Consider the following 57091-nt stretch of genomic DNA (forward strand, 5'->3'; position numbering starts at 1 on the left):
ACGGTGATGCCGATGCGGGCGGTCTCGGGGTCGACTTCGAGGCGGGCTTCGCCGCGGACGGCGACGCGGGGGTGTTCGGGGGTGCCGTAGGACGGTGGGGTGTCGGTCATGGGTCCACTGTGGCATTCGGGTCCGACAGCGGCTGGTCATCAGATCGAAACCCGCGAGGGGTGTTGCGTGGTGTGGCTCCTGGGTCAGAATCTACGCGCGTTGTGTGCGGTGGTCCTTGTTGCCGAGGAGCCGCTTCGCGCGAGAACTGAGCTGTGTGAGAACTGAGATGTGGGAGACGAAATGCCGCTGAACCGTAGGACGTTCCTGGGCACATCGGCGGCTGCCGGTGCGGGTGTGGCGATCGCGGGTGCCTCTGCGGTGCCTGCCTCGGCGCACGGTCACGGTCACGGCCATGGGCACGGTCACGGGCGTCCGCCGAAGCGGTACTCGTTCACGGTGATGGGCACCACCGATCTGCACGGGAATGTCTTCAACTGGGACTACTTCACGGACAAGGAGTTCGACGACAAGGCGCACAACGATGTCGGTCTGGCGAAGATCTCGACCCTGGTGGACCAGGTGCGCCGGGAGAAGGGCCGTCGCAATACGTTGATGATCGATGCCGGTGACACGATCCAGGGCACCCAGCTGTCGTACTACTACGCCAAGATCGATCCGATCACGGCGAAGCGCGGTCCGGTGCATCCGATGGCTCAGGCGATGAACGCGATCGGTTACGACGCCGCGGCGCTCGGCAACCACGAGTTCAACTACGGTATTCCGGTGCTGCGGAAGTTCGAGGAGCAGTGTGATTTCCCGCTGCTGGGTGCGAACGCGCTGGATGCGAAGACGCTGCGGCCGGCGTTCGCCCCGTATGTCATCAAGCGGATGCGTACTCCGCACGGCCGGGATGTGAAGGTCGCGATCCTGGGGCTGACCAACCCGGGGATCGCCATCTGGGACAAGGCGAATGTCAGCGGGAAGATGGTGTTCCCGGGGCTGGAGGAGCAGGCGGCGAAGTTCGTGCCGCGGCTTCGTTCGATGGGTGCGGACGTGGTGATCGTCTCGGCGCACTCGGGCAGCAGCGGTACGTCGTCGTACGGTGACCAGATTCCGTATGTCGAGAACGCGGCCGGTCTGGTGGCCGAGCAAGTGCCGGGGATCGACGCGATTCTCGTCGGGCACGCGCACCTGGAGATTCCCGAGTACTTCGTGGAGAACAAGCAGACCGGCAAGAAGGTGGTGCTCTCGGAGCCGCTGAAGTGGGGTCAGCGGCTGACGCTGTTCGACTTCGACCTGGTGTGGGAGAAGGGCCGCTGGGTGGTGGAGAAGGCGGGTTCGCAGGTGCTGAACTCCAACACGGTGGCCGAGGACCCGAAGATCACCCGGCTGTTGGCGGACGAGCACAAGAAGGTCGTGGCGTATGTCAACCAGGTGATCGGTACGTCGACGGCGGCGATGACGACGGCGGAGGCGGCCTGGAAGGACGAGCCGATCATTGATCTGATCAATGTGGTTCAGGCGGAGACGGTGAAGGCGGCGCTGGCGGGTGGGGCGTACGCGGCGCTTCCGGTGCTGTCGCAGGCATCGTGTTTCTCGCGTACGGCGCAGATTCCGGCCGGGAATGTGACGATCAAGGATGCGGCGGGTCTGTATCCGTTCGAGAACACACTTGAGGCGCGGCTGCTGACGGGTGCGCAGCTGAAGGATTACCTGGAGTTCTCGGCGCGGTACTACGTGCAGACTCCGGTGGGTGCGCCGGTGGACACGGCGAAGCTGACGAACGCGGACAACACTCCGGATTACAACTACGACGCGGTGTCGGGGCTGACGTACGAGATCGACGTCGCGAAGCCGAACGGTTCGCGGATCGTGGGCCTCTCGTTCGAGGGCAGGCCGATCGATCCGGCGGCGGAGTTCGTGCTGGCGGTGAACAACTACCGGGCCAGTGGTGGCGGGAACTTCCCGCATGTGGCGGGTGCCAAGCAGTTGTGGGCGAATTCGGAGGAGATCCGTAACACGATCATCGCCTGGGTGCAGGCGAAGGGTTCGGTGGATGGTGCGCAGTTCGCTTCGGTGGACTGGCGGCTGACGCGTGAGGGTACGCCGGTGTTCTAGTTTTCTCCGGTGGGCGGCCGTCTTCTCCTTCGGGAGGGGGCGGCCGCCTGTTGTGTGGTGGGGGTCAGTTGTTCCGGGCGAGGGGGATGAGGTCGGGGCCCTGGGCCGGGACGCGTGAGCCCTGCGGGGTGAGGCCGAAGGTGGTGAAGGCGGTGCGTTCGGGGAGGGGGTAGGGGTTGGTGCCGGTGAGGTCGTTGAGGATGGTGGCGCTGCGCCAGGCGGCGAGTCCGAGGTCGGGGGCGCCGACGCCGTGGGTGTGGCGTTCGGCGTTCTGTACGTAGACGTTGCCGGTGACGGTGGGGTCGAGGACGAGGCGGAACCGGTCGTCGATGCGGGGGCGTTCGGAGGCGTCGCGGCGCATGTAGGGGTCGAGGCCGGTGAGGATGCGGTCGAGGGAGCGTTCGCGGTAGCCGGTGGCGAGGACTACGGCGTCGGTGGTGAGGCGGGTGCGGGTGTTCTGCTGGGTGTGTTCGAGGTGGAGTTCGATGCGGGTGTTGGCGACGCGTCCGGCGGTGCGTACGGAGACGCCGGGGGTGAGGGTGGTGTCGGGCCAGCCGCCGTGGAGGGTGCGGCGGTAGAGCTCGTCGTGGATGGCGGCGATGGTGTCGGCGTCGATGCCTTTGTGGAGCTGCCATTGGTGGGGGACGAGTTCGTCGCGTACGGCTTCGGGGAGGGCGTGGAAGTAGCGGCTGTAGTCGGGGGTGAAGTGTTCGAGGCCGAGTTTTGAGTACTCCATGGGGGCGAATGCCTGGGTGCGGGCGAGCCAGTGGAGGTTTTCGTGGCCTTGGGGGCGGGCGCGCAGGAGGTCGAGGAAGATCTCGGCGCCGGACTGGCCGGAGCCGATGACGGTGATGTGGGGGGCTTGGAGGATTTCCTGTCGGTGGTGGAGGTAGTCGGCGGAGTGGATGACGGGGACGTTCTCCGCTTCGGTGAGGGGTTTGAAGAATTCGGGGACGTACGGTTCGGTGCCGATACCGAGGGCGATGTTGCGGGTGTGGGCGCGGCCGAGGGCTTCGGCTTCGCCTTCGCCGTCGAGTTGGGTGAAGTCGATTTCGAAGAGTTCGCGTTGGTTGTTCCAGCGGACGGCGTCGACCTGGTGGCTGAAGTGGAGGCCGGAGAGTTGGTCGGTGACCCATCGGCAGTAGGCGTCGTACTCGGCGCGTTGGATGTGGAAGCGTTCGGCGAAGTAGAAGGGGAAGAGCCGGTCCCGGCTGCGTAGGTAGTTGAGGAAGGTCCAGGGGCTGGCGGGGTCGGCGAGGGTGACGAGGTCGGCGAGGAAGGGGACTTGGAGGCTGGCTCCGTCGATGAGGAGGCCGGGGTGCCAGTGGAAGGCGGGGCGTTGTTCGTAGAAGGCCGCGGTGAGGGGGCGTTCGGTGGGTACGCCGTGGGCGAGGGCGGCGAGGGAGAGGTTGAAGGGGCCGATGCCGATGCCGATGAGGTCGTGTGGCTGGTCGGTGTCGGGGGTGGGGAGGTCGGTCATCGGGGGGTCTTGCCTTCCGCGAGATCGTTGGTGAGCCGGTCGACGAGGTCGAGGAGTGTGTGCAGGTCCTGGGTGGTGGTGTGGGGGTTGAGGAGGGTGGCTTTGAGCCAGAGGCGGTCGCCGGTGTGGGCGCGGCCGAGGACGGCGTGGCCCCGGGTGAGGAGGGTGCGGCGGATGGTGGCGACGGTGGTGTCGTCGGCGCCGGTGGGGCGGAAGAGGACGGTGCTGATGGTGGGGCGGTCGTAGAGGTCGAGGGTGGGGGTTTCGGTGATGAGGTCGGCGAGGTGGTGTGCGGCGGTGAGGGTGCGGTCGATGAGGTCGGCGAGGCCGGAGCGGCCGAGTGCCCGGAGGGTGACGGCGATTTTGAGGGTGTCGGGGCGTCGGGTGGTGCGCAGTGAGCGGCCGAGGAGGTCGGGGAGGCCGGCTTCGGTGTCGTCTTCGGCGTTGAGGTAGGAGGCCCGGTGGTGGAGCGGTTCGAGGTGGTGGCGGTGGGGGACGGCGAGGATTCCTGCGGATGCCGGCTGCCAGCCGAGTTTGTGCAGGTCGAGGGTGACGCTGTCGGCGCGGTCGAGGCCGTGGATCTTGGGTCGGTGGGTGGGGCTGAAGAGGAGGGGGCCGCCGTAGGCGGCGTCGATGTGGAGTTCGGCGCCGTGGGCGGTGCAGAGGTCGGCGATGTCGGTGAGCGGGTCGATGCGGCCGGTGTCGGTGGTGCCGGCGGTGGCGGTGACCAGGAGTGGGCGCCGGCTCCGGGTGAGGGCTTCCTGTAGTGCGGCGAGGTCCATGACGCCGGTGGGGGCGGGGATGACGACGGGTTCGGGGAGGCCGAGGAGCCAGGCGGCACGGGTGATGCTGTGGTGGGCGTTGGCGGCGCAGATGGTCTGTACGGGGCCGTTGCGCTCGCGGGCGAGGAGGAGTGCGAGTTGGTTGGACTCGGTGCCGCCGGTGGTGACGAGTGCGTCGGGGGTGGGCCGGTCGGGGTAGATCTCGGTGGCCAGGGCGGCGGTGATGTCGGCTTCCAGGGCGGAGGCGGCGGGGGCCTGGTCCCAGGAGTCCATGGAGGGGTTGAGGGCGGATGCGGCGAGGTCGGCCGCGGCGGCGAGGGCCAGGGGCGGGGTGTGGAGGTGGGCGGCGCAGAGGGGGTCGGCGGGGTCTGCGGCGCCTTCGGTGAGTGCGGTGATCAGGGTGCGCAGGGCCTCGTGGGGGCCGGTGCCGTGGTCGGGGAGGGCGGGGTGGGTGGCGGTGCGCATTCGGGGGGTGACGGCGTCGGGGCCGCCTGCGGGCAGGGGGCCGTCGCGTCGGTGGGCTCCGTCGTGGAGTGCGGTGAGGACGGTGTCGATGAGGGGGCGCAGGGCGGCGGGGCCGGTGGTGGTTCCGGCGAGGGGTGGGAGTGGTGGTGGGGTGGGCATGGGGTGGGGCCCTTCGGGTGTGGCCGGGCATGGGTGGACATGCCAGCTTGTCCGGGTTTTCGGTGGCGCCGCCGTGGAGCTGGGGGATGTGAACTCGAAAGGGGGATGGGTGGTGGGGTGTGGGGTGTTGCGGGGGGTTCTGGTGGTATGGGTGTGGCTCGGGATACGGGACATGGGTGTGCCCGGCGCCCCCTGTGGTGGGGGCGCCGGGCACGGGTGGTGCGGGTGGTGCGGGATGTGCGGGTCAGCAGCCCCGCGGCTGGCTCAGTGGCTCAGTGGGCGTTGCGTACGTCGAGGGCGCGGCGCAGGTCGTCGACCTGGTCGGTGAGCTTGCGGTGCAGGGCGGGGATGAGGGCCTGGTCGCCGAGGGCCTGTTCGCCGAGGTGGAGGTTCTCGGCGTCGACGGCGTACGCCGGGAAGGCGTAGCGTCCGGCGGCGTCCGCGATGGCGGGGCCCCGGCGGGTGGCGAGTGCGGTCGCCTCGGGGTAGTAGCGGGGCACGTAGTCCCGTACGAGGTCGGCCTGTTCGGGCTGCCAGAAGCCCTGGGCGACGGCGGTGAAGAGGTAGTTGGAGAGGCCGTCGTCGTTGAACAGGGCGTGCCAGGCGGCGGCCTTGGCCTCGGGGGTGGGGAGGGCGGCGCGGCAGCGGGCGGCGCCTTCCTGTCCGGTGGCGCTGGGGTCCTGTTCGAGTTCGGTGGCGATGGTGGCTTCGTCGGTGGCGCCGAGGACGGCGAGGCGGGTGAGGACGCGCCAGCGCAGTTCGGGGTCGAGTTCGGGTCCGCCGGGGACGGTGCCGTTGGTGAGCCAGTCGTGGATGGTGTCGGGCTGGGTCGCTGCGTCGATGAGGTGGCGTACGGCGATGAGGCGCAGGCCGGGGTTGTGGCCGTCCTCGGTGCGGCGGATGAGGTCGCGGCACAGGGCGGTGAGGATGGCGAGGGCTGCGGGGCGCTTGTCGGGGCTCACGTAGCGGCCGGCGACGTGGGTGGCGGCGAAGGCGAGTACGCCTTCGGCGAGGGCGAGGTCGGTCTCGTGCGGCAGGTGGGTGCGGGCCGCTTCGAGGTAGGTGGCGGGGGCGAGTTCGCCGTCGCGGACCATGTCGCGGGCGGTGTTCCAGATGACGGCGCGGGTGAGGGCGTCGGGGATGCCGGAGAGGCCGGTGACGACGGATTCCCAGGACCGGGCGTCGAGGCGGATCTTGGCGTAGCTGAGGTCGCCGTCGTTGAGGACGAGGAGCGCGGGGCGGTTGCCGGGGTGCGCGACGGGGGTGCCGTCGTGGGGGACGTCGATCTCGAACCGCTCGCGCAGGACGAGCCGCTCGGTGCCGGTGACCGCGTCCGGGGCCTGGTCGTAGGCGCCGACGGCGATGCGGTGGGGGCGGCTGCCGTCGTGGTCGATGCCGAGGGCCCAGGTGCCGTCGGATTCCTGGATGCGGGGGGTGAGGGTGTCGACGCCGGTGGTGCGCAGCCAGGCGTCGGCCCAGGCGTGGACGTCGCGGTCGGTGGCCGATGCGAGGTTGTCGATGAAGTCGGCGAGGGTGGCGTTGGCGAATTTGTGGCGGGCGAAGTGGGTGTTGATGCCGGCCAGGAAGTCCTTCTCGCCGAGCCAGGCGACGAGTTGGCGCAGGGCGGAGGCGCCCTTGGCGTAGGAGATGCCGTCGAAGTTGAGCATCGCGGACGCGGTGTCGGGGACGGCGTCCGGGTCGGGGGCGACGGGGTGGGTGGAGGGGCGCTGGTCGGCGTCGTAGCCCCAGCCCTTGCGGGCCACGCCGAAGTCGACCCAGGTGTCGGTGAAGCGGGTGGCTTCGGCAAGGGTCTGGTAGCCCATGTATTCGGCGAAGGACTCGTTGAGCCAGATGTCGTCCCACCAGGCAAGGGTGACGAGGTCGCCGAACCACATGTGGGCCATTTCGTGGGCGATGACCATGCCGCGGGTCTGGCGTTCGGTGTCGGTGACGGCGGAGCGGTAGACGAATTCGTCGCGGAAGGTGACGAGTCCGGGGTTCTCCATGGCGCCGGCGTTGAACTCGGGGACGAATGCCTGGTCGTAGGAGTCGAAGGGGTAGGGCTCGTCGAACTTCTCGTGGAAGCGGTCGAAGCAGGCCCGGGTGATGTCGAGGATCTCGTCGGCGTCCGTGTCGAGGTACGGGGCCAGGGAGCGGCGGCAGTGGATACCGAAGGGCAGTCCGGCGTGTTCGGTGGTCACGGAGTGCCAGGGGCCGGCGGCGACGGCGACGAGGTAGGTGGAGATGAGTGGGGTGGGGGCCAGGGTCCAGTGGCCGTCGCCCCGGTGTTCGGCAACGCTGTTGCCGAGGACGGTCCAGCCCTCGGGGGCGGTGACGGTGAGCGCGAAGACGGACTTGAGGTCGGGCTGGTCGAACGCGGCGAAGACGCGCTGGACGTCTTCCATGAAGAGCTGGGTGTAGGCGTAGGTCTCGCCGTCGGTGGGGTCGGTGAAGCGGTGCATGCCTTCGCCGGTGCGGGAGTAGCGCATGGCGGCGTCGATGCGCAGTTCGTGGGTGCCGGGGGTGAGTGCGGTGAGGGGGAAGCGGTTCTCGACGAGGTCGGCGGGGTCGAGGGGCTGTCCGTCGAGGCTGATCGAGCGCAGGGTGGCCGGCTTGAGTTCGACGAAGGTGTCTCCGGCCGCGGCGGCGGTGAACTGAATGACGGTGCGGGAGTCGAAGGTCTCCTCCCCCGCGGTGAGATCGAGGTCGATCGTGTACCGGTGTACGTCGAGGAACTGGGCTCGGGTCTGCGCTTCGTCGCGCGTCAGTACGGACATGTGTCCATGCTGCCGTACGCGGTGGACGGCCCGCAGCCGGGTTCTCGCACGGCTGAGCGACCTCCGCCGGGGCGGTCACCCCCGGTCGCCGCGGAACCTCCGGTACTCGTCGTGCATGAGGTCCCGGAAGGAGCGGTGGCGGACCGCTCCGGGCAGCCAGTGGGCAAGGTACCAGGCCTCCCACTCGCCGTCGGGGGTGACGACGCGCGGGTTGAGCAGGTAGACGTCCAGTGCCCCCGGGGTGTGGCTGATCTTGAGCAGATCGTTCAGGTATTCGGTCCGGATGGCCCAGGGTTCCTGCTCGCCGTAGACGAAGTACTCCTCGTCGGGGACGTCGTCCGGTTCCCCGCCGCCGGTCCAGCCCTCGATCAGCTCCGGGTCGAGATCCCTGACCCAGCCGATCTCGCGTACGGGCAGGAGTCGCCGGATCTCGCCCGTGGTGTCGAGCCATCCGTCGCTGGTCCGCAGGAACTCCCGGTAACTGGGCGGGAGTACGGCACCCAGTCGCGCTTCGAGCTCGGCTGGCTCCTGCGGCGTCGCACCCGCCGACCCCAGCCAACGGGCCGCCCGTACCTCGTCCGGAAAGGGCTCGGAGCGCTCCTGCTCGTGCAGGACGGGGTCGAGCCATTCGTCGCTCCAGCGTTGGAGCAGCTCGCGCCATGAGTGAGGAGCGGGGTGGAACTCGGGTGCGGGATCGTCCCGTTCGGTGTCCGGCATGGCTGAACGGTACGCGGGGCCGCTGACAGCCGCTCTGGCAGAATACGCGGCTGATGAGCGAGATCACGGAGTGTGTCCTGTGCGGCGGGACGGTCGCTCCCGACGGCCACTGCTGGGACTGCGGTGGCGCCCAGCCGTCGTTCCGGTCGAGGGTGGAGATCACGACGGGCAGTGGTGCGGCGGGGGTCAGTGACCGGGGCCGGCACCGGGGTGTCAACGCGGACGCGATGGCGCTGGCCACGGTCGGCGAATGGACGGCCGCCGTCGTCTGCGACGGGGTTTCCATGTCGCCGCGGTCGGAGCGGGCGGCCCGGGTCGCGGCCGAGGTCGGGCTGAACGTGCTGGTGGCGGGGTTGCGGGAGGGGGTTCTGCCGGAGTGTGCGCTCGACGACGCGGCCGTGCGGGCGGGGCGTGCCGTCGTCGGTCTTGCGGAGTCGGTGGATGCCGCGCCCGCCTGTACGTTCGTCGCCGGTGTCGCGGGCCCCGAGGGTGTCTGGAGTGCCTGGATCGGTGACAGCCGTGCCTACTGGCTGCCCGACGAGGGGCCGGGGACGGTGCTGACCGAGGACGACACGGGCGAGCACGAGGCGCTCTCCGCGTGGTTGGGGGCCGATGCCGGTGATCCGGCGCCGCGGGTGCGGAGCTACCGGCCGTCGGTGCCCGGCCGGCTGCTGCTGTGCACCGATGGGCTGTGGCGCTATCTGCCCGGCGCCGCCGCGTTGCGGGAGGTGCTCGGCCGTCATCCGGCCGGTGGTGGCGTTCCGGAGGAGGCACGGTCGCTGGTGGGGTACGCCCTGGAGGCGGGCGGGCACGACAACGTGACGGTGGTGCTCGTGCCCGTGGTGCCCGGTCCGCCGGGCGTGCCCGTGGCCGGGGCGTAGCCGGGCCGGGTCGTGCAACCGTGCGGGCGGCTGTCGCGTCCCGCGTTTGCGACGGGCGCTGTTGCCTGGTGCCGGGCGGGAGTGTGGGGGCGGAAATGGGGCGGGCGGTGTCCGAAGCGGTGCAGGGGTTGGACGAGGAGCAGGGGTTGGACGAGGGGCAGGGGGCGGCCGGGCAGGGCTCCGGCGGGGAGCGGCGGTGGGTCGTGGGGGTCGTGCCGTGGGGTGTGGCGGCGGGTGCGGTCGCCTGGTGTCTCGCGGGGGGCTGGCGGGCCGCGCACACACAGAACTATCCCTGGAACGTCTGGACCCCGGTCGGGTACGGGGCGGTCAAGGGGGTGTTCCTGGGGCTGCTGGCCGGCTGGTGTGCCGTGGTGGTGCTCCGGTTCGTTCCGGCGGACCGGTGGCGGGCGGGTGGCGGGGCTGCGGCGCGGCTCGCGGGGCCGGTGTTCGCCGGCGGGCTGCTGGGCGGTCTGGTGCCCGGGACCCTGCGGGATTTCCTGGGTGAGCCGCAGCCTCGGACCCTGTACTACTTCGACGGGCCGAGGCCGGAATCGCAGTGGTACTGGGGGCCGTTGCTGGCCGAGTGGCTGACGTACACGGTGCTGCCGGCGTTCGGCTGTGCGGTGCTGCTGACCGTGGGCGCCGTGGTGTCGGCGCGGTCCTCGCGCCGTGACCGGTTCGGCTGGGCGGTGCCCGCCGTGGTGGGGGTGGGGCTGCTGTTCCTCCCCGACTGGGCGGCCGCCGGGCTGCCCGAACCCCAGGGCAGCGGTGATCATGTCAACGAGTCGGCGGGGGCCGGGCTCGTCGTACTGGCCACGGGGCTCGGGCTGCTCCTGAGTGCCTGGGCGGTGCGGTCGCGGCGCGGGCCGCGTCGGCCGGTGGGTCCTCGGGCCCCGGTGCTCACGCCTCCCCGTTCGTCGCCGACTCCTCCGCGATCCGCTCGTGATGGCGGATGACCTCCGCCACGATGAAGTTGAGCAGCTTCTCGGCGAAGGCCGGATCCAGGTGCGCGCTCTCCGCCAGTTGCCGCAGCCGTTCGATCTGCCTGCTCTCGCGGGCCGGGTCGGCCGGCGGGAGGTGATGGGCGGCCTTGAGGTGGCCGACCTGCTGGGTGCACTTGAAGCGCTCGGCGAGCATGTGGACGACAGCGGCGTCAATGTTGTCGATGCTCTCGCGCAGCCGGTTCAGTTCCGCGCTCACGGACTCGTCGATGTCCCTGGTGGTCATGGTCAGCGAGCTTAGACGGCCGGGCCCGGTGGGGTGATCGTCGGTGGGTGCTCCGGGTCCGGAACCCGGTCGCTCCAGCCGCCGGGCACGTTGCGGCCCTGTTGCTCGCGGAAGCGGACCGGGGCGGTGCCGACCCGGCGGGCGAAGAGGCGGGAGAAGTACGCCGGGTCGTCGTAGCCGACGCGCCGGGCGACGGCGGCGACCGGCAGGTCGGTGGCGGCGAGGAGCTCCTTGGCGCGGCCGAGCCGGATGCCGAGGAGGTAGTCCTTGGGGCTGCATCCGGCGCCCCGGCGTACCGCCGTGCGCAGTTCGGCGGGGGTCATGCCGTGCCGGGCCGCGTGCTCGGCGACGGACAATGGCTGGAAGGCGTCGCGGGCCAGGGCTTGGAGCACGGGGTCGCCGTCGGGGCTGACATCGGCGCGGGCCCGACGCAGGGCGACGAGGAGTTCGTGGACGGCGGCGCCGGTCTCGACCTCCAGCAGTGGGTTGCCGCGCCGGGCCGCGCGTACGATCCGTCCGATCGCGGCGCGGGGGCCCGCCGTGTCGGCGAGCGGGACGAGCGGGCGGTCGGGCTCGATGTAGCCCAGTTCGGTGTAGGTGGCGGTGGCGGGGCCGGTGAAGTCGACGAAGCTCTCGTCCCAGCCGGTGCCCGGGTCGGCGCCGTAGTGGTGCGGGGTGCCGGGGGTCAGCCAGATCAGGCTGGGGGCGGTGACGGGTACCCGGCGGCCGTCGGGTGCGGTGAACCAGCCGCTGCCGGAGTTGACGACGACGGCCACGTGGTGGTCCAGGGTGCGGGGGCCGACGGTCGGCAGCGCGCCGTGCTGGAGTCCCACGCCCAGGCAGACGAGGCCGAGCCGGTGGTGGAGCGGGCTGGGGGTGAAGAAACGCATCCAGGTGTGGTACATCGGCCTTCCTTCCTCCCCTTTCTCACGTAGGTACGAACAGTTCTCACGCAGGTCCGGACAGCCGGCCCGGACCATTGGTCCGAACAATTGTGTCCAAACAGCAGTGATCTTTGTCCATGGACCGGCCGGGCGCCAGGGGGCGAAGGTGGTGGCAACATTCCTCCCGGGTTCGCCCGCTCCGTGGTGCGTGCCGTCGTACGGGCCCGGTCGTGCGGTTCCGGGGGCCGCACGCACAGGAGAGTACGAGCACGATGGCTGACTTCACCGTGGGGGACGACCACTTCCGGATCGACGGGAAGCCCGTACGGCTGCTGTCGGGGGCCCTGCACTACTTCCGGGTGCACGAGGCGCAGTGGGATCACCGGCTGTCGATGCTGCGCGCCATGGGGCTCAACTGTGTCGAGACGTATGTGCCGTGGAATCTGCACGAGCCGCAGCCGGGCCGGTTCCGGGACGTGGCGGCGCTCGGCCGGTTCCTGGACGCGGCGCAGCGGGCCGGGCTGTGGGCGATCGTCCGGCCGGGTCCGTACATCTGCGCCGAGTGGGAGAACGGCGGGCTGCCGGTCTGGGTGACGGGGCGGTTCGGCCGGCGGGTGCGGTCGCGTGACGAGGAGTACCTGGGCGCCGTGGAGCGGTGGTTCGGTGTGCTGCTGCCGCAGGTGGTGCAGCGGCAGATCGGGCGCGGCGGGCCGGTGATCATGGTCCAGGCGGAGAACGAGTACGGGAGCTACGGCTCCGATCAGGTCTATCTGCGGCGGGTGGCCGGGATGCTGCGCGAGCGCGGGGTGACCGTGCCGCTGTTCACCTCCGACGGGCCGGAGGACCACATGCTCACCGGCGGCTCGGTGCCGGGGCTGCTGGCCACGGCGAACTTCGGGTCGGGTGCCCGGGAGGCGTTCGAGGTGCTGCGCCGTCATCAGCCGAAGGGGCCGCTGATGTGCATGGAGTTCTGGTGCGGGTGGTTCGAGCACTGGGGTGCCGAGCCGGTCGTGCGGAAGCCGGCGCAGGCCATCGGGGCGTTGCGGGAGATCCTGGAGTGCGGGGCGTCGGTGAACATCTACATGGCGCACGGGGGGACGAACTTCGCCGGGTGGGCGGGGGCGAACCGGTCCGGGCCGATCCAGGACCAGGACTTCCTGCCGACGGTGACGTCGTACGACTACGACGCGCCGATCGACGAGTACGGCCGCCCCACGGAGAAGTTCCGGCTGTTCCGCGAGGTGCTCGCCGAGTACGCGGACGGGCCGCTTCCGGATCTTCCGCCGGAGCCGGCCGGGCTGGCGGCTCCGGTGCGGGCCGAGCTGACCGACTGGGCGCCGCTGGGTGCCGTGCTGGACGCGCTGGGCGACGAGGAGGCGGCGCCGTCCGGTGTGCCGCCGACCTTCGAGGAGCTGGGTGTCGACCGGGGTCTGGTGCGCTACCAGGTGTCCGTTCCCGGTCCGCGCAAGCCGTACGCCCTGGATGTGACGGGGCTGCGGGACCGGGCCGTGGTGTACGTGGACGGGGTCCGGGTGGGGGTGCTCACCGAGGAGAACAGTGCCCTGGACGAGCCGGTGGCCGGGCCCGCGGAGGTCGAGCTGTGGGTGGAGTCGCTGGGCCGGGTCAATTACGGGCCGCGGCTCGGTGAGCCCAAGGGGATCACCGGCGGGGTGCGCCACGAGCGGCAGTTCCTGCACGGGGTGCGGGCGCGGGCGCTGCGGCTGGAGGCGTTCGAGGAGCCGGACGCGCTGGCCGGGGTGGTGTTCGCCGGCGCCGGGGGGGCCGGTTCCACCGGGCTGTTCCGGGGGACGTTCGAGGTCTCCGGGGCGGCCGGCACCGGGCATGCCGGGCTCGAACTGCCGGACTGGACGCGCGGGTTCGTCTGGGTGAACGGCTTCTGCCTGGGGCGCTACTGGTCGCTGGGCGCGCAGCGGACGCTGTACGTGCCGGGGCCGGTGCTGCGGGAGGGTGTGAACGAGGTGTGGGTGCTGGAGCTGGAGGGCGCGGGCGCGCCGTACGCGGATCTGGGCCCGGGGGCGCCCGTCAGGACGGGCACCCCCGGGGATGCTCAGGTGTGACTCAGGATCCGGCCGGGGCCGGGGTCAGAGCGTGGCTGCCGCGGACGCGATGTTGGCGGCGAAGGTCGAGACCTCGCTGTACACGCCGGGGTAGCCGGGTTCGGCGCAGCCCTGGCCCCAGCTGACGATGCCGACCTGGATCCAGGCTCCGGCGTTGTCCTTGCGGAACATGGGGCCGCCGGAGTCGCCCTGGCAGGTGTCGACGCCGCCGGTGTCGATCAGCCCGGCGCAGATCTCGTCACCGGGGACGAGGTCGCTGCCGTACGCGGCCTCGCAGTCGGCGTCGGAGACGAACGGCACGGAGGCCTTGAGCAGGTAGCGCTGCTGGGCGCCGCCCTCGGTGGCCGCGCCCCAGCCGGCGATGGTGAAGTCGCCGTTGTTGTACGCGGTGGTGGTGGCGATCTTCAGGGTCGGCAGGTCGATGGGCTTGGCGAGCTTGATGAGCGCCCAGTCCTTGCCCGCGCCGTTGTAGCCGGGGGCCTGGAGGACCTTGGTGGACTTGACCTTGACGGCGCTGGAGGACTGCAGGTCGACGACGCCCGCGGTGGCGGTGATGGAGGTGTTGTTGCCCGAGCCGTCCACGCAGTGCGCGGCGGTGAGGACGATGTCCTTGGCGTAGAGGGCGCCGCCGCAGCCCATCGACAGCCGGACCATGAACGGGAATTCACCCTGTGCGGCGCGGGTTCCGCCGACGACCGGCTGGGGAGCCGCGGAGGCTCCGGCGGGCTGGAGGCTGACGGCCGCGAGAACCACGGCGGCTATGACGGAACATCTCTTCACGGCACGCAGAAGCTGCTTCAAGAGACTGCCTTCTTTCGTGGGGGGTGCTTGTGGGGGGTACTTGTGGGGAGTGCCTGCCGCCCGGGGCGGGTGCCGACCTCGGGCGGCAGCCACCGCACCGATAGTCATGCTCCCGACAAGGGCGTGGTTCGGATTATCGGGAAATGATCACGACCCCCACAAGGATCACTTTCCGGCCAAGATCATCTGCGGTCCTGCGGCTACAGTGAAAGCCGGTCGGACCTCACGGACGGGGGTGGCACGTGGCGGACGAGGGCCGGAGCGCCGGCAGCCCGGTGGTCCACGGTTTCCCGCACCTCGACACGGTCCGGTCCGCGATCACGGCGCTGTACCGGCGGCTGTCGTACGACGGTGTCCGCGGCTACGCCACGAGCCTCGCCCCCGTCGAGGCCGCCTTCGCCGACCAGGACGATCTGTATCTCGGCAGCCAGCGGGTGGCCCGGGCGGTGGTCCGGCATCTCCATCTGCCGGACGCCCGCATGATCGTCGGCTTCCGCGCGATGGAGCACGCCGCCGGGGTCGAACTGACCGCCGGACCCGAGTACTTCGTCGAGCTCAACGACCGCTTCCGCACCCACCGCAGGGACATCGGGGCCGCGCTGTCGCACGAGGTCACGCATGTGCTGCTGCACCGCCTCGGCCTGGAATTCCCCGGTACGCGGGACAACGAGATCCTCACCGACACCGTGACCACGTACCTGGGCGTGGGGTGGCTGCTGCTCGACGCCTTCCGGGAGGACCGGGTCTCCAGCCAGAAGCTCGGCTACCTCACCCCGGAGGAATTCGGGTACGTCCTCGCCAAGCGGGCGTTCGCCTTCGACGAGGACCCATCGCCGTGGTTCACCAGCCCGCAGGCCTACGAGGCTTACACCAAGGGGCGCGCACGGGCCCTCCAGGACATCCGGCAGCCGCCCCTGGCGGCCGCCGGATGGGCGGGCCGCCGCCGCTACGCCAGGGACCGGCGGCACGCCCTGGACCGGCCGGGCGCCCCCGCGGACCCCGGCGTTCCGTACGCCTTCGAGGGCGGCCCGGACGGGCTGCGGGTCTCCTTCGCCTGCTCGGTCTGCCACCAGCGCGTCCGCGTACCGGTGCGCGGACGGGTGCGGGCCCGCTGCGGGCTGTGCCGTACGGTCCTGGACTGCGAGACCTGAGCCGGGCGGGAGTGCGGCGCCGTCTTCCGCGACGGCGCACGGAGCAGGACCTCCGTCCGGGTCAGTCCGTCGTGCGGGGGAAGTCGTCGGCCGCTGTCCGCGAGCGGCGCGACGGACGGTCCGGCGGGGGCCCTGCGATGGGGCAATGGGTTCCGGTGTAGATCGTCGGCATGCACTTGTTGCAGTGGATGCACAGGGAGCGCACCTCCGGCTGCTCCCTCATGCGGTTGACCAGGTCCGGTTCGCGCAGCAGGGCGCGGGCCATGGCCACGTACTCGAAGCCCTCCGCCATGGCCTGCTCGACGGTCGCCCGGCGGGTGATGCCGCCGAGCAGGATCAGCGGGAGGCTCAGCGCGGCCCTGAACTGACGCGCCGAGGGCAGCAGGAACGCCTCTTCGTAGGGGTAGGAGCGCAGGAATCTGCCACCGGCCAGGCGTATGCCCAGACGAGCCGGCCAGGGGAAGGCCGCGGCGAACTCGGTGAGCGGCGCGTCGCCGCGGAACAGATACATCGGATTGAACAGGGAACTCCCGGCGGTCAGTTCGAGGGCGTCGACCGTGCCGTCCTCCTGGAGCCGGCGGGCGACTTGAAGGCTCTCGTCGAGCCAGAAACCTCCGGGCACCCCGTCGTCCATGCTGAGCTTGGCGGTGACCGCGATGGTGTCGCCGACCTCGTCGCGGACGGCGCGGGCGATACCGAGGGCGACCTTGGCACGGTTGGCGAGGCTGCCCCCGTAGGCGTCGTCGCGGTGGTTGAGGCGGCGGCTGAGGAACGAACTGGCCAGGTAGTTGTGGCCGAAGTGCAGTTCGACCGCGTCGAATCCGGACTCGACGGCCAGCCGGGCGGCCGTGGCGTGGGCGCGGACGACCCCGGCGATGTCCTCGGCGGTCGCCGCCCGTGTCATCCGCATGCCGAGCGGGCTGAGGAACCGTCCGGGGGCGAGCGCCGGGAGCCGGTTGGAACGGGCGTCGGCGACCGGGCCCGCATGGCCGAGCTGGGCGCTGATCGCGGCCCCCTCGCGGTGCACGGCGTCCGTGAGCCGGCGCAGCCCCGGCACCGCCTCGGGGCGCATCCAGATCTGACGGCGCTCGGTGCGGCCCTCGGGGGCGACGGCGCAGTACGCGACGGTGGTCATGCCCACTCCGCCGGCGGCGGGCCGGCGGTGGTACGCGATCAGCTCGTCGGTGACCAGGCCGTCGGGTGTCACGCCCTCGAAGGTGGCGGACCTGATGACGCGGTTGCGGAGGGTGAGGGGCCCCAGGCGCGCGGGCGCGAAGGGGTCCGGTGCGGTCGGTACGGGGGCGGCGGACTGTGAAGGCATGCCGGTCTCCGGTGTGTGCGACGACGTTGGACGTGAACGACGGGGCCGGGCGGGGCCGGCGGGGCGGGCTGCGGGCTCCGGCAAGGACGGGAGCACGAACACCCGCACGGCGGACGACGAGACAGCCGGGGGCATGAACACCCCCAGGACGGCCGGCCACCCGACAACCAGGGGCGCGACGGCGCGGTCGGCGACGGGTCCGGGACGCGATCGGCGGCGGCCGGCCTACCGCGCCCCGTACACCGGCTGCGCCGGCTCCGCCCGGGCGAGCAGCTTCCGTACCGCCTCTCCTGCCTCCTCCGGCGCCCACCGCGCGCCCCGGTCCGCGGTGGGGCCGGGCCGCCAGCCCTCCATGACCGTGATCCGGCCGGCCTCCGCCTCGAAGACCCGTCCGCTCACCCCGTCGCTCGCGGCCGAGCCGAGCCACACCACCAGCGGGGACACGTTCTCCGGGGCCATCGCGTCGAACTCCCCCTCCCCCGGCGCCGCCATCGTCCGCGCGAACGTCCGCTCGGTCATCCGGGTCCGGGCCGCCGGGGCGATCGCGTTGACCTGGACCCCGTACCGGGCCGTCTCCTCCGCGGCGACCAGTGTCAGGCCGACGATCCCGGCCTTGGCGGCGGAGTAGTTGCCCTGGCCGACGCTGCCGAGCAGCCCCGCGCCGGAACTGGTGTTGATCACCCGGGCGACCGGTGCGCGGCCCGCCTTCGCCTCGGCCCGCCAGTGCGCCACCGCGTGCCGCAACGGCAGGAAGTGGCCCTTGAGATGGACCCGCATCACGGCGTCCCAGTCGTCCTCGTCCAGATTCACCAGCATCCGGTCGCGCAGGAACCCCGCGTTGTTGACCAAGGTGTCCAGCCGCCCGAAGCCCTCCAGCGCGGCCGCGACCAGCGAGGCGGCCCCTTCGGTCGTGGCGATGTCGCCCCCGTGGGCGACCGCCTCGCCGCCCGCCGCCACGATCTCGTCGACCACCAGCTGCGCCGGGCCGAGGGAGCCACCGTCGCCGCCTGGACCGACCCCCAGATCGTTGACGAGCACCTTCGCGCCCTCGGCGGCGAAGGCGAGCGCATGGGCCCGGCCGAGGCCGCGCCCCGCACCCGTCACGGCCACCACACGGCCGTCGCACAGACCAGTCATCACTCGTCTCCCCACTCGTCTCCTTGTTGGCGATGCGGGGGCAGGCTGCTACCTTCCACACCTAACAAATGTTTGGTGGAAAGGTAGCTGATTCGCTCATGGGTGTCTCCACCACAAGCCCCGCCAAGGGCATCAGGCTCGTCACCGTCGACCACCCGCCCGTCAACGCGCTCCCCGTGCGGGGCTGGTACGACCTCGCCGACGCGCTCCGCACGGCGGGCCGCGATCCCGAGGTCCGCTGCGTCGTGCTGGCCGCCACCGGACGCGGGTTCAACGCGGGTGTCGACATCAAGGAGATGCAGCGCGACACCGGGCACACCACCCTGATCGCCGCCAACCGCGGCTGCTACGAGGCGTTCGCCGCCGTCTACGAGTGCGAGGTCCCGGTCGTCGCCGCGGTGAACGGCTTCTGCCTCGGCGGCGGCATCGGCCTGGTCGGCAACGCGGACGCGATCGTGGCGAGCGACGACGCCACGTTCGGCCTGCCCGAGCTGGACCGGGGCGCGCTCGGCGCGGCGACCCATCTGGCCCGGCTGGTGCCCCAGCACCTGATGCGGGCGCTCTACTACACCTCGCGCACCGCCACCGCCGCCGAACTGCACGCCCACGGCTCGGTCTGGAAGGTCGTATCTCGCGATGAACTCCTCGGTGCGGCCCTGGAGTTGGCGGGCGAGATAGCCCGCAAGGACGGATATCTGATCCGGCTGGCCAAGGCCGCCATCAACGGCATCGACCCGGTGGACGTACGCCGCAGCTACCGCTTCGAGCAGGGCTTCACCTTCGAGGCCAACCTCAGCGGGGTCGCCGACCGCGTACGCGAGTCCTTCGGCAAGGAGGCATGACCATGACCGACAAGACCATGACGGCCGACGACGTCGTCTCCCGGCTCAGCAGCGGGATGACGATCGGCATCGGCGGCTGGGGCTCGCGCCGCAAACCCATGGCGCTGGTGCGGGCGCTGCTCCGCTCCGAGGTCACCGACCTCACCGTGATCTCGTACGGCGGCCCCGACGTGGGGCTGCTCGCCGCCGCCGGCAAGATCCGGAAGCTGGTCGCGGCCTTCGTCACGCTCGACTCGATCCCGCTCGAACCCCACTTCAGGGCGGCCCGCCAGCGCGGCGCGATCGAACTGATGGAGATCGACGAGGCCATGTTCATGTGGGGGCTGCACGCCGCCGCGAACCGGCTGCCGTTCCTCCCCGTGCGGGCCGGCCTCGGCTCCGGCGTGATGCGGGTCAACCCGGGCCTGCGCACGGTGACTTCGCCGTACGAGGACGGTGAGGAGTTCGTCGCGATGCCCGCGTTGCGGATGGACGCCGCGCTGGTCCATCTGAACCGCGCCGACCGGTCCGGCAACGGCCAGTACCTCGGTCCCGACCCGTATTTCGACGACCTGTTCTGCGAGGCCGCGGACGCCGCGTACGTGTCCTGCGAACGCCTCGTGGAGACGGCCGAACTGACCGGGAACGCCGCCCCGCAGACCCTCCTCGTGCGGCGGCACTCCGTCACCGGTGTCGTCGAGACCCCGAACGGCGCGCACTTCACCTCCTGCGTGCCCGACCACCCGCGCGACGAGGCGTTCCAGAAGGCGTATGCGACCGCCGCCGCCGACCCCGGGGCCTGGGCGGCCTTCAGCGAGCGGTTCCTGCCCGCCGGGGGCGACGAGAAGGGCTACCAGTCGGCCGTCCGGACCTGGCACGAGGAGCAGAAATGACCACACGGAACGCGACCGCGAACCCGGGCGCCGTCACCCGGGCCGAGTACTGCGTGATCGCCTGCGCCGACGCCTGGCGCGGCAACGGCGAGGTGCTCGCCAGCCCGATGGGCCTCGTCCCGTCCGTCGGCGCCCGGCTCGCCAGGCGCACCTTCTCGCCCGATCTGCTGCTCACCGACGGCGAGGCGATGCTCCTTGCCCCGGACGGCACGACGGAGGGCTGGCTGCCCTACCGCCGGCACCTCACCATGGTCACCGGCGGCAGGCGCCACGTGATGATGGGGGCGAGCCAGATCGACCGGTTCGGCAACCAGAACATCTCCTGCATCGGCGACTGGGAACAGCCCTCCCGCCAGCTGCTCGGCGTGCGCGGCGCCCCGGTCAACACCCTGAACAACCCGGTCAGTTACTGGATCCCCCGGCACTCCACCCGGGTCTTCCTCGAGCGCGTCGACATGATCTGCGGGGTCGGCCACGACAGCGCGGCGGCGGCCGGTCCGTCGGCCACCCGCTACCACCGCATCCCGCGCGTGGTGAGCGATCTCGGCGTCTTCGACTTCGCGACCCCGGACCGCTCCATGCGGCTGGCCTCGGTGCACCCCGGCGTCACCGTCGACCAGGTCCGCGAGGCCACCGGTTTCGCGCTCACGATCGCGGACGACGTCCCGTGCACCCGGGAGCCGACCGCCGAGGAACTGACCCTGATCCGCGAGGTCGTCGACCCGCAGGGCACCCGGAACCGCGAGGTCGGGGCCTGATGCGGACGGCGCTCACGGAGCTCGTCGGCGTCCGCCACCCCGTCATCCAGACCGGCATGGGCTGGGTCGCCGGGCCCCGTCTGGTCTCCGCCACGGCCCGGGCCGGCGCCCTGGGCATCCTGGCCTCCGCGACGATGACCACCGGGCAGCTGCGGGCGGCGGTACGGGAGGTCAAGTCCCGTACGGACGAGCCGTTCGGCGTCAATCTGCGGGCCGACGCGGGCGACGCGCGCGAGCGGGCACGGATCATCGTCGACGAGGGCGTGAGGGTGGCGTCCTTCGCGCTGGCCCCCTCGAAGGAGCTGATCGCCGAGCTGAAGGACGCGGGGGTGGTCGTGATCCCGTCGGTCGGCGCCCGACGCCACGCCGAGAAGGTCGCGGCGTGGGGCGCGGACGCGGTGATCGTGCAGGGCGGCGAGGGCGGCGGGCACACCGGTGAGGTGGCGACCACGGTGCTGCTGCCCCAGGTGGCCGACGCGGTGGACATCCCGGTGGTCGCGGCGGGCGGTTTCCATGACGGCCGGGGCCTGGTGGCGGCGCTGGCGTACGGGGCGGCGGGCATCGCGATGGGCACGCGGTTCCTGCTGACGTCGGACTCGACCGTGCCGGACGCGGTGAAGGCCCGGTATCTGGCGGCGGGCGTCAAGGACGTCACGGTCACCAGGGCAGTGGACGGGCTGCCGCACCGGATGCTGCGTACGGAGATGGTCGCGGCACTGGAGCACGCGGGCCGGGTCCGGGCGCTGGCCCAGGCGGTGCGCCGGGCGGCGGGCTTCCGGCGGATCTCCGGGACCAGCTGGTCCCGGATGGTGCGCGACGGCCTGGCGATGAGGCACGGCAAGGACCTGTCGTGGAGCCAGGTCCTGCTGGCGGCCAACACCCCGATGCTCCTGAAGGCGTCCATGGTGGACGGCCGGACGGACCTGGGGGTGATGGCCTCGGGCCAGGTGGCGGGCCTGATCGAGGACCTGCCCAGCTGCGCGGAGCTGGTGGAACGGGTGATGGCCGAGGCCCACGAGGCCCTGGGCACGGTGGTCCGCGCGGCGGGCACGGACGCGTAGCCGGCGGGCGCGGACGCCGTGGCCGCTGGGCACGGACGCGGACACGGCAGGCACGGACGCCGTGGCCGGCAGGCACGGACGCGGACACGGCGAGGGGCGCCCGGATCCCTCCGGGCGCCCCTCGCCGTGTGTGTCGCTGCGTACGTACCGCTACGCGGCCCTGCGGCCACGTCCCGCCGCCGCTCCGCCGCGGCCGGCACCGGAGCGCCCGGCACCCGCGCCGCGCGGCTCGCCGTTGCCACGGCCGCCGCCCGCACCCGCGCTGCGCGCGGAGCCGCCCGTGCCCGCGCCGCGCGAGGCGCCGCCCGCGGAGCGGGTCTCGCCACCGCCCTGTCCGGCACCACCGCGCCGGCCACGGCCCCGGCTGCCCGAGCGGAAGCCGGTGCCGCCCGCCGAGGTCCCGCCCGAGCGCGTGCGCTGCTTCGGCGGGGTCGGCTGCGGGACCTCGACGACGATCGCGATGCCCGACGGTTCGCGGGCCCCGGTGATCCGGCTGAGCTCCTCGTCGCTGGACTTGATCCGGGTGGTCTGCGGGGCGATGCCCGCGTCGGCCATCAGCCGGGTCATGTCCCGCTTCTCCTCGGGCAGCACCAGCGTGACGACGCTGCCGGACTCACCGGCGCGCGCCGTGCGCCCGCCCCGGTGGAGGTAGTCCTTGTGGTCGGTCGGCGGGTCCACGTTGACGACCAGGTCCAGGTCGTCGACGTGGATGCCGCGGGCCGCCACGTTGGTCGCGACGAGTGCGGTGACCTGGCCGTTCTTGAACTGGTCCAGGGTCCGGTTGCGCTGCGGCTGCGAGCGCCCGCCGTGCAGGGCGGCGGCCCGTACACCGCTGGCGAGCAGCCGCTTGGCGAACCGGTCGGCGGCGCGCTTGGTGTCCACGAACATGATCACCCGGCCCTCACGGGCGGCGATCTTCGTGGCGACGGCCTTCTTGTCGGTCTCGTCGATCACATGGAGCACGTGGTGCTCCATGGTGGTGACGGCGCCGGCCGACGGGTCGACGGAGTGCACGACCGGGTCGGTCAGGAACATCTTGACCAGCCGGTCGATGTTCTTGTCGAGCGTCGCGGAGAACAGCATCCGCTGGCCGTCCGGCTCGACCTGCTTGAGCAGGGCGACGACCTGCGGCATGAAGCCCATGTCGGCCATCTGGTCGGCCTCGTCGAGGACGGTGATGGCGACCTGGTCGAGACGGCAGTCGCCGCGCTCGATGAGGTCCTTCAGCCGTCCCGGCGTGGCGACGAGCACCTCGGCGCCCCGGCGCAGCGTGCCGGACTGCTTGGTGATCGACATGCCGCCGACGACGGTGGCCAGGCGCAGGTTCACGGACGTCGCGTACGGCGTCAGCGCGTCGGTGACCTGCTGGGCCAGCTCGCGGGTCGGGACCAGGACGAGTGCCAGCGGGGCCTTCGGCTCGGCGCGCCGGCCGGCGGTGCGGGCCAGCAGGGCGAGGCCGAACGCGAGGGTCTTGCCGGAGCCGGTGCGGCCGCGGCCGAGGATGTCCCGGCCGGCGAGCGAGTTCGGCAGGGTGGCGCCCTGGATCGGGAAGGGTTCGGTCACGCCCTGCGCGGCAAGGGTCTTCAGCAGGGCTGCAGGCATGTCCAGCTCGGCGAACGCCGCTACGGCGGGCAGTGCGGGGGTCATGGTTTCGGGCAGGGCGAATTCACCCTGCGGCGGCGTGGCCCTGCGACGGGGCGACGCCTTGCCGGATCCCTTGCCGGAACCCTTAGCGGTTGCCTTTGCCGGGGCCGTGCCGCGCCCCCTCGACGGGCGGTTGCGGGCGGGTCGGTCCTGGCGTTCGGAGCGGGTCATACGGAATTGCCCTCCTGGGGGATTCCTGAGGAGTCCTGGGGATTCCTGAGAACTGCGTGGGACTGCGGGGAACTGCACGGGGCTGCCGGGAGGGCGCCGTGGGCGGGCGCGCCTGTTTCCGGCATGTCCCGGGGACAGCACAAACCGGGACCCGCACCTTCACGGTGCGGGCCCCGGTTGCGAGGTACGCGTCCGGCGATTAGGCCGGGACGATGTTCTCCGCCTGCGGGCCCTTCTGGCCCTGCGTGACGTCGAAGGAGACCTTCTGGCCCTCCTGGAGCTCACGGAAGCCCGAGGTGGCGATGTTGGAGTAGTGGGCGAAGACGTCGGCGCCGCCGCCGTCCTGCTCGATGAAGCCGAAGCCCTTTTCCGAGTTGAACCACTTCACGGTTCCAGTAGCCATGTCATTCTCCTAAAAGAGGTGCAGTGCCGGAAATCCGCACTTTACGAATTTCAAGTCGCCGCATTGAGCCCCATCCGGAGAAAGCCGGAAAACAATAATGCGCCTGAGGAAGCATTCCCGTCAGGCGCACATAAAGTTCATGGGTACCAAAACTGCAACTCGGCAACCGTAGCACGTTCCGTCGGCGAGCGGTGGGAACACGCCGCGCGGCCGGTCGGCGGATTCGGGTCCGGCCCTTGCGGGAACTGGCCGGGCGGGGCCGGAAAAGCCGCCGGAATCCTTGGCGCGACCGGTGTCGCGGCGGCCCGGCGGCCGGGTCCGGCCCGGGTCCGCGGTCAGAGCCGTTCGATGATCGTCACGTTCGCCTGGCCGCCGCCCTCGCACATGGTCTGGAGGCCGTAGCGGCCGCCAGTGCGCTCCAGTTCGTGCAGCAGGGTCGTCATCAATTTCGCGCCGGTTGCGCCGAGCGGGTGACCGAGGGCGATCCCGCCGCCGTTGACGTTGACCCGGTCGGGGTCGGCCCCGGTCTCCTTCAGCCAGGCCAGGACGACGGGGGCGAATGCCTCGTTGATCTCGACCAGGTCCATGTCGTCGATGGTCATTCCGGCTTTCTTGAGCGCGTACGCGGTGGCCGGGACCGGTGCCGACAGCATGCGGATCGGGTCTTCGCCGCGCACCGAGAGGTGGTGGACGCGGGCGCGCGGGGTGAGGCCGTGCTCGGCGACGGCCCGCTCGGAGGCGATGAGCAGGGCGGCGGCGCCGTCGGAGATCTGCGAGGAGCACGCGGCGGTGATGGTGCCGCCGTCCAGGACCGGCTTCAGCCCCGCCATCTTCTCCAGGGTGGTGTCGCGGCGCGGCCCCTCGTCGGTGGTGACGCCCGCGAGGGCGACGGTCTCGCGGGCGAAGCGCCCCTCGTCGATGGCGCGGATCGCGCGCCGGTGGGAACGGAGCGCGAACTCCTCCATGTCCCGGCGGCTGATGTCCCATTTCTCGGCGATCAGCTGGGCGCCGTGGAACTGGTTGACCGGGGCGTCGCCGTACCGGGCGCGCCAGCCCTCGCTGCCCGCGTACGGGCCCTCGGTCAGCCCGAGGGGTTCGGCCGCCTGCCGGGAGGCGAAGGCGATGGGGATCTGTGTCATGGACTGGGCGCCGCCCGCGACCACCAGGTCCTGGGTGCCGGAGAGGACGCCCTGGGCGGCGAAGTGCAGGGCCTGCTGGGAGGAGCCGCACTGGCGGTCGACGGTCACGCCGGGGACCTCCTCGGGCAGTCCGGCCGCCAGCCAGCAGGTGCGGGCGATGTCGCCGGCCTGGGGTCCGACGGTGTCGAGGCAGCCGAAGACCACGTCCTCGACGGCCGCCGGGTCGATCCCGGTCCGCTCCACGAGGGCCTTCAGGACATGGGCGCCGAGGTCGGCGGGGTGGACGGCGCCGAGGCCGCCCCCGCGCCGGCCGACCGGGGTGCGTACCGCTTCGACTATGTATGCCTCGGCCATGACTGCTGCTCCTTGGTGAGCGCGGGTGGGGTCAGGTGTCGAGGGCGATGCCGTCCAGGACCATCGAGAGGTACTGGCGGGCGATCTCCTCGGGGCTGTGCAGTCCGCCCGGCCGGTACCAGGACGCCGCGACCCAGACCGTGTCGCGGACGAAGCGGTAGGTCAGGCGGATGTCCAGGTCGGCGCGGAAGCTGTGGTCGGCGACGCCGCGTTCCAGGGTGCCGAGCCAGGCCTTCTCGAATTTCTGCTGGGAGTCGGCGAGGTACTGGAAGCGCGGCTGGTCGGCCAGATGCCTGGCCTCCTTCTGGTAGATGGCGACGGCGGCCCGGTGCCGGTCGATCTCCCGGAAGGACTCGGTGACGAGCGCCTCGATGGTCTGCCTGGGGGCCAGTCCGGCGGCGAGGACCGTGTCGTACCCCTCCCAGAGTTCGGTGAGGAAGGTCGAGAGGATCTCGTCGAGCATCGATTCCTTGGAATCGAAGTGGTAGTAGAGGCTGCCCGCGAGCATCCCGGCCGCGTCCGCGATCTTGCGGACGGTGGTGGCGTTGTATCCCTGGGCGGCGAAGACCTCGGCGGCGGTGGCGAGCAGTTCGCGGCGCCGCTCGGGCGAGGGGGTCACCTGGGGCTTCTTCTTGGTAGGCACCCGGCCATTCTCCGCCCGGCGGCCGCTGCCGGGGGTGTCCCGTGCCGTCGCACGGTCAGGCCCGCTGACTGCTGACGGAGACGACCTCGCCGGTCAGGTACGAGGAGTAGTCGCTGGCGAGGAAGACGATCACGTTGGCGACCTCCCACGGCTCGGCGTACCGGCCGAAGGCCTCCTTCGCGGTCAGTTCGTCCAGGAGTCCGGCGGAGGTGACCTTCACCAGGTGCGGGTGCATGGCGAGGCTGGGCGCGACGGCGTTGACGCGTACGCCGTACTCGGCGGCCTCGATCGCGGCACACCGGGTGAGCGCCATGACGCCGGCCTTCGCGGCGGCGTAGTGCGCCTGGCCGCTCTGGGCGCGCCAGCCGACGACGGAGGCGTTGTTGACGACGATGCCGCCGCGGCCCGCCGCCTTGAGGGAGCGCAGGGCGGCGCGGGTGCAGCGGAAGGTGCCGTTCAGGGTGACGTCGAGGACCTTGGTCCACTGTTCGTCGGTCATTTCGGTGAGTTCGGCGGTGCCGCCGAGGCCGGCGTTGTTGACGACGATGTCGAGCCCGTCGTGGGTCCGTTCGGCGAGTTCGAACAGGGCCCGGACCTGGGTCTCGTCGGTGACGTCGCAGGGCAGTGCGGCGACGCGGTCGGCGCCGAACTCCTCGGCGAACGCCTGCTCGGTCTCCTTCAGCCGGCGGGCGTGCGCGTCGCCGATGACGACGCGGGCGCCCTCCTCCAGGAATCTGCGGGCGGTGGCGCCGCCGATCCCGGCGCCCGCGGCGGCGGTGACGACGGCGGTGCGGCCGGCCAGCAGCCCGTGCCCGGATACGTACTGCGGTGCGCTCACGCCCGTACCTCCTCGGTCCCGGTCCTTCGGGTCCTCGACGGTGCTCGTGCCGGTACGTTAACCTACCAAACACTTGTTAGGGAAGGATGAGCCGATGCCCTCTGCCCACGCCCCCTCCGCCGCCGGCCACCGGGACGGCCCGGTGCTCTACGAGCGCCGCGGCCCGGTCGCGTACCTCACGCTGAACCGCCCGCGCTACCGCAACGCCCAGAACTCGGCCATGACCTACGCCCTGGACGACGCGTTCTACCGGGCCGCCGAGGACTCCGAGGTCAAGGTGGCCGTGCTGGCGGGCGCCGGGGAGCACTTCTCGGCGGGCCATGACATCGGCACGCCGGAGCGCGACGCGCATCTGCCCTTCGAGCGCCGGGCGGGCCTGTGGTGGGACCACTCCGACAAGACCGGCGCGGAGAGCCGCTTCGCCCGCGAGTCGGAGGTCTATCTGGGCATGTGCAGGCGGTGGCGCGAGCTGCCGAAGCCGGTCGTCGCCTCCGTGCAGGGCGCCTGTGTGGCCGGCGGGCTGATGCTCGCCTGGGTCTGCGACCTGATCGTGGCGAGCGAGGACGCCTTCTTCGCCGATCCGGTGGTGCGGATGGGCATCCCCGGTGTCGAGTACTTCGCCCATCCCTGGGTGATGCCGCCCCGGATCGCGAAGGAGTTCCTGTACACCGGCGACCGGATGAGCGCCCGCCGGGCGTACGAGGTCGGCATGGTGAACAAGGTGGTGGAGCGGGAGGAACTGGCGGACGCCACCGATGAGCTGGCGCTGCGGATCGCCGCGATGCCCCGGCTCGGGCTGGCGCTCACCAAGCGCGCGGTCAACCAGGCCGAGGACCTCCAGGGGATGCACACCGGGATGGACTCCGTCTTCGGGCTCCACCACCTCGCCCACGCGCACAACGCGGAGACGGCGGCGGATCCGCTGGGCGGCATGGACATCGCCTCGATGAAGAAGCAGGCGGACGGCTGATGGATCTGTCGGGCACGGAGCAGGAGGCGGCGTTCCGGGACGAGGCGCGCCGGTGGCTGCGGGCCAATGTGCCGGCCGCCCCGCTGCCGTCGCTGGAGACCGCCGAGGGCTTCGCCGCGCACCGGGAGTGGGAGGCGCGGCTGTACGCGGACCGCTGGTCGGTGGTCTCCTGGCCGGCCGAGTACGGCGGCCGGGACGTCGACATCTTCCGGTGGCTGGTCTTCGAGGAGGAGTACTACGCGGCGGGCGGCCCCGGCCGGGTCTCGCAGAACGGCATCAACCTCCTCGCTCCGACCCTCTTCGACCACGCCACGGACGAGCAGCGGGCGCGGGTCCTGCCGTCGATGGCGAGCGGCGAGGTGATCTGGGCGCAGGCCTGGTCCGAGCCGGAGTCGGGCTCGGACCTGGCGTCGCTGCGTTCGCGGGCGGTGCGCACGGACGGCGGCTGGCTGCTCTCGGGGCAGAAGACCTGGTCGTCCCGGGCCGCCTTCGCGGACCGGGCGTTCGGCATCTTCCGTACGGATCCCGGGGCGGCCAGGCCGCACCACGGGCTGACGTATCTGATGTTCGACCTGTCGGCGCCGGGGGTCTCGGTGCGGCCCATCGGGCGGCTCGACGGCAAGCCGGCCTTCGCCGAGCTGTTCCTGGACGAGGTGTTCGTACCGGACGAGGACGTCATCGGGGAGCCCGGCCAGGGCTGGCGTATCGCCATGTCGACAACGGGCAATGAGCGGGGGCTGACGCTCCGCTCCCCCGGCCGTTTCCTGGCCGCCGCCGACCGGCTGGCCGTGCTGTGGCGCACCCATGGCGACCCCTCGGACACCGCGACGCGGGACCGGGTGGCGGACGCGGTGATCGGGGCGCGCGCGTATCAGCTCTTCACCGCCGCCAACGCCTCGCGCTTCGCCGCCGGGTCGGTCATCGGCGCGGAGTCCAGCCTGAACAAGGTGTTCTGGTCCGAGTACGACATCGCGCTGCACGAGACCGCGCTCGATCTGCTGGGCCCGGACGCGGAACTCGCCACGTCCGACTGGGCCGAGGGTTACGTCTTCTCCCTCGCGGGCCCCATCTACGCCGGCACGAACGAGATCCAGCGCGACATCATCGCCGAGCGGCTGCTCGGCCTGCCGAAGGGACGGCGCTGATGCGTTTCCTCCTGGACGACGAGCAGCGGGAGTTCGCCCGTTCGCTGGACGCGATGCTGGCCGCCGCGGACACCCCTTCGGTGGTACGGGCCTGGGCCGCCGGGGACCACGGTCCCGGCACGGCTCTGTGGGCGCGGCTGGCGGAGGCGGGGGTCTTCGCACTCGCGGTGCCGGAGGCGTACGGGGGTGTCGGCCCGTTGCCGGTCGAACTCGCGGTCGCTTTCACCGAGTTGGGGCGTCATGCGGTGCCGGGGCCGGTGGTGGAGACGGTCGCGGCCGCGGTGCTGCTGGCGGACGTGGGTGGTCCGGCGGCCGAGGAGTGGCTGCCCCGGCTGGCGTCGGGCGCGGCGTCGGCGACGCTCCGGACGGACGGGCACGGGCCGTACGCGCTGGACGCGGACGCGGTGGACGCGGTGTTCACGGTGACCGGTGACGAGCTGCGGCTCGCACCGGGGCCGGGGGTGCTCAGCGTGTCGGCCGACCCGGCGCGGCGGCTGTGGCGCCCCGCGCCGGGCGGGGAGCTGCTCGCCTCGGGGCCCCGGGTGGCCGGGGCGGCGGTACGGGCGGCCGGGTGGGCGGCGTTCGTGACAGCGGCGCAGGCGCTCGGCACCGGCGAGACGCTGCTGCGGACCACGGTCGAGTACGTGAGGCAGCGCACCCAGTTCGGTACGGCCATCGGCTCGTTCCAGGCGGTGAAGCACCGGCTGGCGGACACCCTGATCGGGCTGGAGTTCGCCCGTCCGCTGCTGTACGGGGCGGCGCTGGCGCTCGCCGGGGACGCGCCGGACGCCGGTGCGCGGGTGGCGGCGGCCAAAGTGGCGGCGGGCGAGGCGGGGTATGCGGCGGCCCGGGCGGCGCTGCAGTTGCACGGTGCGGTGGGGTACACGCAGGAGCTGGATCTGGCGCTGTGGCTGCGGAAGGCGCGGCCGCTGCGGGACGCGTGGGGGACGCCGGGGGCGTGCCGGGCGCGGGTACTGGCCGACGGGCCGGCCGCATCCGCCGCCCGGCGGCCCGGGCAACCGGGGCCGCCCGGGTCGCCGGGCGGGCCCTCAGGTGGTCTCGCTCAGTGAGCCGTCGTCGTTGCCCCTTCGGAAGACGCGCAGCGGGTGACCGGGGCGCCAGCTCCGGACGACCATGGTGTCGCCGCCTTCGATCCCGGTGTGCACCACCTCGGTCAGCTCCACACGGAAGAGGTGGAAGGGTTCCGGCGGCTTCACCTCCTCGATGAAGCGGGCCAGCACCGCGGGGTCGGTCGTCACCACCGCACGGCCGGAGATCCGGACGTCGCCGTCGGCCATCTCGGCGTCCGGGCCGGGGTTGGCCTGCACCGCGAACCGCGGGTCGCGCAGCAGGTCCAGCGCCTTGCGCGAGTCCGGCATCATGCCGAGCCACACTTCGCCGAAGCGGAAGTCCACCTCCAGCCCGGTCACCCGCGGCGATCCGTCCTTGCGCAAGGTGGCCAGGACGTGGTGCTTGTACAGCTGGAAGCGGTTGCGGACGGTTTCGGCGAAAGCCGGCTCCGCCGACCGGAAGTCTTCCCAGGAGCTCGATGTCATACGTCCATGGAACCCCGGAAACCCGACATCTCCTGTCCTGATTTCCCGGCCCGCGCCGACTCGTCCGCCCTTCGGCCCAGCCGGCTCAGCCGGCCGACAGGGTGACCAGCAGCGCCCACCCGTGGGTCCGCACCACCCCCGCCGCCGCGTCCCGCGTCAACAACGCGTCGTAGCGGTCGAGTTCGGTCTCCGAGCCGTCGAGCACCGCACCGTCCTCCAGCGCGACGGCGAGCACCGCCCCGCCCGGGGGTGCCGACAGCCGGACCGTGCCGCGCACCACCGCGACGGCCGCGCTCGTCCTCCCCCTGCGGCACATCACGTTGAGGTTGACGACCGGGCCGCCGAGCAGTGTGCCGTCGGTCGCCGGGTCACCGGGGAAGTCGTGCGGCCAGTACGGCTCGTCGACGATGTGGTGCTCACCGTCCACCATGAGGTCCAGGCCGGCGCCCTCGACGACCGTCAGGATGCGGTCGACGCCGGGGAAGGCGGAGAACGGCCCGTCCTCGGTCACCTCGGCGAGGCTGACCCGCCAGTCGAAGGCGTCCATCGGCGCGCCCTCGGGGTACGCCGCGATCTCCCGGGTGACTCCCCCGCCGTTCTTCCAGGGGGTGGCCGTACGGCCGGCCGCCCGCAGCACCCGGGCCGTCACTTGACGATCCCCCGGGCCCTGGCCGAGGCCAGCCACTGCGGGTATTCGGCGACGATCCGGTCGTACAGTTCGGCGTCCGGGACCCGGCGCGGGTCGGGTCCGGCGTGGAAGAACCCGGCGTTGTCCACGGCGCGCTTGGCGGGCACGGCCAGTTCGTCGAGCTTGCGCAGGAAGTCGAACTGGTTGCTCCGCTTGTCGCCGAAGCCGATGAACTGCCAGAACAGGGGGAGTTTCGCCGCCTTGCAGAGATATCGTTCCGCCGCGTGCTTGCTGATGGGGCCGCCGTCGGTCTGGAAGACGACGAGCGCGGGCGCGGTGGAGCCGCTGTCGAGGTAGTGGTCGATGACGGCGTCCATGGCCAGGTGGTAGCTGGTCTTCCCCATGTGCCCGAGGCCGGCCACGATCGCGTCGACCCGGCCGCGGTGGTTGTCCAGCGCGATGTCGGTGACGGCGTCGACCTCCGTGGAGAACAGCACGAGGGGGACGCGGCCGTCGTCGTCCAGATGGGCCGAGAGCCCCAGCACCCGGTCGGCCAGGGCCTGGACGCTGCCGTCCTTGTAGTACTCCCGCATGGAGCCGGAGTAGTCGAGCACCAGATAGACCGCGGCGCGCTCGCCGCTCATGCGGTGCTTCGTCAACGAGACCGCGGCGCTCCGGTAGAGGCCGGCCAGCGCGGGCGCGCTCTCCTCGATCTTGCGGAGGCTGATAGCCGGACCTGTTGCGGCGGCGGGCGAGCCGGCCATGCGGTGTCTCCGATCCTCGGTGTGCCGGGACCTTCGAGCGTAGGCCACCCGGACATGCCCCGGCCGGGCGGTGTTCGCTATGTTGATCTGCCGCCGTCCCCACCGGCCGCTCGTGTCCGCCCACCCGTGAAGGAGCCTGCCGTGGAGGCCGCGGTCACCACCTGTTATCGCCATCCGTCCTACGAGACGTATGTCAGCTGCACCCGCTGCGAACGCTTCATCTGCCCCGACTGCATGCGTGAGGCCGCCGTCGGCCACCACTGCGTGGAGTGTGTGAAGGAGGGGCAGCGCTCGGTCCGGCAGGCGCGGACCGTGTTCGGCGGCGCGGTGTCGCGAACCGCGGTGCCGGTCGTCACGTATGTGCTGATCGGGCTCAACATCGCCGCGTACCTGGGCGAGTTGATCCGCCCGGGGATCATCGGCCGGTTCGAGATGCTCGGTGCCGGGCTGAACGGACCGGACGGCGCCCAGTACGTCTACGAGGCCGGGGACTTCCCCGGCTTCGATGTGATCGGGGTGGTGGGCGGCGAGTGGTACCGGCTGCTGACCGGGGCCTTCCTGCATCTGCCGCCGAGCGGCTCGTCCCTCGGTTCGCTGCCGTTCGGGGTGCTGCACATCCTGTTCAACATGTACGCGCTGTGGAACCTGGGCCGGGTCGTGGAGGAGCAGCTGGGCCGGGCCCGCTATCTCGCGCTGTATCTGCTGTCCGCGCTGGGCGGTTCGGTCCTGGTCCATCTGATCGCGCCGTTCACCGGCACGGTGGGCGCCTCGGGTGCGATCTTCGGGCTCGGGGCGGCGTTCTACGTCATCAACCGGCGGCTGGGCCGCGACATGCGAGCGGTCAACCGGTTCATGGCCGGCTTCCTGATCTGGATGCTGATCTCGGCCGGATTCGCCTCGTGGCAGGGCCACTTGGGCGGGCTCCTGACGGGTGGCATCGTCACGCTCGCGTACGCCTACGCCCCGGCGAACCGCCGTACGGCGGTCCAGGCCGCCGCGTGTGTGGTGCTGTTCGCCGTGCTGGTGCTGCTGGTGGTGCTCAAGAACTCCGCGCTGACGGGCTGAGCCGGGGCCGGTGATGATCCGCCGGGCGCCCTAGAGCGGCTCGCCCGGCGCCAGCCGGTGCACTCCGGGCAGGTGGGCGTCCAGCTCGCCGGGGGCGAACCGGGTCATGCCCACCACGTGCCAGAACTCACCTGCGGCGTCCCCGTCGTACTTGTATCCGCCCGCCGGGGTCAGCGTCGCCCAGCCGCCGGGCAGCCCGATGAGCGTGGCCGTGGGCACCGGAACCGAGCCGTCCGGCGGCAGGTCCCACAGCCGTACGGTGCCGTCCGCGCCCGCACCGGCCAGGGTGCGGCCGTCCGGGCTGAACACGAGCGAGAGGATCCGTCCGGTGGGGCCGGTGAGTACCGCGATCCGTTCGCCCGTCTCCGCGTGCCACAGGCCGACCGTGCGGTCGTCGCCCGCCGTGGCGAGCAGCGGCCGTACGGGATGGGCGGCGACGGTCCAGAGCTTGCCCGTGTGACCGGTCAGCCGCAGCGCCGGGGCGCCGTCCCGCCAGACGGCCGCCAGGCCGTCCCAGCCCGCGGTGGCCAGCCAGTCGCCGCCGCCGCCGAAGGCCACCCCGTACACGCGGTCGGTGTGCTCGCGCAGCTCCGTCAGGAGTTCGCCGGTGTCGGCCCGCCACAGACGTACGGCTCCGTCGTCGCAGCCGGTGGCGAGGGTGGGCGGGCCGCCGGAGCCGAAGGCGATGGACCTGACCCTGCCCCGGTGTTCGGACAGGGTGACGACGGGTGCCCCGGTGGAGCGGTACCAGAGGCGGACGGTGTCGTCGTCGTTCGCGGTGGCGATCAGGGTGCCGTCGGCGCTGAACGCGCCGGCCCAGATGTGCTCGGTCTCGGCGTCCAGTTCACGCAGATGCGCCCCGCCCACGGCGCTGCGCAGCTGGATGTCGCCGTCGTTGCTGACGGTGGCGAGGATGTCCTCGGCAGGGCTGAAGAAGGCGGAGACGAGATGGTTGCTGCGGCCCGTCAGTTCGTCGGCGCACTGTCCCGTCCGGGTCTCCCACAGCCGTACGGCGCCGTCGTTGCCGGTGGCCGCGAGCAGTGAGCTGTCGGCGCTGAACGAGAGCCCGGTGACCCGGCGGCCGTGGCCGCGCAGGATGCGGCGGCCCTGCCCGGTGTCGGCGTCCCAGATCTGGGCGCCGCCGTCGTTGCCGACGGTCAGGAGCCTGCGGTCGCCGGGGCGGAAGGCGCAGGCCCAGGCGGAGCCCCGGTGTGCGGTGGGCTGCCGGTCGTGGAGGGTGACGGTGCGGCCCGTGCGGGCTTGGCCCGACACCTTCCACAGCCGGACCTTGCCGTCGCTGTCGCAGGAGCCGAGCAGCTGTCCGGTGGGGTCGAACAGCACCACATAGACCGCGCCCGTGCAGCGTTCCATGACGCCCGCGGGCGTACCGACGACCGGGTCCCAGAGCCGGACCTGCCCGTCGGTGTCGCCGGTGGCGAGCAGGTTTCCCCCGGGGTGGAAGTCGAGGGCGTAGACGCGCCCGGTGTGGCCGGTGAAGGTGTGCAGCAGCCGGGCGTCGTCGGCCCGCCATATCCGTACCGTGCCGCCGTGCGGGCCGCCCTGGTCGGCGGTGGCCAGCAGTGTGCCGTCGGGGCTGAACCTCGCCCGGTACACGGTGCCTTGATGGCCCGTCAGCTCTCCCGCGCAGGCCCCGTCGGAGAGGTTCCAGCGCCGGACGCGGCCGGCCGCGTCCCCGGTGATCAGGGTGTCCCCGCCGGGTGCGAAGACGGCCGTGTAGACGGGGGCGGTGTGTCCGGGCAGCCGGTGCACCGGCTGCCCGGTGGCCACGGACCAGACCGTGACCATGCCCTCGCGGTCACCGGTGGCGAGCAGGGTGCCGTCCCGGTCGAGCACGACCGGCCACACCCCGCCCGGATGCACCTCCAGCCGGTGGCGGCAGGCCCCGGAGACCGGGTCCCACAGGCGTACGGTGCCGTCGGAGCAGCCGGTCGCGACGGTGTCCCCGGCGATCTTCACCGCGTACACCCGGCCCGAGTGCCCCTGGAGCGTGCGCAGGGCCATGCCGGTCTCCGCGTCGCAGATCAGTACGCCGCCGTCCTCGCTGCCGACCGCGAGGAGCTCTCCGTCGGGGCTGAAGGCGATGGGTTCCGGGAGCCTGCTGGTCCGGGTGTCGAAGCCGTAGGGCACGCCGACCGCGGACGGGCGGTAGCCGGCTTCGACGGGCATGCCGGGGGCGATGGCCGCGACCCGCAGTTCGGGGGCCGTCCGTACGGCGTCGTCCCAGACCGGGGCGATCAGCGCGGCCCGGTTCCAGCGGCTCCCGGCGAGTTCCGCGCCGGTGAGGTCGGCGCGGGTGAGCCTGCTGCCGGTGAGGTCGGCGCCCGTGAGGTCCGCGCCGCGGAGGGCGGCGTGGTCGAGCCTGGCCCCGGCGAGGGTGGCGTCGCGGAGCACGGCGCCGGACAGGTCCGTCCCGGTGAGCCGGGCGTCGGTCAGGACGGCTCCGGACAGGTCGGCCCCCGAGAAGTCCCGGTAGGACAGGTCCTCACCGGCCAGCCTGGCCCCGCGCAGGTCGGCTCCGGCCGGAACCCGGAGCCGGTCGCCGACGCGCAGGGCGTTGCCGCGGGCCGCCTCGCTCACGGCGGGGCCGTCCGGGGCGAGCGTGTCGCGGACCCAGCCGGCGCAGGTCTCGTGGTCGGCGAGGTCGCAGAGGAATTCGATGGCGAGACGGCTGAACGGGCGGGCGGCGAGCAGCCTGTCGTCGCCCTGGCCCAGCCGGTTCGCGGCCTCCCTGGCGACCAGCCATTCGAGTACGGAGCCGTGGATGAACTGGAACACGCCGTCGTCGCTGCGGACCAGCAGGCTGCCGGCGCCGACCGCCTGGGCCTGCTCGTCGGAGGAGAGGGCCGCGGTCGGGAGTGCCGGGCCGGTGAGTCCGCCGAGAGCGGCGGCCACGGTCTCGGCCAGTTCGTCCAGGCGCAGTGCGGTCCGGCCGGACTCCCACAGGTGCAGGGCGAGCGCGGTGACGGCGGACCACAGGGCGGCGGCGCCGAGGCCGGGGGCCGCGCCGGCTCCGCCCTGGCCGCGCCGTTCTTCGTGGTCGATCCAGGAGGTGAAGACGTCTTCGTAGAGCCGGGCGGGGCTGAGCGCGTGGCCCGCTCCGGCGACGGCCCGCAGCCGGTCCTGACTGAGCAGCGAGGCGAAGGAGAGCAGTCGCGGGTTGCCGCACAGCGCGAGCAGGTCCGGGATGTTGCACAGCAGTTGGAAGCGCTGTTCGGCGGTCTCCTCGTCGCCGAAGACCCGGACGAGGTAGGAGCGCACCTGGTCGGGGGTGAATCCCTGGACGGCGAGAATCCGGCGCTGGGGCAGCAGTCCGACGCGTTCGCCGAGGGCGGTGAGGATCTGGTCGTGGGACTTGAAGTGCTGGGTGCGGCTGCTGACGACGATCTTCGCCCGGTCCACCGCCGCGTCGAGGAGGACCTGCAGGTGGTCGGCGGCGCGGTGGTAGCTGACCCGGTTGACGAGTTCGTCGAAGCCGTCGAAGAGCAGGACGACACGGCCCTGGGCGAGCATGTAGCGCAGTGCCCGCAGGTCGATGGTGTCGACGCCGTGGCCCGCGAGGTGGGCGGCGACCAGGCCTTCGAGGCTGTGGGCACGGTCGAGGGCGTTGAGCGGGATGAGCAGCGGGACGAGGTGGGGAAGCTGTTCGGGGATGCGCCGGGCGAGTTCGCGCAGGGCGAAGGTCTTGCCGTGGCCGAAGTCGCCGAGGAGCAGCAGGAACCGTCCCTGGTCGCTCTCCAGGAGGTCGATGAGATCCTCGACGAGTCCGTGGTGTTCGGTGTTCTCGGACCGGTCGGCGTCGCGGTAGCGCTGGGGCAGGTAGCGGGCGGGCGGGTACTGATCGCTGCTGTTCAGCCGGGCGGTCTGGGCGGCGACGTATTCGCGCAGGTCCAGCAGTCCCTGGAATTCGATGAAGCTGCGCAGCCGGATGCGGACGGGCCGGGAGGCCGCGCGCTCGCGCAGTGCCGGGTCCGGGGCGTCGCCCGCGTAGACGACCATGGCGTCGGTGGCCGGTCCGGCGGCGTGCGCCCGGGCGACGAAGCGGTCGAGTTCGGGTTCGGTGGGGGTGGTGGGGTGGACGGCGATGCGCTGCTGGCGCACCACTCCGTCCTCCTGCCAGGTGGCCATGATCTGGGCCATGTCGGCGGGGTCGCGGCGGGGGATGTCGCGCAGGAGTACGCCGTCCCTGCGGGCCCGGCAGATCTCCTTGACTCGGTCGGTGAGCGAGTCGCCGGAGGCGTCGGCGGCCGGCTGGTCGAAGTCGGGGGCCGTCGGGGCGGTGGCGGCCGGGTCGCCGGCCGGGAAGACCCGGCCGGTGCCGCGCCATGTTCCGGGAATCCGGACGGGGTCCGTGGCGGTGGTGCGGCCGTCCCAGCGGGTGACGCCGTCCGCGGCGATCTGCAGGAGCTGGAAGCCGGCGGGGGCGGCCGCGCCGAACACGGGCAGTTCGCCGGAGCCCGCCGTGACGGTGTGGTGGCCCGGTTCGGCGTCGGTGGTGCGGGGGCCTCCGGTGGGGCCGTGCAGCAGCAGGTTGAGCCGGGGGCCGGCCAGCCGGGCAAGGGCGTCCGCGTCGCGCAGCGCGCCGGGGCCGCCGGCGGCGTCGGCGCGGTGGCGGGCGGCGGTGAGCGGGTGGCGCAGGGCCCCGAGGCGCAGCCAGCCCTGCTCCTCGTAGCCGCGCAGCGCGTCGGCGAACCAGGCGGCCTGGTCCCGGCCGACGGCGCCGTACTGATCGTCGGGGCGGTGGCTGAAGGCCATGGAGGAGTTGAACCCGGCGACCACCGTGTTGAGTTCGGGCACCGGGTACAGGGTCCAGGGCTGGTCGCTGTCGAACACGACGTCCAGGCCGTGGTACAGACTGCGGAAGAGCCGGGTGTAGTGGCGCCATTTGGGCCAGTACGGGGGCTGCGGTGCGACCTCGTCCGCCTCGCAGCTGTGGAAGTAGCCGCGGCAGGCAGCCTGGTTCACGTCCTGGGCGCCGGGGACCACCATCACTCGTTGCGGCGGCAGGTCGAGTTGTGAGCGGATCGCGGTGAGGAAGCTGAGCGCCTGGTCGCATTCGCGGGGGCTGCCGGAGGAGGTGAGGTCGCCGGTGACGACCAGCAGATCGGGGGCGGGTGCTCCGGCGTCCCGGAGTTCGACGATGTCGCCGCGGATCTGCCGGCTGAGGGTGTCGGGTTCCCTGCCGCGTCCGAAGTCGGGGCCGGCGAGGTGCAGGACGGTGACCGTCTCGCGGGCCGCGGCCGCCGCCGCGGCGGGCGGGAATCCGGGGGCGCGGGCGGGCCTGCGGCGGCCCGACCGGCCGGAGGTGCGGGCGGCGAGGGGGTTCGGGCCGGGGGGATACGGGTCCGGGCCGGTGGCGGGTCCGCCGGGCCCCGAGCCGGGGTATCCGGGGCGGCGGGCCGGCCTGGCGTGCCCGTCCATGGCCTGTCCCACCCGGGTCAGCAGCAGGGAACGGGCGGTGTCGGCATCGGCGACCCCGACCAGATCCACGTAGGTGATGGTGGCCAGGAGCCCCTCGATCGGGATGTCGTCGACCCGTACGGTCAGCAGCCGGCGTTCCGGGTCCTCGGGGGCGGCGCGCAGCGCGGCCTGCCATTCCATGCGGCCGTAGGTCGAGCGTTCGTAGTGGCGGGAGAGGACGGCGATGACGGCGGCGGACTCGCTGACCCCGCGGTCCATGTAGTCGATGAAATTGGTTCCGGGGACGAAGTCCCAGGCCTGTACGACGGTGCGGTACCCGGCGGATTCCAGCGACCACGCTATCCAGGCGGCCCACTGTTCGTCGGCCGGGGAGTAGCTGATGAAGAAATCGAACTCACTTGCCGATAAACCCAGCTCACCGTCTGCCACCATGGGTCCATGGTAGGAGATCTCCCCTTGCGGCGTCTGCGTGACGGGCAGTCCGAAGGCGCCGGTGCACGGTCCGTCGTGCGGCGGCTGCATCCACTGGACTGGCTCGCGGGCGGGCTGCTCGTGCTGGGAGTGGCGGCGGTGGCGACCGGGCTGCTGCCCGCCGATCCGGCGGCCGAGCAGATGCGGCGCATCGGTCCGCTGCTGGTGTTTCTCGCCACCGTGATCGTGATGGCCGAACTGGCGGGCCGGGCGCAGGTCTTCGATGTGGTGGCGTCCTGGGTGGCGCGGGCCGGCCGGGGCCGGTATCCGCTGCTCTTCGGGCTCTGTGTGGTCTTCGCCTCACTCACCACCATCACCCTGAACCTGGACACCACCGCGGTCCTGCTCACTCCGGTGATGCTGGCGCTGGCGGCACGGGTGGGCATCGCGGCGGTGCCGCTGGCGATGACGACGGTGTGGCTGGCGAACACCGCGAGCCTGCTGCTGCCGGTGTCGAACCTGACCAATCTGCTGGCGGCGGACCGGGTGGCGCTGTCGCCGTCCGGTCTGGCGGCGGTGATGTGGCTGCCCCAGCTGGTCTCGGTCGGGGTGACGTCGCTGTGTCTGTGGATCTTCTACTGGCGGCGCGGCCGGCGGGGCGCGGACCGGTACGTCCCGCCCGCGGTGCCCGCGCCGGACGATCCGGTGCTGCTGCGGATCTGCTCGGTGGCGTGCGGTGGATTCCTGCTGGCGATCCTGGTCGTGGACGTACCGCTGTGGTCGGCCTCGCTGGTCGCGATGCTGGTGGTGGTGGCGGCCTTCGCGGTGCGGCGGCGGGAGGAGGTACGGCTGTCGTTGGTCCCGTGGCGGCTGCTGGTGCTGGTCCCCGGCATGTTCCTGGTGGTGGAGACGGTCAGCGCGCACGGTCTGCACGATCTGCTGGGACGGGCGCTGGGATCGGACGACGGTCTCGTGGGCATGCTGCGGTCGGCCGGCGTGGGCGCGGGGCTGTCCAATGTGCTGAACAACCTTCCGGCCTACGTGGCGGGCGAGGCGGTCATCCCGGTGGCCAACCACGACCAGTTGCTCGCGCTGCTGGTCGGGGTCAACGCGGGGCCCGTCATCACCCCGTGGGCGTCGCTGGCGACCCTGCTGTGGTTCGAGCGGTGCCGGTGGCACGGGACCCGGATCCGCACCGGGCGCTTCGTGCTGACCGGTCTGGTGCTGTCGGTGACGGGGACGCTCGCCACCACCTGCGCGCTGGCGCTGGTCCTCTGAGGCCTCATCCGGGCGGGTCCGGACGGGCCGCCGAATCCACCTGTGCGAGCAGGTAGTCGAGCGCGTCGGCACGAGCGGCGACAAAGCTGTGTCCGTCGCCCCGTCCGGTGTCCTCGGGCCGGAACACCTCGCCGCGCAGCGTCCGCAGGTGCACCCCCGACTCGGCGGCGAGCAGCGCCCCGGCGGGCAGGTCGAGGCCCTCGGCACGGTATCCGACGAATCCGTCGATGGTGCCCCGGGCCAGCATGCTCCAGCCCAGCAGCGGGGCCCACAGCTGGAGCACCCGGCGGCAGCCCAGCTCCAGGTGCCGGCGGAGTCCGGTGGCGACGGCGTCGGCCCGGCCCACCCCGTACCCCTGGGTCCAGGCGATGACCGGTCCGGTCGCGGGCAGGGTTCCGTCCGGGCCGGTGAGCGGGCCGGACTCACCGTGCGCGCCCCGGCCGGAGACCGCGTGCCAGGTGCGGCGGGTGAGCGGTTCGTGGATCACGCCGAGCACGGGCGCTCCGGCCACGCACAGTGCGATGCCGACGACGTACGCCGGCAGGCCGATGGCCACGTTGTTGGTGCCGTCCAGCGGATCGACCAGCCAGGTGCGGCGGCTGCCGCCGTCGAGCAGTCCGGCTTCCTCCGACAGGATCCGGTCGTGCGGGAAGTGCCGCCGCAGTCTGCCGAGCACCACCTCCTCGGCCGCGAGGTCCAGGGAGGTCACGACGTCCCCGGACGCGCTCTTCGTACGGACCGTCATGGGCGCCCGGAAGTGCTCCCGGAGCACGGTCCCGGCCGCTTCGGCCGCGGCCACCGCCACCGTCCGTTCGTGCTCGTACGGGCTCGCGGGGTCCGGGTCAGGCGCTGATGCGGCCATCGATCCTCCTGAGTGCCGTACGGACCAGCTCCGTCGTCTGCTTCTCGTCGCACAGTCCGCGGGTCATGGTGCGCGCGGGGCCGTCGAGGGGACCGAGCGACAGGTCCGCGCCGCCGGGCACCGAACGGCCCAGCACCAGCGTGGCCGCCGGGGCCGGGTCCGCGACGGAGGTGGCGTGGAACTCCCCCGCGGTGAGCGTGTACGTCTCCCCGCGGCCGCTGATGTGCGCACGCCCCGGTTCGCCGCGGACCAGCTCGGTGGTGGGCACGATCTCGTCGACGCCGCCGGGACCGCTGCGCACCTCGAATATCCGGTGGGTGGGCCGGGCGGTGGCCGCGCTGACCCGCACCGGAACGTTGGCGACCCTGCCGTACAGGACGTGGCTGCGCAGCTCCCAGCTGTGGGCGTGCCATGCCGCGGTGTCCGGTTCCGCGCCGTAGCCCGGATCGAAGAGGTGGACGCAGATTCCCCGCGGTCCGTCGCGCAGCACCGGCAGACAGAGGAAGCCCAGCGGATGGCGGACGGCACGCAGTACGCGAACGCCGGTGGCGACGTCGGTGAGCGCGTCGACCGTGTGGCCGCGGGCGTCGGCGGGGCTCCGGCCGCCGTCCACGAGGGCCCGTTCCAGCTCGTCGTAGTCCATGGGATCGCGCCGGCGGCGCCTCACCTCCGGTAGGGGTCCTCCGCGTGCAGTGCCTTGACGATGATTTCGCCGATGTCGCTGTCGGTGAACGTACGGGGCAGGGGCAGATCCAGTGCCTCGAAGAGACCGCGGGTCTCGTCGACCGTGGGTTCCTCGCTCAGTGGCGCGTCGGTGCGGATCGGGATCGCGACGGCCTGTTCCCGGCTCTGGTGGAGTTCGGTGACGTAGTAGTCGTAGAGCGGCTGTCGTCGTTCCACCAGGAGGTTCACCCGCGATGTGTCGTCCTGGGTGACGATCAGGCAGGACTCGGACAGGTCGAAGCGGAGCGTGGGCACGGCGGCGGAGAGGTGCACCGAGATGTCCAGGGTGGTGAGTCTGCCCTGGTACCAGCAGGCGGCCAGGACCGTCGCGTACGACTCCTTGCGGACCCTGTCGGTCGTCCAGTGTCCGGGGTGCCCGGTGAGGGTCCGGCCGGCGAACATCTGCCGGAACCTGGCGTACGCCTGGCAGATCCGTTCGTCGGCCGGGTTGATGATGTCGATCTTCATCGTGAGCTGGGAGCGCTGCTCCCTGGCGGTGGCGACGCACTGGGGCAGGGTGACGGCCCGCAGGTAGGTTCCGGTACCGCCCTTGAAGTACCAGAGGTTGGTGTGCTGCCGGGCGGTGCGCAGCGCCTCGGCGACCTCGTTGCCCGCGAGGGAGCGCACCATGGTGAGGTCCTCCAGCGCGCGGCGGGTGCCGGCCATCGCGTCCTGGATCGCGGCCGGCTGGCGCAGCCGTTCCACTATCGAGCCGAGTGCCAGAGCACCGAGGACCACCAACGTGGCGCCGGACGACACGTCGCTGGAGATCACGTCGCCGAAGATGTCCAGGAAACCGATGGTCAGCGCGACGCTCGCGGCGATGACGACGTCGATGTTCTTCAGGATCCAGGCGACGGACTGCTCCAGGCGCCGTCCGCGCGCAGTCATGGGCATGCTCCTCCCCCGTGGAATGCCCTCCAGATCGTAGGAGAACGGGGCGGTGGGCCGCCAGGGGGTATGAGGGGCTCACGGCCGCGGCCCGTGAGCCCCCTCCCCCACGGACCGGCCCCGGTCGGTCGCGAGCTGCCTCCCTCACGGACCGGCCCCGGACGCGCCACGGCGCCTGCCGAATCGTCCGGTCGGGGACGGGCAGGCGCCGCGTTCAGTTCCGCACGCCGTTGTGCGGGACGTCTGTGTGTGCCGTGATCAGACCGTCAGCGAACGGTCCGTCGGGCGGATCGGGGCCGGCAGGGCGCTGGCTCCGGTCAGGAAGCGGTCCACTCCGCGGGCCGCGGAGCGGCCCTCGGCGATGGCCCACACGATGAGGGACTGGCCGCGGCCGGCGTCACCGGCGACGAAGACTCCGTCGACGTTGGTGGCGTAGTCCGCGTCGCGCGCGACGTTGCCGCGCTCGTCGAGCTCCAGGCCGAACTGCTGGACCAGACCGTTGGCCTGGTCGGTGCCGGTGAAGCCCATGGCGAGGGTGACCAGCTGCGCGGGAATCTTCCGCTCGGTGCCGGGCTTCTGCTCCAACTTGCCGTCCTTGAGCTCCACCTCGACCAGGTGCAGCGCCTGGACATTGCCGTCGTCGTCGCCCTCGAAGTGGGTGGTGGAGACGGAGTAGACCCGCTCGCCGCCCTCCTCGTGCGCGGAGGTGACCTTGTAGAGCATCGGGAACGTCGGCCAGGGCTGGTTGGCGTTCCGGTCCTCGCCCGGCCGGGGCATGATCTCCAGCTGGGTGACGGAGAGCGCGCCCTGGCGGTGGGCGGTGCCGACGCAGTCGGCGCCGGTGTCGCCGCCGCCGATCACGACGACGTGCTTGCCCTCGGCGGTGATCGGGGAGACCGTCAGGTCGCCCTCCTGCACCTTGTTGGCCAGCGGCAGGTACTCCATGGCGAAGTGCACGCCGTTCAGCTCACGGCCCGGGACGGGCAGGTCGCGCGAGACGGTGGCGCCCGCGGCGATGACGACCGCGTCGTAGCGGCGGCGGAGCCTGGCGGCGTCGACGTCCCGGCCGATCTCCGTCTCGGTGCGGAACTTGGTGCCCTCCGCGCGCATCTGCTCGATGCGGCGGTTGATGTGCGACTTCTCCATCTTGAACTCGGGGATGCCGTACCGGAGAAGACCTCCGATGCGGTCCGCGCGCTCGTACACGGCGACGGTGTGGCCGGCCCGGGTCAGCTGCTGGGCGGCGGCGAGGCCCGCCGGGCCCGAGCCGATCACGGCGACGGTCTTGCCGGAAAGCCGCTCGGGCGGCTGCGGGGTGACGTCGCCGCTGTCCCACGCCTTGTCGATGATGGAGACTTCGACGTTCTTGATGGTGACGGCCGGCTGGTTGATGCCGAGCACGCACGCCGACTCGCACGGGGCCGGGCAGAGCCGCCCGGTGAACTCCGGGAAGTTGTTCGTGGCGTGCAGGCGCTCGGACGCGGCCGACCAGTCCTCGCGGTAGGCGTAGTCGTTCCACTCGGGGATGAGGTTTCCGAGCGGGCAGCCGTTGTGGCAGAACGGGATGCCGCAGTCCATGCAGCGGCCGGCCTGCTTGCTGATGATCGGGAGCAGCGAGCCCGGAACGTAGACCTCGTTCCAGTCCTTGACGCGCTCGCCCACGGGGCGGGTCTCGGCGACCTCGCGCCCGGTGGTCAGGAAGCCCTTGGGGTCAGCCATTGGTCGCCGCCTCCATCATCTTCTCGGTGGTCTCCTGCTCGGAGAGACCGGCGAGCTCAGCGGCGTCCTTGGCGGCGAGCACTGCCTTGTAGGTGGACGGGATGATCTTGCTGAAGCGGGCCACCGCGGCGTCCCACTCGGCCAGGAGCTTCTCGGCGACCGTGGATCCGGTCTCCTCCTGGTGGCGGCGCACCACGTCGTGCAGCCACTGCCTGTCGGTGTCGGTGAGTTCCTCGACCGCGCCGAGGTTGCCGGCGTTGACGTTGTCGCGGTTCAGGTCGATGACGTACGCGACACCGCCCGACATGCCCGCGGCGAAGTTGCGTCCGGTCTCGCCGAGGACGACGGCGTGGCCGCCGGTCATGTACTCGCAGCCGTGGTCGCCCACGCCCTCCGAGACGACCGTGGCGCCGGAGTTGCGGACGCAGAACCGCTCACCGGTGCGGCCGCGCAGGAACAGCTCGCCGCCGGTGGCACCGTAGGCGATGGTGTTGCCCGCGATGGTGGAGTACTCGGCGAGGTGGTCGGCGCCGCGGTCCGGGCGGACGATGACGCGGCCGCCGGAGAGGCCCTTGCCGACGTAGTCGTTGGCGTCGCCCTCCAGGCGGAGCGTCACACCGCTCGGCACGAACGCGCCGAAGGACTGGCCCGCGGAGCCGGTGAAGGTGATGTCGATGGTGTCCTGCGGCAGACCGGCGCCGCCGAACTTCTTCGTCACCTCGTGGCCGAGCATGGTGCCGACGGTCCGGTTGATGTTGCGGATCGCGATCTGGGCCCGGACCGGCTGGGCGGCTTCGGCGCTGTCCGCGTTCAGGGCGTCGGCGGCGAGCCTGATCAGCTCGTTGTCGAGCGCCTTGGACAGGCCGTGGTCCTGCTCGGTCCGCGCGTGGCGGACCGCGCCCTCGGGCAGCTCGGGGACGTGGAAGAGCGGCTTCAGGTCGAGGCCCTGCGCCTTCCAGTGCGTGACCGCACGGTCGGTGTCGAGCAGCTCGGCGTGGCCGACGGCCTCCTCGATCGTACGGAAGCCGAGTTCGGCGAGGATCTCGCGGACTTCCTGGGCGATGAACTCGAAGAAGTTGACGACGTACTCGGCCTTGCCGGAGAACCGGTCGCGCAGGACCGGGTTCTGGGTGGCGATGCCGACCGGGCAGGTGTCCAGGTGACAGACGCGCATCATGACGCAGCCGGAGACGACGAGCGGCGCGGTCGCGAAACCGAACTCCTCGGCGCCCAGCAGTGCGGCGATGACGACGTCGCGGCCGGTCTTCAGCTGGCCGTCGGTCTGTACGACGATGCGGTCGCGCAGGCCGTTGAGCAGCAGGGTCTGCTGGGTCTCGGCGAGGCCGAGTTCCCAGGGGCCGCCCGCGTGCTTCAGGGAGGTGAGCGGGGAGGCGCCCGTTCCGCCGTCATGGCCGGAGATCAGGACGACGTCCGCGTGTGCCTTGGAGACACCGGCGGCGACCGTGCCGACGCCGACCTCGGAGACCAGCTTTACGTGGATGCGGGCCGCCGGGTTGGCGTTCTTGAGGTCGTGGATCAGCTGGGCCAGATCCTCGATGGAGTAGATGTCGTGGTGCGGCGGCGGCGAGATCAGGCCGACGCCCGGGGTGGAGTGCCGGGTCTTCGCGACCCAGGGGTAGACCTTGTGGCCGGGCAGCTGGCCGCCCTCACCGGGCTTGGCTCCCTGCGCCATCTTGATCTGGATGTCGTCCGCGTTGACCAGGTACTCGCTGGTCACCCCGAAGCGGCCGGAGGCGACCTGCTTGATGGACGAGCGGCGCGCCGGGTCGTAGAGCCGGTCGGCGTCCTCGCCGCCCTCGCCGGTGTTGGACTTGCCGCCCAGCTGGTTCATGGCGATGGCGAGGGTCTCGTGCGCCTCGCGGGAGATCGAGCCGTACGACATGGCGCCGGTGGAGAAGCGCTTGACGATGTCGGAGACGGACTCGACCTCGTCGACGGAGATCGCCTCGCGGTCCGACTTGAAGCCGAACAGACCACGGAGCGTCATCAGCCGCTCGGACTGCTCGTTCACCCGGTCGGTGTACTTCTTGAAGATGTCGTAGCGCTTGTTACGGGTGGCGTGCTGGAGGCGGAAGACCGTCTCCGGGTCGAACAGGTGCGGCTCGCCCTCGCGGCGCCACTGGTACTCGCCGCCGATCTCCAGCGCCCGGTGCGAGGCGGAGATGCCGGAGGCGGGGTAGCCCTTGGCGTGCCGGGCGGCGACCTCCTTGGCGACGACGTCGAGGCCGGCGCCGCCGATCTTGGTGGCGGTGCCGTTGAAGTACTTCGCGACGAAGTCCTCGTCCAGGCCGACGGCCTCGAAGACCTGGGCGCCCCGGTAGGAGGCGACCGTCGAGATGCCCATCTTGGACATGACCTTCAGGACGCCCTTGCCGAGCGCGTAGATCAGGTTCCGGATGGCCTGCTCGGCCTCGATGCCCTCGATGAACGTACCGGCGCGGACCAGGTCCTCGACGGACTCCATCGCCAGGTACGGGTTGACCGCGGCGGCGCCGTAGCCGATGAGCAGCGCGACGTGGTGGACCTCGCGGACGTCCCCGGCCTCGACCAGCAGCCCCACCTGGGTGCGCTGCTTGGTGCGGATGAGGTGGTGGTGGACGGCCGAGGTGAGCAGCAGCGACGGGATCGGGGCGTGCTCGGCGTCGGAGTGCCGGTCGGAGAGGACGACCAGGCGGGCGCCGTCCTCGATGGCGGCGTCGACCTCGGTGCAGATCTCTTCGATCCGCGCGGCCAGCGCGTCGCCGCCGCCGCCGACCCGGTAGAGACCGGAGAGCGTGGCGGCCTTCATGCCCGGCATGTCGCCGTCGGCGTTGATGTGTATCAGCTTGGCCAGCTCGTCGTTGTCGATCACCGGGAACGGCAGCGTGACGCTGCGGCAGGACGCGGCGGTCGGCTCCAGCAGGTTGCCCGACGGGCCCAGCGTGGAGCGCAGCGAGGTGACGAGCTCCTCGCGGATGGCGTCCAGCGGCGGGTTGGTGACCTGGGCGAACAGCTGGGTGAAGTAGTCGAAGAGCAGCCGGGGGCGCTCGGACAGCGCGGCGATCGGCGAGTCCGTGCCCATGGAGCCGAGCGGCTCGCCGGCGGTGCGGGCCATCGGCGCGAGGATGACGCGGAGCTCTTCCTCGGTGTAGCCGAAGGTCTGCTGGCGGCGGGTGACGGAGGCATGCGTGTGCACGATGTGCTCCCGCTCGGGGAGGTCCTCCAGCTCGATCTCGCCGGTCTCCAGCCACTCGCCGTACGGCTGCTCGGCGGCGAGGGCGGCCTTGATCTCGTCGTCCTCGACGATGCGGCGCTCGGCGGTGTCGACGAGGAACATCCTGCCGGGCTGGAGGCGGCCCTTGCGGACGACCTTGGCGGGGTCGATGTCCAGGACGCCGACCTCGGAGGAGAGCACGACGAGACCGTCGTCGGTGACCCAGTAGCGGCCGGGGCGCAGACCGTTGCGGTCCAGGACCGCGCCGACCTGGGTGCCGTCGGTGAAGGTGACGCAGGCCGGGCCGTCCCAGGGCTCCATCATCGTGGAGTGGTACTGGTAGAAGGCGCGCCGGGACGGGTCCATCGAGTCGTGGTTCTCCCACGCCTCGGGAACCATCATCAGCACCGAGTGCGGCAGCGAACGGCCACCGAGGTGGAGCAGCTCCAGGACCTCGTCGAAGGAGGCGGAGTCGGAGGCGTCGGGGGTGCAGACGGGGAAGATCCGGTCGAGCTGCGCCGTACCGAAGAGACTCGACGCGAGCTGGGACTCGCGGGCCTTCATCCAGTTGCGGTTGCCCTTGACCGTGTTGATCTCACCGTTGTGCGCGACGAAGCGGTACGGGTGGGCGAGCGGCCAGCTCGGGAAGGTGTTGGTGGAGAACCGCGAGTGGACCAGGGCGATCGCGGTGGCGAAGCGGCGGTCGGAGAGGTCCGGGAAGAACGGCTCCAGCTGCCCGGTGGTGAGCATGCCCTTGTAGACGATCGTGCGGGCGGAGAGCGAGGGGAAGTACACCCCGGTCTCCCGCTCGGCGCGCTTGCGCAGCACGAAGGCCTTGCGGTCGAGGGCGATGCCGGTGCTCTCACCGTCCGCGACGAAGAGCTGACGGAACTCGGGCATGGTGGCGCGGGCGCCGTTGCCGAGGATGCCGGGGGTGACGGGGACCTGACGCCAGCCGAGGACCTTGAGGCCCTCCTCCGCGGCGGTCTTCTCCAGCTTGCGGACGGCCTCGGTGGAGTCGTCGGCGGGCAGGAAGGCGATTCCGACGGCGTAGGCACCGGCCTCGGGGAGTTCGAAGGCGGTCTCTTCGCGCAGGAAGGCGTCCGGTACCTGGAGGAGGATCCCGGCGCCGTCGCCGGAGTCGGGCTCGGATCCGGTGGCACCGCGGTGTTCGAGATTGCGCAGCACGGTCAGCGCCTGCTCGACCAGCTCATGGCTGGCCACACCGGTCAGAGTGGCCACGAACCCGACACCGCAGGCGTCGTGCTCGTTACGGGGGTCGTACATCCCCTGCTGGGCGGGGCGACCGTCCATGGGCGACCAGGCGTCGATGCGCATTGGCTCTCCCGTCGTCGTCGTGGCATGTGCAGTGCCGAGGGACGACGTTGGCCCTCTGCGAAATTTCGTGCAGATTACATGATGGGGCGCTTCTCAAGAAGCGGATAGCTCGTTCCAACATGCGGACACCGTCCGAGACGGTGGGGGTGGGTCGCAGCCGGAGGATCGGCGCCCGAGGGGGACCGCAGAGAGCAGGCGTCGTTGCCTGCGGTGTCTACGGGTCATGCCCGGCGGCAAAGGAAATGAAACCGCCGAGTAACGGCTACTTATGTGTAGCCCTGCATAGGGACTCATTTTAAGCCCGTGGCGGCCGTTCCGCCCAGAGGCGTTCACCAAGACGTACGTCACACGGGTGGCGGACACGTTACGGGCAGCCACCCCCACCTGCGGGGATGCCTGCCCGTTCCTTCGACGTTCCGTTCCTTCGGCGTCCGGGGTGCGGTCAGCTCCCGACGGCCACGCCGAACAGCGTGCCCAGTCCGTAGGTGATGGCGGCCGCGGCCCCGCCCAGCACCAGCTGGCGCAGCCCGCTGTACAGCCAGCTGCGGGCCGTCACCCTGGCCACCACCGCGCCGCAGGCGAACAGCCCGACCAGCGCCAGCAGCACGGCCGGCCACAGCGCGCTCGCGCCGAGCAGATACGGCAGCAGGGGCAGCAGGGCGCCCAGTGCGAACGCGCCGAACGACGACACCGCGGCGACCAGCGGCGAGGGCAGATCGCCCGGGTCGATGCCCAGCTCCTCGCGGGCGTGTATCTCCAGGGCCTGCTCCGGGTCGCGCGACAGCTGCCGCGCGACCTCGCGGGCGAGCCCCGGCTCGACGCCGCGGGACTCGTAGAGCTCGGCGAGCTCCCGCTCCTCGTCCTTAGGGTGCTTGCGCAACTCCCGCCGCTCGACGTCGAGTTCGGCCTCGACCAGCTCACGCTGCGAGGCCACGGAGGTGTATTCGCCGGCCGCCATGGAGAACGCGCCGGCGGCCAGGCCCGCCAGACCGGTGATCACGATCGTCTGCTGGGAGACGGAACCACCCGCGACGCCGGTCATCAGCGCGAGGTTGGAGACCAGCCCGTCCATGGCACCGAAGACCGCGGGACGCAGCCAGCCGCCGTTCACATCACGGTGGGTGTGGTTGTCGCGATGCGCCTCGTGCAGTACGGCGTCGGTCTCGATGATGGACATGCCTCTCCCCTTCTCCGGCAGCGGGTTTCCCGCGCTCCGCCCCCGCTCAACACCATCGAAAGTACGCACGAAAAACGGCTCCCGCCAGCAAGGCAGGCCGTACTTACCCCGTCCCTGACCAGGTAAGTACGGCCTGGCTCAGTAGCTCTGACGCGTCATCCGACTGGCCCTTTTGTTGCGATTGTCGGCCTCTGTCGGCGCTCCGCGTGGCACAGATCGAGGAGGACGAGAACTGGCTCGGTGCGAGCGGAGGGTCGACGCGATGGAGCTGATCGCAGGAAATCCGGCGGAGCCGCGGACCGGCGGCGCGGAATCGGGGATGCCGGAACGCGCGGGGCGGAGCGGGGCACCCCGGGGAGACCTGGCCGACCGGGCCCGCGGCTCTCTGCTCGGACTCGCGGTCGGGGACGCGCTGGGCGCACCGGCGGAGAACCTGCGGCCTTCGGAGATCCGTCGCCGCTGGGGCCGGATCGAGGGCTTCGTGAGCGACGATCCCGCGGGCACCGACGACACCGAGTACGCGATCTTCTCCGGGCTGCTGCTCGCCCGGCACGGTTCCGCGCTGACCGTCACACACGTGGAGCGGGCCTGGCACCTGTGGATCGCCGATCTCGACGAGGGGCCGTTCCGAGGTGCCGGGTTCAGCGAGCGGGGAACGCTGGAGAATCTGCGCCGGGGGCTCGCCGCCCCGATCTCCGCCCAGCACCGGCACGCCTGGAGCGACGGCCTGGCCATGCGGGCGGCGCCGTTCGGCGTCTTCGCGGCCGGCCGGCCGGCCGAGGCGGCGCGGCTGGTCGCGGTGGACGGGCGGGTCAGCCATGACGGGGAGGGCATCTACGGCGGCCAGGCGGTGGCGGCCGGGGTGGCCGCCGCGATGACGGGTGCCGGGGTCACATCGGTGATCGCCGCCGCGCTGTCGGTCGTCCCCATGGACTCCTGGACGGCGCGTTCGCTGCGGCGCGCGGTGGCGGCCGCGCAGCGCGGCTACCCCGACCGGCTCACCATGGAACGCGCGGTGCGCTCGGCGGTGGTGGTCGGTGGCTACCCGTGGACGGACCTGGCACCCGAGGCGGTGGGCCTGGCCTTCGGGGCGTTCGCGGCGGCGCACGGCGACTTCCGTACGGCGGTGCTCACGGCGGTCAACATGGGCCGCGACGCGGACACCACGGCCGCGGTGGCGGGGGCCCTGGCCGGCGCGCTGAACGGGGCGTCCGCGATTCCGCAGCACTGGGGGGACGCGATCGGCCCGGTCCGGGGCAGCTGTCTGCCGACGATACGGGGTCACCACGTCCTGGAAATCGCGGAGTTGCTCACTCCGGACGAGGCGGAGGAGGTGGGCCAGGTGAGTGAGGCGGGCAAGGCGGACGGGACGGACGGGGCGGCGCACATGCCGGACGGGGTGGACGGGGCGGATCCGGCGCACGGTGCCGACGACACGCGCGCCGGCGGCACCGGCGACGGGGGCCCGGCCCGGACCCGCCGGCGCACGGATACGGTCTCGGTCTCGGTCGCGGTCGCGGGCACGGGCACGGGCACGGATACGGTCGCGGGCACGGATACGGTCGCGGACACGGATACGGTCGCGGTCGCGATCCGGAGCAACGAGCCCCGGAGCAAACCGCGTACGACGGCCGACGCACCACCACCCCCGCACGACACCTCCTGCGCCCCTGCCGCTCCCGCCGGTTCTGCCAGCCCTGCCACTCCCACCAGTTCCACCACTCCCGCCAGTCCCACCACCCACGTCTCCCCCACCACCCCCGGGCCCACCTCCCCCGCCGCCGCCCGGCTCCGTACCCGGCCCGCCGTCGGGCACCGGGCCCGGATCGAGGGGCTGTTGCTCGGGCTCGCCGCCGGTGATGCCGCCGGATGGCCCGCCGCCCGGCACCGGGCGGCCCGGATGCCCGAGTGGACCCGGCGCCTCACCCGGGAGCTCGACACCTTCGCCGAGCAGAACGCCACCACCACGCTGCCCGTCCCCATCGCGCTCAACCAGCCGCCCGAACCGCTGCGGCTGGGGCCCTCCGACGACGCCGAATGGGCGGCCTTCGCCGCCGGGACCGTACTCACCTCGGCGGCCGGACCGCTGCACGGCCTCTCCCCCGAACGCCGGATGCGGGCCGCCATCGACGTCGCCTGGAACGCGCTGGCCGCCGAGGTCGCCGCGGCGGCCGCCCGCGCCCCCGAGGTCGAGTCCGCGGTGCTCCCGCTGCGTGCCCGGATCTCGGTACGGGCCGGGCTCGGCAATCTCGCCGCCGGGCTCCGCCCGCCCGCCACCGGCCACGACAACCCGCACTACTTCGACGACGCGGCCTGCGTACGGGCCGCCGTGCTCGCCGTCGCCCACCCCGCCGACCCCGCGGCCGCCGCCGGCCTCGCCGAGTTCGACGCGCGGTACACCCAGGACGGCGACGGGGTGCATGGCGCCCGCGCGATGGCGGCGGCGATCGCCGAGGCGCTGGGCGGTGCGGACGTGGACACCGCGGTGAACGCCGCGCTCGCCCAGCTCCCCGAAGGCACCGAGATCGCCCGCAACGCCGCCCACGCCGTACGGATCGCCCGTGACTTCGTCGGCGAGGCGGCGGGCGCCTTCGCCCTGGTCCCGGTGCTGGAGCATCAGATCGTCGACCACGTCTACAGCTACGGGATCGCCGCCGCCGAGACCGTCCCGGTCGCCCTCGCCCTGGCCACCGCCGCCCGCGGCCAGATCGCCCAGGCCGTTCCCGCGGCGGCGTGCCTGTCCCGGGTGGCGGACTCGGCGCCCGCCCTGGCCGGTGCGCTGACCGGTGCGCTCGGCGGGATCGGCGCCGTCCCGGACGGCTGGCGCGAGGCCTGCCGCACCCTCGCCGGCTGTGCGCTGCCCCGTCTCGCGGGTACCGATCTCATCGAACTCGCCGGGCTGCTGGCAGACACGGAACCGAAGCCCCCGGGTGGACAATTCGGACATGACATCCACGACGCCCACGCTGCCCGAGGCCGGACCCACGACACTCACACTCGATGAACGGATCGCCGGCGCACTCGTCGGCGCCGCCGTCGGCGACGCGCTCGGCGGCCCGGTGGAGGGCCGGTCCCCCGAACAGATCGTGGCCCGCCACGGCGGGCGGATCGACGGCGTCGTGGGCCCGTGGGACGGCGAGAACTGGCGCACCGCACGCCCCATCGCCCCGTACCACAAGGGCGACGGGCACGTCACCGACGACACCTTGATGACCCATGCGCTGGTGCGGGTGTACGGCGAAGTGCGCGACCATCTCGACGCCTACGCGGTCGCCGGCCATCTCGTGCCCGAGCTGATCTCCCACCCCCGCTGGATCCCGGAACTGGAGGCCGAGGCACTGCCGCTCCAACGGATCTTCCTCGCCGAGAAGTGGATCGTCGCCCGACTGCACTACGGCCACGTCGATCCGCGCGAGGCGGGCTCCGGGAACATCGTCAACTGCGGTGCGGCGATGTACATGGCCCCGGTCGGCCTGGTCAACGCCGCCCATCCGGAGGCCGCGTATGCCGAGGCGCTGGACATCGCCGGCGCCCACCAGTCGAGCTACGGGAGGGAGGCGGCCGGGGTCTTCGCGGCGGCCGTCGCCGCCGCCTGCGCGCCGGGCGCGACCCCCGCCACCGTCGTCGACACCTGCCTGTCGCTCGCCAAGGACGGCACCCGCTCGGCGATCGAGGCGGTGTGCGAAGCGGCCGCCAACCACAACGACTTCGAGTCGGCGCTGATCCCGCTGCGCACCGCCGTCACCCCCTTCGACACGGTCGGCCCCGACTACCGCGCCCCGTCCCTCGGCGCCCGCAGACCGTCCCGGCTGCACGCCGTCGAGGAGCTCCCGATCGCCCTCGGCATGCTGCTCGTCGCCGACGGCGACTACCGGCACACGGTCCTCGGCTCGGTCAACTACGGCCGGGACTGCGACTCGATCGCCACCATGAGCGGCGCCGTGGCGGGAGCGCTGCACGGTACGCGGGCGATCCCCGCCGACTGGGTGAGCACGGTCACCGAGGCCAGCCGCCTCGATCTGCACGCCCCCGCGCGGACCCTGGCGGACGTCGCCCGCGAGGTGTTCGTACGGGACACCGCCCGGCGCCGCGCGCACGAGTCGGCGTTCGCCGCACTGGTCGGTGCGCCATGACCGTACGGGTGACATGGGTGCAGCCGGAGGACCTCGTCGGGCACGAGCTGCGCCAGGCGGCCGAGGACGGGCGGGACGCGCGGGACGTCGCGCGCCGGTGGTACGAGGCGGGCGGCTCCCCCGCCCCGGAGCGTGCGGGCGCGTCCACCCAGCCGGCCCCCGAGCTGCGGACCCTCGCCGAGCGACTGCTCGACGAACTCGCCCTGCTGGGCTCGCCGTTGGCGGCGGACGAGCCGACGGACCGGGCCGCGATCCGGGCCGCGTGCCCCGACTGGCCGGCGCCCCGGACAGACGCACCGGCGGTGAGCCGGGACCGGCTGCACGCCGCCTGGCTGGGGCGGGCGGCCGGCTGCCTGCTCGGCAAACCCGTCGAGAAGCTGCCGCTGGAAGGCATCCGCGCACTGGCCCGCGCCACCGGCAACTGGCCGCTCACCACCTGGTTCACCGCCAAGGGGCTGCCCGCCCCGCTGGCCGCCACCTACCCCTGGAACCGTCGCTCCGCGCCCAACTCGCTGGCCGAGAACATCGACGGCATGCCCGAGGACGACGACCTCAACCATCCCCTGCTCACTGTGCTGTTGCTCCAGCGGTACGGCCCGTCCTTCACCACCGGCGATCTCGCCCGGCTCTGGCTCGACGAGCTCCCGGCGGGCCGGACGTTCACCGCCGAGCGGGTCGCGTACCGCAATCTGCTGGACGGCGTCGAACCCCCGCACACAGCCAGGTACCGCAATCCGTTCCGGGAGTGGATCGGCGCGCAGATCCGGGCCGATGTGCACGGCTGGACCAACCCCGGCGACCCGGCGGCCGCTGCGGAACAGGCCCATCGCGACGCCCTGCTCAGCCACACCGCCAACGGGGTCTACGGGGCGATGTTCACCGCCGCGGCGCTCGCCGAGGCGGCCGGGGGCGGCAGCGATGTGCACGCGTGCCTGGCGGCCGGCCTACGGGTCGTACCACCGCGATCGCGGTTCGCGCGGGCGGTGCGCTTCGGCGTCGCGGCGGCCCGCGGCAGCGCCGACTTCGACACGGTGGCCGACCGGCTGCACGCCGAGTACGGCAGCTACCACTGGGTCCATGTGCTGCCCAACGCCGCACTGCTCGCCGCCGCCCTCACCCACGCCGACGGCGACTTCTCGCTCTCCGTCTGCCGGGCGGTGTCCGGCGGCTGGGACACCGACTCCAACGGTGCGACCGCCGGTTCGCTCGCCGGACTGCTGGCCGGGGCCCCCTCGCTGCTGCCCGACCGCTGGACCACCCCGCTGAAGAACCGTCTCGCCTCGTCCGTCCCCGGTTTCGACTCCGTCGGCTTCGACGAACTCGCCGAACAGACCCACCGGCTCACCCACAAGGAGGCACTGTGCCCATGACCGGCATCGCGGTGCTCGGCAGCACCAACATGGACCTCGTCGCATACGTCGAACGGGCCCCTGGGCGCGGAGAGACCGTCACCGGACGGGAGTTCCGCACCGTCCCAGGCGGCAAGGGCGCCAACCAGGCCGTCGCGGCCGCCCGCGCGGGCGGCGAGGTGACGATGATCGGCGCGGTCGGGGACGACGAGTACGGCGTACTGCTGCGGTCGAACCTGGAGCACGCGGGCATCGACACCGATCTGCTGCACACCGTCGAGGGCCCCAGCGGCACCGCGCACATCGTGGTGGACGACACGGGGGCCAACTCCATCGTGGTGGTCCCCGGCGCCAACGGCACCGTCACCGCCCTCGGCCCCGGCGAGATGGCCGCCATTGCCGGAGCCGATCTGCTGCTGCTCCAGCTGGAGCTGCCGCTGTCCGCGGTGATCGAGGGCGCCCGGGTGGCCCACGCCCAGGGCGTCCGGACCATCCTCACCCCCTCTCCCATGCAGCCACTGCCGTCCGAACTCCTCGACTGCGTCGACCTGTTGATCCCCAATGAACACGAGGCGGCCGCGCTCTCAGGCTTCACCGACCCCCATGCCTCGGCGCGGTACCTGCTCAGCCAGGTCCCCGCGGTCGTCATCACGCTCGGCTCGAAGGGCTGCCTGTACGCGGCCCGGGGCGGCGAACCCGTCGTCCTGCCCGCCCCCGAGGTCACCGCCGTCGACACCACCGCGGCCGGCGACACCTTCGTCGGCACGCTCGCCGTCGCACTCGGCGAACGACGGCCCATGCCCCGGGCGCTGGCCTGGGCGTCGTCGGCCGCCGCACTGTGTGTACAGCGGCCGGGCGCCTCGACCTCCATGCCGTACCGCACCGAGATCGACGCCGCATGACCGCGCCCGCGCAGGCCGCCCTGACCGGGCTGCGGGTCGTCGACCTCGCCACGCTCTTCGCCGGTCCGCTCTCCGCCACCATGCTCGGCGACTTCGGCGCCGAGGTGATCAAGGTCGAGCATCCGAACCGGCCCGACCCCTCGCGCGGGCACGGCCCGACGAAGGACGGCGTCGGCCTGTGGTGGAAGCTGCTCGGCCGCAACAAACGCAATCTGACCCTGGATCTGTCCACTCCCGGCGGCCGCGGCATCCTGCTCCGGCTGGCCGCCGAGACCGATGTGATCATCGAGAACTTCCGGCCCGGGACACTGGAGCGCTGGGGCCTCGGCTGGGCGGAGCTGCACGCGGTCAACCCGCGCCTCGTCCTGGTCAGGGTCACCGGGTTCGGACAGTTCGGCCCGTACGCGCACCGCCCCGGCTTCGGCACCCTGGCCGAGGCGATGAGCGGTTTCGCCGCGATCACCGGGGAGCCGGACGGGCCGCCCACGCTGCCGCCGTTCGGCCTCGCCGACTCGATCGCGGCACTGGCCACCGCGTACGCCGTGATGGCCGCGCTCGCCGGACGCGAACGCACCGGCCGGGGGCAGATCGTCGACATGGCGATCATCGAGCCCATCCTGACCGTGCTCGGCCCGCAGCCCATCTGGTACGACCAGCTCGGCTATGTACAGCCGCGCACCGGCAACCGCTCCCGCAACAACGCCCCGCGCAACACGTACCGCACCTCCGACGGGCACTGGGTCGCGGTCTCCACCTCCGCGCAGTCGATCGCCGAGCGGGTGATGCGTCTGGTCGGCCGGGCCGAACTGATCGACGAGCCCTGGTTCGCCGCC

44 protein-coding genes and 1 pseudogene (2 of these 45 running past the window's edge) are annotated in these 57091 nt (G+C 72.1%); 20 read left to right on the plus strand and 25 right to left on the minus strand.

The window, feature by feature from the left end; translation table 11 throughout:
- Nucleotides 1-110, minus strand: partial view of an SIMPL domain-containing protein gene (locus ABZ622_RS05530; RefSeq protein ID WP_360540647.1) — the start only. It extends 589 nt beyond the left edge of the window; 110 of the gene's 699 nt are visible here — the first part of the coding sequence; the start codon lies at nucleotides 108-110; its stop codon lies beyond the left edge, outside the window.
- Nucleotides 111-291: 181 nt separating this feature from the next.
- Here ABZ622_RS05530 and ABZ622_RS05535 point away from each other — a divergent pair, with 181 nt between their 5' ends.
- Nucleotides 292-2109, plus strand: coding sequence for a 5'-nucleotidase C-terminal domain-containing protein (locus ABZ622_RS05535; protein WP_360540649.1), 1818 nt, complete (start codon nucleotides 292-294; stop codon nucleotides 2107-2109).
- Nucleotides 2110-2173: 64 nt separating this feature from the next.
- Here ABZ622_RS05535 and ABZ622_RS05540 read toward each other — a convergent pair whose 3' ends face one another.
- The 4 genes from ABZ622_RS05540 to ABZ622_RS05555 all read right to left on the minus strand — a co-directional run bounded on the left by ABZ622_RS05540 (nucleotide 2174) and on the right by ABZ622_RS05555 (nucleotide 8489).
- On the minus strand, nucleotides 2174-3589 hold the full coding sequence (locus ABZ622_RS05540; RefSeq protein WP_360540651.1) for a SidA/IucD/PvdA family monooxygenase: 1416 nt from the start codon (nucleotides 3587-3589) through the stop codon (nucleotides 2174-2176).
- Nucleotides 3586-4995 carry an aminotransferase class V-fold PLP-dependent enzyme gene (locus ABZ622_RS05545; protein ID WP_360540652.1) on the minus strand — a complete coding sequence of 470 codons (1410 nt, stop codon included), beginning with the start codon at nucleotides 4993-4995 and terminating at the stop codon, nucleotides 3586-3588. The genes ABZ622_RS05540 and ABZ622_RS05545 overlap by 4 nt, the downstream gene beginning before the upstream one ends.
- A 272-nt stretch (nucleotides 4996-5267) precedes the next feature.
- Nucleotides 5268-7772, minus strand: a complete 2505-nt coding sequence (gene pepN, locus ABZ622_RS05550) for an aminopeptidase N (protein WP_360540654.1) — start codon at nucleotides 7770-7772, stop codon at nucleotides 5268-5270.
- Nucleotides 7773-7847: 75 nt separating this feature from the next.
- On the minus strand, nucleotides 7848-8489 hold the full coding sequence (locus ABZ622_RS05555; RefSeq protein ID WP_360540656.1) for an SMI1/KNR4 family protein: 642 nt from the start codon (nucleotides 8487-8489) through the stop codon (nucleotides 7848-7850).
- A gap of 53 nt (nucleotides 8490-8542) precedes the next feature.
- Here ABZ622_RS05555 and ABZ622_RS05560 point away from each other — a divergent pair, with 53 nt between their 5' ends.
- Nucleotides 8543-9370 (plus strand): protein phosphatase 2C domain-containing protein, encoded by an 828-nt coding sequence (locus ABZ622_RS05560; protein ID WP_360540658.1) that lies wholly within the window; start codon nucleotides 8543-8545, stop codon nucleotides 9368-9370.
- Nucleotides 9371-9477: 107 nt separating this feature from the next.
- Nucleotides 9478-10326: a hypothetical protein gene (locus ABZ622_RS05565; RefSeq protein WP_360540660.1), complete on the plus strand. Its 849-nt coding sequence runs from the start codon at nucleotides 9478-9480 to the stop codon at nucleotides 10324-10326.
- Here ABZ622_RS05565 and ABZ622_RS05570 read toward each other — a convergent pair.
- Both ABZ622_RS05570 and ABZ622_RS05575 read right to left on the minus strand, forming a co-directional pair.
- The gene (locus tag ABZ622_RS05570) at nucleotides 10271-10597 is read right to left on the minus strand and encodes a chorismate mutase (protein ID WP_360540662.1); all 327 of its coding nucleotides are present in this window, start codon (nucleotides 10595-10597) and stop codon (nucleotides 10271-10273) included. The two genes, ABZ622_RS05565 and ABZ622_RS05570, sit on opposite strands and share 56 nt — an antisense overlap.
- An 11-nt stretch (nucleotides 10598-10608) precedes the next feature.
- Complete coding sequence (locus ABZ622_RS05575) at nucleotides 10609-11502, minus strand: AraC family transcriptional regulator (protein ID WP_360540664.1); 894 nt, start codon at nucleotides 11500-11502, stop codon at nucleotides 10609-10611.
- A gap of 251 nt (nucleotides 11503-11753) precedes the next feature.
- Here ABZ622_RS05575 and ABZ622_RS05580 point away from each other — a divergent pair, with 251 nt between their 5' ends.
- Nucleotides 11754-13559, plus strand: a complete 1806-nt coding sequence (locus ABZ622_RS05580; protein WP_360540666.1) for a beta-galactosidase family protein — start codon at nucleotides 11754-11756, stop codon at nucleotides 13557-13559.
- Between the two features lie 24 nt (nucleotides 13560-13583).
- Here ABZ622_RS05580 and ABZ622_RS05585 read toward each other — a convergent pair whose 3' ends face one another.
- Nucleotides 13584-14360, minus strand: a complete 777-nt coding sequence (locus ABZ622_RS05585; RefSeq protein WP_124718247.1) for a serine protease — start codon at nucleotides 14358-14360, stop codon at nucleotides 13584-13586.
- A 242-nt stretch (nucleotides 14361-14602) separates the two neighbouring features.
- Here ABZ622_RS05585 and ABZ622_RS05590 point away from each other — a divergent pair, with 242 nt between their 5' ends.
- Nucleotides 14603-15511 carry a hypothetical protein gene (locus tag ABZ622_RS05590; protein WP_360540668.1) on the plus strand — a complete coding sequence of 303 codons (909 nt, stop codon included), beginning with the start codon at nucleotides 14603-14605 and terminating at the stop codon, nucleotides 15509-15511.
- Nucleotides 15512-15572: 61 nt separating this feature from the next.
- On the opposite strand, the gene ABZ622_RS05595 is transcribed toward ABZ622_RS05590, so the two are convergent.
- On the minus strand, nucleotides 15573-16832 hold the full coding sequence (locus ABZ622_RS05595) for an NADH:flavin oxidoreductase (RefSeq protein ID WP_360540670.1): 1260 nt from the start codon (nucleotides 16830-16832) through the stop codon (nucleotides 15573-15575).
- A gap of 225 nt (nucleotides 16833-17057) precedes the next feature.
- Entirely contained in the window at nucleotides 17058-17969 is a 912-nt protein-coding gene (locus ABZ622_RS05600) for an SDR family oxidoreductase (protein WP_360540672.1), read from the minus strand.
- Between the two features lie 98 nt (nucleotides 17970-18067).
- Between ABZ622_RS05600 and ABZ622_RS05605 the strand changes: the two genes are divergently transcribed.
- From ABZ622_RS05605 to ABZ622_RS05620, 4 genes are read left to right on the plus strand one after another with little or no spacing between them, the layout of a single operon-like run.
- The gene (locus tag ABZ622_RS05605) at nucleotides 18068-18811 is read left to right on the plus strand and encodes an enoyl-CoA hydratase family protein (protein WP_360540674.1); all 744 of its coding nucleotides are present in this window, start codon (nucleotides 18068-18070) and stop codon (nucleotides 18809-18811) included.
- 2 nt (nucleotides 18812-18813) lie between these two features.
- On the plus strand, nucleotides 18814-19683 hold the full coding sequence (locus ABZ622_RS05610) for a CoA-transferase (protein WP_360540676.1): 870 nt from the start codon (nucleotides 18814-18816) through the stop codon (nucleotides 19681-19683).
- Nucleotides 19680-20441, plus strand: coding sequence for a CoA-transferase (locus ABZ622_RS05615; protein ID WP_360540678.1), 762 nt, complete (start codon nucleotides 19680-19682; stop codon nucleotides 20439-20441). Before ABZ622_RS05610 ends, ABZ622_RS05615 begins: the two co-directional genes overlap by 4 nt.
- Nucleotides 20441-21502 carry a nitronate monooxygenase gene (locus ABZ622_RS05620; RefSeq protein ID WP_360540680.1) on the plus strand — a complete coding sequence of 354 codons (1062 nt, stop codon included), beginning with the start codon at nucleotides 20441-20443 and terminating at the stop codon, nucleotides 21500-21502. The genes ABZ622_RS05615 and ABZ622_RS05620 overlap by 1 nt, the downstream gene beginning before the upstream one ends.
- Nucleotides 21503-21652: 150 nt before the next feature.
- Here ABZ622_RS05620 and ABZ622_RS05625 read toward each other — a convergent pair whose 3' ends face one another.
- The 5 genes from ABZ622_RS05625 to ABZ622_RS05645 all read right to left on the minus strand — a co-directional run bounded on the left by ABZ622_RS05625 (nucleotide 21653) and on the right by ABZ622_RS05645 (nucleotide 26694).
- Entirely contained in the window at nucleotides 21653-23317 is a 1665-nt protein-coding gene (locus ABZ622_RS05625; protein WP_360540682.1) for a DEAD/DEAH box helicase, read from the minus strand.
- Between the two features lie 199 nt (nucleotides 23318-23516).
- Nucleotides 23517-23720 carry a cold-shock protein gene (locus ABZ622_RS05630; RefSeq protein WP_003969786.1) on the minus strand — a complete coding sequence of 68 codons (204 nt, stop codon included), beginning with the start codon at nucleotides 23718-23720 and terminating at the stop codon, nucleotides 23517-23519.
- Between the two features lie 335 nt (nucleotides 23721-24055).
- The gene (locus ABZ622_RS05635; RefSeq protein WP_360540684.1) at nucleotides 24056-25213 is read right to left on the minus strand and encodes an acetyl-CoA C-acetyltransferase; all 1158 of its coding nucleotides are present in this window, start codon (nucleotides 25211-25213) and stop codon (nucleotides 24056-24058) included.
- Between the two features lie 31 nt (nucleotides 25214-25244).
- Nucleotides 25245-25856: a TetR/AcrR family transcriptional regulator gene (locus tag ABZ622_RS05640; protein ID WP_360540686.1), complete on the minus strand. Its 612-nt coding sequence runs from the start codon at nucleotides 25854-25856 to the stop codon at nucleotides 25245-25247.
- Nucleotides 25857-25911: 55 nt separating this feature from the next.
- Nucleotides 25912-26694, minus strand: coding sequence for an SDR family oxidoreductase (locus ABZ622_RS05645; protein ID WP_360540688.1), 783 nt, complete (start codon nucleotides 26692-26694; stop codon nucleotides 25912-25914).
- Nucleotides 26695-26788: 94 nt separating this feature from the next.
- Between ABZ622_RS05645 and ABZ622_RS05650 the strand changes: the two genes are divergently transcribed.
- Genes ABZ622_RS05650 through ABZ622_RS05660 form a run of 3 tightly spaced genes read left to right on the plus strand, consistent with a single transcriptional unit; the run spans nucleotide 26789 to nucleotide 29879 of the window.
- On the plus strand, nucleotides 26789-27664 hold the full coding sequence (locus tag ABZ622_RS05650) for an enoyl-CoA hydratase (protein WP_360540690.1): 876 nt from the start codon (nucleotides 26789-26791) through the stop codon (nucleotides 27662-27664).
- Entirely contained in the window at nucleotides 27664-28809 is a 1146-nt protein-coding gene (locus ABZ622_RS05655) for an acyl-CoA dehydrogenase family protein (RefSeq protein ID WP_360540692.1), read from the plus strand. The genes ABZ622_RS05650 and ABZ622_RS05655 overlap by 1 nt, the downstream gene beginning before the upstream one ends.
- Nucleotides 28809-29879, plus strand: a complete 1071-nt coding sequence (locus ABZ622_RS05660; RefSeq protein WP_360540694.1) for an acyl-CoA dehydrogenase family protein — start codon at nucleotides 28809-28811, stop codon at nucleotides 29877-29879. Before ABZ622_RS05655 ends, ABZ622_RS05660 begins: the two co-directional genes overlap by 1 nt.
- On the opposite strand, the gene ABZ622_RS05665 is transcribed toward ABZ622_RS05660, so the two are convergent.
- From ABZ622_RS05665 to ABZ622_RS05675, 3 genes are all read right to left on the minus strand, one after another.
- The gene (locus tag ABZ622_RS05665; RefSeq protein ID WP_360540696.1) at nucleotides 29859-30365 is read right to left on the minus strand and encodes a pyridoxamine 5'-phosphate oxidase family protein; all 507 of its coding nucleotides are present in this window, start codon (nucleotides 30363-30365) and stop codon (nucleotides 29859-29861) included. The genes ABZ622_RS05660 and ABZ622_RS05665 overlap by 21 nt on opposite strands.
- Before the next feature lie 85 nt (nucleotides 30366-30450).
- Complete coding sequence (locus ABZ622_RS05670) at nucleotides 30451-31014, minus strand: HutD family protein (protein ID WP_360540698.1); 564 nt, start codon at nucleotides 31012-31014, stop codon at nucleotides 30451-30453.
- A complete protein-coding gene (locus ABZ622_RS05675; protein ID WP_360540700.1) occupies nucleotides 31011-31757 on the minus strand; it encodes a VWA domain-containing protein in 747 nt (248 codons plus the stop codon). Before ABZ622_RS05675 ends, ABZ622_RS05670 begins: the two co-directional genes overlap by 4 nt.
- Nucleotides 31758-31898: 141 nt before the next feature.
- Between ABZ622_RS05675 and ABZ622_RS05680 the strand changes: the two genes are divergently transcribed.
- On the plus strand, nucleotides 31899-32822 hold the full coding sequence (locus ABZ622_RS05680; protein WP_360540702.1) for a rhomboid family intramembrane serine protease: 924 nt from the start codon (nucleotides 31899-31901) through the stop codon (nucleotides 32820-32822).
- Nucleotides 32823-32852: 30 nt separating this feature from the next.
- Here the strand turns inward: ABZ622_RS05680 and ABZ622_RS05685 are convergent, their stop codons facing one another.
- On the minus strand, nucleotides 32853-38693 hold the full coding sequence (locus ABZ622_RS05685; protein WP_360540704.1) for a TIR domain-containing protein: 5841 nt from the start codon (nucleotides 38691-38693) through the stop codon (nucleotides 32853-32855).
- Nucleotides 38694-38786: 93 nt separating this feature from the next.
- Between ABZ622_RS05685 and ABZ622_RS05690 the strand changes: the two genes are divergently transcribed.
- The gene (locus ABZ622_RS05690; protein ID WP_360541023.1) at nucleotides 38787-39950 is read left to right on the plus strand and encodes an SLC13 family permease; all 1164 of its coding nucleotides are present in this window, start codon (nucleotides 38787-38789) and stop codon (nucleotides 39948-39950) included.
- Between the two features lie 4 nt (nucleotides 39951-39954).
- Here the strand turns inward: ABZ622_RS05690 and ABZ622_RS05695 are convergent, their stop codons facing one another.
- The 6 genes from ABZ622_RS05695 to ABZ622_RS05720 form a co-directional block, all read right to left on the minus strand.
- The gene (locus tag ABZ622_RS05695) at nucleotides 39955-40812 is read right to left on the minus strand and encodes an inositol monophosphatase family protein (protein ID WP_360540706.1); all 858 of its coding nucleotides are present in this window, start codon (nucleotides 40810-40812) and stop codon (nucleotides 39955-39957) included.
- A complete protein-coding gene (locus ABZ622_RS05700; protein ID WP_360540708.1) occupies nucleotides 40793-41455 on the minus strand; it encodes a hypothetical protein in 663 nt (220 codons plus the stop codon). The genes ABZ622_RS05695 and ABZ622_RS05700 overlap by 20 nt, the downstream gene beginning before the upstream one ends.
- Before the next feature lie 20 nt (nucleotides 41456-41475).
- On the minus strand, nucleotides 41476-42426 hold the full coding sequence (locus tag ABZ622_RS05705; RefSeq protein ID WP_360540710.1) for a hypothetical protein: 951 nt from the start codon (nucleotides 42424-42426) through the stop codon (nucleotides 41476-41478).
- Between the two features lie 258 nt (nucleotides 42427-42684).
- Nucleotides 42685-44145 (minus strand): glutamate synthase subunit beta, encoded by a 1461-nt coding sequence (locus ABZ622_RS05710; RefSeq protein ID WP_360540712.1) that lies wholly within the window; start codon nucleotides 44143-44145, stop codon nucleotides 42685-42687.
- On the minus strand, nucleotides 44138-48697 hold the full coding sequence (gene gltB, locus ABZ622_RS05715) for a glutamate synthase large subunit (protein WP_360540714.1): 4560 nt from the start codon (nucleotides 48695-48697) through the stop codon (nucleotides 44138-44140). The genes ABZ622_RS05710 and gltB overlap by 8 nt, the downstream gene beginning before the upstream one ends.
- A gap of 442 nt (nucleotides 48698-49139) precedes the next feature.
- The gene (locus ABZ622_RS05720; protein WP_360540716.1) at nucleotides 49140-49874 is read right to left on the minus strand and encodes a VIT1/CCC1 transporter family protein; all 735 of its coding nucleotides are present in this window, start codon (nucleotides 49872-49874) and stop codon (nucleotides 49140-49142) included.
- Between the two features lie 319 nt (nucleotides 49875-50193).
- Here ABZ622_RS05720 and ABZ622_RS05725 point away from each other — a divergent pair.
- The 6 genes and pseudogenes from ABZ622_RS05725 to ABZ622_RS05750 all read left to right on the plus strand — a co-directional run.
- Nucleotides 50194-51195 (plus strand): annotated as a pseudogene (locus ABZ622_RS05725) (ADP-ribosylglycohydrolase family protein); the annotation flags it as partial.
- A gap of 504 nt (nucleotides 51196-51699) precedes the next feature.
- Complete coding sequence (locus tag ABZ622_RS05730) at nucleotides 51700-52878, plus strand: ADP-ribosylglycohydrolase family protein (protein WP_360541025.1); 1179 nt, start codon at nucleotides 51700-51702, stop codon at nucleotides 52876-52878.
- Nucleotides 52820-54007, plus strand: a complete 1188-nt coding sequence (locus ABZ622_RS05735; protein ID WP_360540718.1) for an ADP-ribosylglycohydrolase family protein — start codon at nucleotides 52820-52822, stop codon at nucleotides 54005-54007. Before ABZ622_RS05730 ends, ABZ622_RS05735 begins: the two co-directional genes overlap by 59 nt.
- Entirely contained in the window at nucleotides 54004-55377 is a 1374-nt protein-coding gene (locus ABZ622_RS05740; protein ID WP_360540721.1) for an ADP-ribosylglycohydrolase family protein, read from the plus strand. The genes ABZ622_RS05735 and ABZ622_RS05740 overlap by 4 nt, the downstream gene beginning before the upstream one ends.
- The gene (gene rbsK / locus ABZ622_RS05745) at nucleotides 55374-56258 is read left to right on the plus strand and encodes a ribokinase (protein WP_360540723.1); all 885 of its coding nucleotides are present in this window, start codon (nucleotides 55374-55376) and stop codon (nucleotides 56256-56258) included. Before ABZ622_RS05740 ends, rbsK begins: the two co-directional genes overlap by 4 nt.
- Nucleotides 56255-57091: the 5' portion of a CoA transferase gene (locus ABZ622_RS05750; protein ID WP_360540725.1), read on the plus strand. The gene runs 363 nt beyond the window's last position; the window shows 837 of its 1200 coding nt (coding positions 1-837); it begins with the start codon at nucleotides 56255-56257; the stop codon falls past the right edge of the window. Before rbsK ends, ABZ622_RS05750 begins: the two co-directional genes overlap by 4 nt.

It is taken from the genome of Streptomyces sp. NPDC007164 (assembly GCF_040634135.1).
In the GTDB taxonomy this organism is placed as follows: domain Bacteria; phylum Actinomycetota; class Actinomycetes; order Streptomycetales; family Streptomycetaceae; genus Streptomyces; species Streptomyces sanglieri.

Excerpts from the sequence above, each read along its gene's own strand:
- rbsK (WP_360540723.1), top strand. The coding sequence starts at position 55,374 with ATGACCGGCATCGCGGTGCTCGGCAGCACCAACATGGACCTCGTCGCA.
- ABZ622_RS05710 (WP_360540712.1), bottom strand. The coding sequence starts at position 44,145 with ATGGCTGACCCCAAGGGCTTCCTGACCACCGGGCGCGAGGTCGCCGAG.
- ABZ622_RS05630 (WP_003969786.1), bottom strand. The coding sequence starts at position 23,720 with ATGGCTACTGGAACCGTGAAGTGGTTCAACTCGGAAAAGGGCTTCGGC.
- ABZ622_RS05560 (WP_360540658.1), top strand. The coding sequence starts at position 8,543 with ATGAGCGAGATCACGGAGTGTGTCCTGTGCGGCGGGACGGTCGCTCCC.
- ABZ622_RS05740 (WP_360540721.1), top strand. The coding sequence starts at position 54,004 with ATGACCGTACGGGTGACATGGGTGCAGCCGGAGGACCTCGTCGGGCAC.
- pepN (WP_360540654.1), bottom strand. The coding sequence starts at position 7,772 with ATGTCCGTACTGACGCGCGACGAAGCGCAGACCCGAGCCCAGTTCCTC.
- ABZ622_RS05600 (WP_360540672.1), bottom strand. The coding sequence starts at position 17,969 with ATGACTGGTCTGTGCGACGGCCGTGTGGTGGCCGTGACGGGTGCGGGG.
- ABZ622_RS05655 (WP_360540692.1), top strand. The coding sequence starts at position 27,664 with ATGGATCTGTCGGGCACGGAGCAGGAGGCGGCGTTCCGGGACGAGGCG.
- ABZ622_RS05595 (WP_360540670.1), bottom strand. The coding sequence starts at position 16,832 with ATGCCTTCACAGTCCGCCGCCCCCGTACCGACCGCACCGGACCCCTTC.
- ABZ622_RS05620 (WP_360540680.1), top strand. The coding sequence starts at position 20,441 with ATGCGGACGGCGCTCACGGAGCTCGTCGGCGTCCGCCACCCCGTCATC.
- gltB (WP_360540714.1), bottom strand. The coding sequence starts at position 48,697 with ATGCGCATCGACGCCTGGTCGCCCATGGACGGTCGCCCCGCCCAGCAG.
- ABZ622_RS05580 (WP_360540666.1), top strand. The coding sequence starts at position 11,754 with ATGGCTGACTTCACCGTGGGGGACGACCACTTCCGGATCGACGGGAAG.
- ABZ622_RS05675 (WP_360540700.1), bottom strand. The coding sequence starts at position 31,757 with ATGGCCGGCTCGCCCGCCGCCGCAACAGGTCCGGCTATCAGCCTCCGC.
- ABZ622_RS05575 (WP_360540664.1), bottom strand. The coding sequence starts at position 11,502 with ATGTACCACACCTGGATGCGTTTCTTCACCCCCAGCCCGCTCCACCAC.
- ABZ622_RS05605 (WP_360540674.1), top strand. The coding sequence starts at position 18,068 with ATGGGTGTCTCCACCACAAGCCCCGCCAAGGGCATCAGGCTCGTCACC.
- ABZ622_RS05555 (WP_360540656.1), bottom strand. The coding sequence starts at position 8,489 with ATGCCGGACACCGAACGGGACGATCCCGCACCCGAGTTCCACCCCGCT.
- ABZ622_RS05650 (WP_360540690.1), top strand. The coding sequence starts at position 26,789 with ATGCCCTCTGCCCACGCCCCCTCCGCCGCCGGCCACCGGGACGGCCCG.
- ABZ622_RS05570 (WP_360540662.1), bottom strand. The coding sequence starts at position 10,597 with ATGACCACCAGGGACATCGACGAGTCCGTGAGCGCGGAACTGAACCGG.
- ABZ622_RS05535 (WP_360540649.1), top strand. The coding sequence starts at position 292 with ATGCCGCTGAACCGTAGGACGTTCCTGGGCACATCGGCGGCTGCCGGT.
- ABZ622_RS05610 (WP_360540676.1), top strand. The coding sequence starts at position 18,814 with ATGACCGACAAGACCATGACGGCCGACGACGTCGTCTCCCGGCTCAGC.
- ABZ622_RS05735 (WP_360540718.1), top strand. The coding sequence starts at position 52,820 with ATGACATCCACGACGCCCACGCTGCCCGAGGCCGGACCCACGACACTC.
- ABZ622_RS05695 (WP_360540706.1), bottom strand. The coding sequence starts at position 40,812 with ATGGCCGCATCAGCGCCTGACCCGGACCCCGCGAGCCCGTACGAGCAC.
- ABZ622_RS05545 (WP_360540652.1), bottom strand. The coding sequence starts at position 4,995 with ATGCCCACCCCACCACCACTCCCACCCCTCGCCGGAACCACCACCGGC.
- ABZ622_RS05700 (WP_360540708.1), bottom strand. The coding sequence starts at position 41,455 with ATGGACTACGACGAGCTGGAACGGGCCCTCGTGGACGGCGGCCGGAGC.
- ABZ622_RS05615 (WP_360540678.1), top strand. The coding sequence starts at position 19,680 with ATGACCACACGGAACGCGACCGCGAACCCGGGCGCCGTCACCCGGGCC.
- ABZ622_RS05665 (WP_360540696.1), bottom strand. The coding sequence starts at position 30,365 with ATGACATCGAGCTCCTGGGAAGACTTCCGGTCGGCGGAGCCGGCTTTC.
- ABZ622_RS05635 (WP_360540684.1), bottom strand. The coding sequence starts at position 25,213 with ATGGCCGAGGCATACATAGTCGAAGCGGTACGCACCCCGGTCGGCCGG.
- ABZ622_RS05625 (WP_360540682.1), bottom strand. The coding sequence starts at position 23,317 with ATGACCCGCTCCGAACGCCAGGACCGACCCGCCCGCAACCGCCCGTCG.
- ABZ622_RS05660 (WP_360540694.1), top strand. The coding sequence starts at position 28,809 with ATGCGTTTCCTCCTGGACGACGAGCAGCGGGAGTTCGCCCGTTCGCTG.
- ABZ622_RS05685 (WP_360540704.1), bottom strand. The coding sequence starts at position 38,693 with ATGGTGGCAGACGGTGAGCTGGGTTTATCGGCAAGTGAGTTCGATTTC.
- ABZ622_RS05720 (WP_360540716.1), bottom strand. The coding sequence starts at position 49,874 with ATGTCCATCATCGAGACCGACGCCGTACTGCACGAGGCGCATCGCGAC.
- ABZ622_RS05705 (WP_360540710.1), bottom strand. The coding sequence starts at position 42,426 with ATGACTGCGCGCGGACGGCGCCTGGAGCAGTCCGTCGCCTGGATCCTG.
- ABZ622_RS05540 (WP_360540651.1), bottom strand. The coding sequence starts at position 3,589 with ATGACCGACCTCCCCACCCCCGACACCGACCAGCCACACGACCTCATC.